This window comes from Streptomyces sp. enrichment culture, assembly GCF_964273255.1.
Taxonomy (GTDB): Bacteria; Actinomycetota; Actinomycetes; order Streptomycetales; family Streptomycetaceae; genus Streptomyces.
In genome coordinates this window covers 285299-342499 of sequence record NZ_OZ186835.1, presented here as the reverse complement: position 1 = coordinate 342499, position 57201 = coordinate 285299, and the positions used below count along the sequence as shown (strand labels likewise).

Sequence of the window (57201 nt, the reverse complement as noted above, 5' to 3'; positions counted from 1 at the left end):
CCGAGCAGCCGCCGGGACACCAGGGCCCGGCTCGCCCACGGGCACGCACGGCTGACCACGAGCCGGTAGCGGCCGGCCTCCACCGGGTACCCGTCCCGGCCGTCGGCGGTGATCCGGTCCGCGAAGTGGGCCCTGGACCGCTTGAACGCCTTCCTGCCGTAGGCGCTGTTGCCGTCGCCCCGGTCGTCACGGCTCATGTGTCTCCTCCTCGCCCGTCGGGATGCCGGACTGTACGTCCCCCTGACCGCGTTCCCCGTTTTACGCGGTCGGCACGGTGTGCCGTGGGCCGACCGGGGCAATCGCCCAGCGTGACTACACGATCGGATCGCAGAACCCGGATCACCGTCCTGGTGGCGCTCGCCGCCAATCTGGTGATCGCGGTGGCCAAGGCCGTCGGCGGCGTCCTCGCCGCGTCCCCCGCGCTGCTGTCGGAGGCCGCCCACTCGGTGGCCGACAGCCTCAACGAGGTGTTCCTCCTGGCGGCGCTGCGCCGCAGCAGCCGCCCGCCGGACCGGCGCCACCCGTTCGGCTACGGCAAGGAGCGGTACTTCTGGTCGCTGCTCGCCGCCGTCGGCATCTTCGTGATGGGCGGCTGCTTCTCGTTCTACCAGGGCGTCAGCGCCCTCGGCGGCGACGGCGGGGAGGACCGCGAGGGGTACGTGGCCGGGCTGGTCGTCCTCGGCGTGGCCCTGCTCGCCGAGGGCGGCTCGCTGCTGCGGGCGCTGTACCAGGTGCGCCGCCAGGGCGGGACGGGCCAGGGCATGCGCGACCCGGCCCTGCGCACGGTCGTCGCGGAGGACGGCACCGCCGTGGTGGGCGTCTGCCTCGCCATCGCCGGCATGGCGCTGCACATGACCACCGGGGACGTGGTGTGGGAGGCGGCCGCCTCGCTCGCCATCGGCCTGCTGCTGGTCTACGTGGCCTACCGGCTCGGACGCGAGGCCCGTGACCGGCTCATCGGCGAGGCGGCCGACCCGGAGGCGAGCGAGCGGATCCGGGAACTGCTGCGGGCCCAGCCGGAGATCGACAGCGTCGAGGCGCTGCTGACCATGCAGACGGGCCTCGACAGCGTCCTCGTCGCCGCCAGGGTCGACCTCGTCCCCGGGATGGACAGCGAGCGGGTGGAGGAGGTCGCCGTCCGCATCAAGCGGTCCGTCGCCGCGGCGGTCCCCGAGGCGGAGCAGATCTTCCTGGACGTGACCGACCGGGGCGCACCGGAGGCGCGGGAGGCATGGGAGAGCCCCGCCGCGACGGGGGAGCGCGGCGGGGCCTGAGGCTCGGGTGCCCGGTGACCGGGCGCTTCATGCACCGGGCGGCGGCCCTTCTCCCGGGGCCGGCCCGGACGGCACCGCGACCGGCTCCGGTGCGGTGCGCATCCCGGCGGCCCCGGCCCCCGGTGGCCGCGAGGCCGGACCGTGCCGTCAGCCCGCGTCGGCCGGCTCCAGCACGAAGACGGGGATCTCCCGGTCCGTCTTCTGCTGGTACTCGGCGTACGGCGGAAACGCCTCGACGGCGCGCTTCCACCACTCGGCCTTCTCCTCCCCGGTGACCTCACGGGCCGTCATGTCCTGCCGGACGGGGCCGTCCTGGAGCTCGACGAGGGGGTGCGCCTTGATGTTGTGGTACCAGACCGGGTGCTGGGGAGCCCCGCCCAGGGAGGCGACCGCCGCGTAGCGGCCCTCGTGCTCGACCCGCATCACCGGGGTCTTGCGCAACTTGCCGCTCCGGGCGCCCAGCGTGGTGAGCACGACCACGGGCCGACCCGTGTCGCGGAGCGTCGTGCCCTTCGTCCCGCCCGAGCTCTCGTACAACTCGACCTGTTCGCGCACCCATTGAGTCGGGCTGGGTTCGTACTCGCCCTCGAGAGGCATGGCCTTGGTCCCATCGTCGTGTCGTCTGCGGCGGATCCGGCGGGGGCCGCCGCACGTTCTCCTGCGGCAACACCGGTGTCCGGTGCCGTCATTCCTCGTCCGACAGTGTCGTGCCGACGCGGTCCGCCGCGTGCGTCCGCCGCTCCGTCGGCGTGTCAGGCCCCTCCCGGTGCCGACGCGGTGTGGACGGCCAGGACGACCGTCACCCCGCTGGCCACGAGCGCGGTCACCAGGCGTCCCCGGCGGCCGGTGAGCGCGCGGCCCAGCAGGGCGCCGCCCCCGGCGAGCAGGACCTGCCAGCTCGCCGACGCGGCAAGGGCCGCCGCCACGAACACGCCCTGCTCCGGCACACCGGCCGCCCTGCCCTCCTGCGCGCCGAGCACCAGGGCGGCGAAGTAGAGCACCGTGGCCGGGTTGAGCAGCGTGATGCCGAGCAGCTCCAGGTACGCCCGGACCGGGCCCGGGGAGGTGGCCGGAAGACGGCCGGGCGAGACCTCGGCCCGGTACCGCCGCAGGCCGTCGGCCGCACCCCGGACCGCCAGGGTCAGCAGCACCAGGACGCAGATCCAGCGCAGCGGTCCGGTCACCGGGCGGAGGGCGTCCGCCAGGGCGCTGCCGCCGACGGTGGCGGCGAGGGCGTAGAGACCGTCGGCGGTGGCGACGCCGAGGGCGGCGCACACGGCGGTGCGCAGGGGAGTGCGGGAGGACAGGGAGACGAGGTGGGCCCCGACGGCGCCGACCGGTACGGCGATGCCGTATCCGGCGAGCAGCCCCGCGAGCAGGGCGGCCGTCATGACCGGACGGCGGCCGGCCCTCCGCTGCGGACGCCCTGCTGTCGGCGCGTCGCGAGGACGTCGGCGACGGGCGGGAGCGGGCGGCGGATCGCAGTCATGGCAGGATCCTGGGGCCCGCCGCCCGGGGCCGTCCATCGGTTTTCCGCGGGGCCGCGGCGCCCCGGGGGGCCGGCGGCCCCCCGGGGGCGGCGGTGCCCCCGGGCGCCGACGGGCGGTGCCGGGGCGGCCCGTAGGCTTTCCGGGTGACCGATCAGGGCGAGAAGCGTGCGGACCCCTTCCTCTACGTCGTCGTCTGCGCGGCCGGTGTCGCCTCGGGCGTGGACGAACTGATCACCGCCGCCCAGCGGCGCGGGTGGGAGGTCGGGGTGTTCGCCACGCCGGCCGCGATGAACGGCTTCTTCGACACGGACGCCGTCCGGGAACGGACCGGCCGTCCCATCCGGTCCGCGTGGCGCAGCCCCGGTGAGCCGCGGCCCTTCCCGGACCCGGACGCGGTCGTGGTCGCGCCCGCCACCTTCAACACGCTCAACAAGTGGGCGGCCGGCATCGCCGACACCCTCGCCCTGGGCACTCTCTGCGAGGCCGTCGGTCTCGGTGTGCCCGTCGCCGTGCTGCCCTGCGTGGGGGAGGCGCTGGCCGCACACCCCGCCCACCGGGAGAGCCTCGGCCGGCTGGCCGGCATGGGGGTGCGCTTCGGCGAGCCGTACGCGGACGGGGCGACGGCGGGCGGACCGCGGGAGTTCCGGTGGGAACGGGCACTGGATCTCCTGCCCTTTCCCGGGGTGCGTCCGGCGACCGGATGAACGCATCCGCGGCAATTCGGTGCCGGATTACGCATTGACTTTCTGTCAAAAGGTGGCGCGGGTACGGGAAAAGCACGAAGCGGCAGAATCCCTTGTTACCTCTGGGGGCCTGTGCAAAGGTGAGTGCCGTCGGCGCGCGGACCATCCTCTTTCCCTGCGCGCGTCAGGCCGGTCCCCTGCGTCAGTCGCGCTCCACAAGAGTGCCGTCGGGCGCATGTTCGACATATGTTCGACATCCTGAGTTCCGTGCGGATGAATTCCGCCGCGCTGTCGGCAAAGGCCCCTGCCGATTGGTACGGACCTCGTGCCCCGCCCGTCCCGAGAGGAATGCAGCCGTGAAGGAAGCCGGCGTGTGGAATTCCCCGGCCCCGTCCCGTCCGTCCGGCCCCACGGACGAGCAGCTGAGCGACGAGCTCAGGAAATGGACGGGCGGCACGCCCGCGGTCCAGCCGGTCGGCGAACTCCTCGACCGGCACTGGGAGGCCGCCTTCACCTACGCGCGGCTGTGCACGGACGGCCCCGGCCCGGCGGGCATGCTCACCACCGCCGCGTTCACCCGGCTGTTCGGCGAGACCCTGCGGCACCACGGCCCCGCCTTCGCCTGGCGGCCGCACCTGCTGGTCACCGTGCGCCGGATCGCCGCCGAGTGGGAGGGCGACCACCGGCGCGCCTCGCTGCACCCCGACCTCACCGCCGCGTCCCGTGACGGCACCCGGCCGGCCGCCCTGCTGCCGCCGCCCGAACGCCGCCTGCTGTCCGGGGCGTTCCAGCGGCTGCCGCAGTCCGCCCGCTGTCTGCTGTGGCACGCCGAGGCCGAGTCCGAACCGCTCGACGTGCCCGCCCTGCTGCTCGGCCTGGACACGGAGGGCGCCCGCGTCGAACGGGACCGCGCCCGCGACCGGCTGCGCGAGGAATGCCTGCAACTCCACCGCGAACTCGCCCCCGGCACCGAGTGCCGCAACTACCAGCGGATGCTGGACGTCACCTGCCGGCGCGCGCACGCCGCCGTCGATCCGGACCTCGCCGCCCACCTGGACGGCTGCACGCACTGCCGGCACACGGCCGACCAGCTGAGCCGCTTCCCCGACGGGCTCGGCACGGCCCTCGCCGAGGCGGTCCTCGGCTGGGGCGCGCGGCCCTACGCGGAGAGCCGGGCACGAGCCGCCGGGCCGGGCACCGCCCGGGTGCCCGCGCCCGGGCGGGCGGCCGAAGCCGCCCTCCTCGGCCTGCCCAGCCGGCCGGACACCGGCACGCCCCCGCCGCCCGCCGGCCTCCCCGGCGAAGGGCCCGTCGACGGCGCCCCCTCCTCCCCGGCTCCCCGCGCGCGACGCCGCACCGGCCCGCGTCCCGGCGGCGCCCCGGCGGGAGCCGGCTCCCGTGCCGCACGGAAGGCCGCCCGCCGGGCCACACGGCGCCGCCACCTCGCCGCCGGCGCCCTCACCGTCACAGCCGTGGTCGTCCTCCCGCTGGTGCTGTGGTCCGCGGCCGGATCGGACGAGGACACAACCGGGCGGGACGCCGCCGCCCGCCCCTCGGCGCCGGCGGAGGACGGCCGGGACGGCGACGGGGGCGGGACGTCCCGGGCCGGCGCCGAGGGAGGGGCCGTCGAGGGAGCGTTGCGCGGGCGGCTGCACAACAGCGCCTCGGACCTGTGCGTCGCGGTCGTCGGCGACCGGGCCGCCGAGGACGCCGAAACCGAGCTGACCGCCTGTTCCTCGGCGGCCGTGCAGCAGTGGACGTACGAGCGGGACGGGCTGCTGCGCAACGTCACCCGGCCCGATCTGTGCCTGGACTCGCGCCTCGGCTACGCCGTCCGGCTCGCTGCCTGCGCCGACGCGACGGGGGGCCGGGCCGGGTCCATGCGGTACGACTTCACCGTGCGGGGCGCCCTCATCCCGCGCTCCGACCAGCGCCTCGCCCTCGCCCCCGCCGCCACCGACGGCTCGGGCGCCCTCGTCCTGAAGAACCGTACCGACGACGACCCGCAGCGCTGGACCCTGGACGACGCCGCGCCCGACCTCCGGATGAAGGCCGTCACCTGGGACAGCGAGGTCACCGGCCCCTCCGCGTCCCCCGCCGGGAGCCCCGTCCCCCCGGCCGCCGCGCCGGCCCCTGCGGCACCGGCTCCGAGCACCACCGCGCCGCGGCCGGCACCGTCCGGCACGGGCTGCGCCGACGGCCGCGCGTGCGCGGAGGACGGCCGTGCGGAGGCCGGCGGCCACGGCTACGGGGACGGCGGCCGCGGCCACCACGACCGCGACGGCCACCGGTACGACGGCCGTTGCCGATAGCCTCCCGGCCGGCCGTCCTCACCGCAGCGGCGGCTCGGCCGGCACACCCGGAGCCCGGGCGAGGGCGCGCCGGGCGCGACGGGGCACGGGCGCGGTGAACGGCGGTACGGCCGGCCTGCCCCGAGGAGCCCGGCCGGTGTCCCGGTGCCCTCAGGCGGTGTCGCCCAGCACCGCCAGCTCGGCCCAGATGGTCTTGCCGTCGGCGGTGTGCCGGCTGCCCCAGCGCTGGGTGAGCTGGGCGACCAGGAGCAGCCCCCGGCCGCCCTCGTCCCACGTCTTGGCCCGGCGCAGGTGCGGCGCGGTGTGACTGGTGTCGGACACCTCGCAGATCAACGTGTTCGCGTCATGGATGAGCCGCAGCCGGATGGGCGGGGCGCCGTACCGGATGGCGTTGGTGACCAGCTCGCTCACCACCAGTTCGGCGGTGAACGACGCCTCCGTCAGCGACCAGGCGGCCAGCTGCTCCAGGACCTGCTTGCGGATCGGGGCGACGAGCGCCGGGTCGGCGGGGATGTCCCAGGTCGCCACCTGCGCCGACGGCAGCCCCCGGGTACGGGCCAGCAGCAGGGCCACGTCGTCGGCGGTGCCGCCCGGGGTCAGCAGGGTGTGCAGGACCCGGTCGCACGCCTCGTCGAGCGAACCGGTGGCCGCCCGCGACAGCGCCTCGCGGAGCAGGGCGCGCCCCGTGTCGGAGTCCCGGCCCCGCGTCTCCACCAGCCCGTCGGTGTAGAAGCCCAGCACGCTGCCCTCGGCCAGCTCCAGTTCGGCGGACTCGAAGGGCAGCCCGCCCAGGCCCAGCGGCGGGCCGTGCGGCAGGTCGATCTCCCGCGGCGGCCCGCCGTCGGGGCAGATCAGCACGGGCGGCGGGTGCCCGGCCCGGGCCAGCGTGCAGCGCCGGGACACCGGGTCGTACACCGCGTACAGGCAGGTCGCGCCGACCTCGCCGGGGGTACCGTCGGTGCCGGACTCCTGGGACAGGTGCAGGACCAGGTCGTCGAGGTGGGTGAGCAGTTCCTCGGGAGCGAGGTCGATGTCGGCGAGGGTGCGCACGGCGGTGCGCAGCCGGCCCATGGTCGCCGACGCCTGGATGCCGTGGCCGACGACGTCCCCGACGACCATGGCGACGCGCATCCCGGACAGCGGGATCACGTCGAACCAGTCGCCCCCCACCCCGGACCGCGCGGCCGGCAGGTAGCGGCTGGCCGCGTCCAGCGCGGCCGTGTGCGGCAGGTGACGGGGGAGCAGGCTGCGCTGCAGGGTCAGGGTGGTCTCCCGCTCGCGGGAGTAGCGGCGGGCGTTGTCGATGCAGACGGCCGCGCGCGCGGTGACCTCCTCGGCCAGCAGCACGTCGTCGTGGGTGAAGGGGTCCGGGTGCCGGAACCGGGTGAACGCGGCGACGCCGAGCGTGGTGCCGCGGGCCTGCAGGGGCACCGACATCATCGAGTGGACGCCGTGCTGCCGGACCTGGCTCGCCCGGGCCCGGTCCACCGCCAGCCACGGGTCCAGGTCGCCGGAATCCACCGACGCCACGATGCTGTGGCCGGCGATCAGCGAGTCGGCCTGCGGCGCGGCCGACGGGTAGACGACCACCTGGCCGGTGTCGGCCACCGACTCGGGGCTGCCCGGCGTGCGGGAGTGGTGCGCGACCCGGCGCAGCGACACCGGGGCGGTGAGCGGACCGGACGGGTCCTCGCCCGGCTCCGGGGGATCCAGCAGGTCGACGCTGACGAAGTCGGCCAGGGCGGGCACGCAGACCTCGGCCAGCTCCTGCGCCGTACGGGTCACGTCCAGGGTGGTGCCGATGCGCATGCTGGCCTCGTTGACCAGCATCAGCCGTTCCCGTGACTGGTACTGCTCGGTGAAGTCGTGGGCCGTCACGCAGACGCCCCGCACCCGGCCCGAGTCGTCGGTGAGCGGCGCGAGCCGGGCCAGCCAGGCGTGCGCGCGGCGCTCCCCGGTGGCCTTCATGTACGTCTGCATGTCGTGCCCGCGGCCGGTCCGCAGCACCGTGGTGAGGTGCTGCTCCAGCTCGGCGTGCTGGGTGCGGCCGCCCACCTCGGTGGGCCGCAGCCCGCGCAGGTGGTCGGCGGGCAGCCCGAGGAGGTCCGCCATGGCGTCGTTGACGCCCCGCAGGCGCAGGGACCGGTCGAAGACCATGGTGGCGCACGGGGACTGGAAGACCGCCGCCCGGACCAGCGGGTCGTCGGGCAGCTCCCGGTCGCCGGTGTCCAGCGGGGTGACGGCGAGCCAGTCGTCGGCGCCGCCTTCCTCCGGGAACCTCCGGTGGGCGAGCACCCAGACGGTCACGGTGCCGCCGTCCCGGTGCCGCAGGGTCACCGTGCCGTCCCAGCGGGCCTCGTCGGCGGGCCGGGGCATGCGGGCCCCGTCGGCCAGGAGGGCGGCGACGGGGCGGCCGACGACCTCCTCGGCCGTGTGTCCCAGGAGGACCCGGGCCCCTTCGTTCCACTGCGTGAGCGTCCCGTCGGCGGCGATGACGGCCCGGGCCGTCACGGAATCGTCGAACGGGTCGTCCGGCTTCATCGTCGCCACTCCATCGCGCAATCGCGCACGCTCACCGTGAGCTGGTGCCTCGCCTGGGGTCCAGCCTAGAGCCTGGAGGGCCGATCCCGCCGCACACGGGGGGCCGGGCAGGCCGGGGGCCCGCGGGAGCGGGAGCGCTCCGGGCGCCGCACGCCGCCGGGCCTGCCGTCCGCGCCCCGCGCCGCAGGCCCGCGCAGGGACGCTCCGGGCCCGTGCCCAGCCCTCCGTTGCCCGCTGCAGGTACCCCGTCGCACCCGCTCCCACCTGCGCGTATTTACGAGTAAGTACCCGAGCGGTACCGTGAGGGCATGCCTGCTCTCAACGTGGAGTTCAGCGACCGCGAACTCGAGGACCTCCGGCAGATCGCCAAGGAGCGCGGTACGTCGATGAAGGCGCTGGTGCGGGAGGCCGCCGCGGCCGACATAGCCCGCCACCGGGCGCTGCAGGAAGGTGCGGAGGCCTTCCGCCGGTTCTTCGCGTCGCACGCCGAGGAGTTCGCCGCCGCCTTCCCGGACGACGAACCACGCACCAAGGGCGAGGGACGGGCCGCCTGACCGATGGCACCCGTGCTGCACATCGACGTGCCGTGGCTGCTCCAGCGGCACGAGGAGGTCCTCCCGGACCAGCCCGTCATCAACGACTTCTCCGCCCTGGTCGCCGCCGTGGCCCGGCACCGGGTCGACCCGCCCCGCCTGGGCGTCGACTCCGACCCGGCCTGGCGGGCCGCCGCGCTGCTGCACACGCTCACGGTGCTCCGGCCGCTGCCGTCGGCCAACGCGCGCTTCGCCTGCGCCACCGCCGTGGCCTACATGTTCGTCAGCGGCGTGGGCATCGACCCGCCCTACGGGGCGCTGGTCGACCTGGCCCGCGACCTGATGACCGGCGCGGCCGACGTGTACGGCGCGGCCGACCGGCTGCGCTCCTGGCAGATCTGACCGGCCCGGACGGCCCGACGGCCGGCCGGGGGAGCGGTGCCCGCCCCGCCCGGTGCACCGGGACCGCCCGCCGGGGGCCCGGGCGGCAGGTGGTCCCGGTGGGCGTCATGTGCGCGGGGGCCGCCGAGGGGCCCGGTCTCCGGAGGGTCGTGACCGTCGTGTACCCGGCCGGCACGCGGGGACCCGCCACGGCCGGAGACGTACGGGGCACCCCCGGCCGCGCCCGGCCCACGTCCGGCCCTCGGCCCGCGCCCGCCCCGGTCCTGGGCCCGCCCCCGACCCCGGGCCTGCCCCGGTCCTGGGCCCGCCCCGACGCCCCGACCCCGGGTCCGGGTTCACCCCTGCCCGGCCCGTCCACGCGAGGACGGATGCGGGACGCGGCGACGGCCGGCGCGCCCTTTTCCGGGCGCGCAGAACCAGAAAAGAACACCGTGCCGAATGGCGGTGCGCACCACCTCTTACCGTTTGTCCTTCTGACTTTCTGTCAACGCGCAGATCTTCCTCAAGCGCCTTGTTGACGGCGCGCGGGTTGTGCGAGAGTGAGCCACCCGTGCGGGGGGTAATGGCCGGGGGCGCAGGAACATGGACGTTCTTGAACCGGGTCCGATTCGCCGTCGGTGACGTCGCACTCCCCGCGCCCCGCGCCAAAGAGGTATGGACCACTCGGGCTTTCCTTTACGGCGCCGGGATCTCTGTGTCACCCACGCGTGGGAAGGAACCGTCTCAGTGCCCACCCCCCACCCGCCCCGACCTCCGTATCCCCCGCCCGGCGGGGATCCGGGGGAATCCGACGAGTTCCTCGCCGCCCGGCTGAGGGACCGTTCGGAGGGCGAGGCCGCCCGTGCCGTCGCGCTGCTGACCGCGCGTCACTGGCGGTCCATGCACGACTACGCGGCCGTGTGCCTGGCCTCGTCGGGGCAGACCGCCGGCATGGCGACCGCCGCCGCCCTGCACCAGGTCCTGGACCGGCTCGCCCTCGGGGAGTCCGCCGTCGCCCTGCGGCCGGTGCTGCTCGTGGCCGTGCGGGACACGGTCCGCGAGTGGGCGTCCGACGACCGCATATCCGGCGCCCTGCCGCCGCTGAAGAAACCCGCCGGCGGACGCGGCATGCGGATGGCGAAAACCATGACGCCGGACAACCGCACACTGGCGCTCAGGGCATTCCGCGCCCTGCCCGCGCGTGCGCGCTGTCTGCTCTGGCACGTCGAGGTCGAGGCCGAACCCGTATCCGTACCCGCGGGCCTGCTCGGTATGGATGCCGACATCGCATCGGCCGCACTCGAACAAGCACGAGACACTTTCCGAAAGAATTGTGTCCTCGCGCATCAGGAAACGGCACCGACGCAGGAATGCCGATTCCACAACCGGCTGCTGGACGTCCCGATCCGCCGGGGCGGAACGCTGCTCCCCGATGTCCGCCGGCACCTGGCGGAGTGCCGTCACTGCCGGCACGCGGCCGAACAGCTGGGGCACTTCGAGGGCGAACTGGGCACCCTGATCGCCGAGGCGGTCCTCGGCTGGGGGGCCCGCCGGTACCTCGACTCGCGCCCGGGCCGTTCCCCCTCCGGCGCCCGGGGCCCGCGCTCCGGACGCCGGGGACGCCGGGGCGGGGGCCACTCCGCCGACCGCCGGCACCGCCTGCTCTCCCGGATGCCCGCCGCCGAGCGGCTCACCGGCTTCGGACGGACCGAGGCCGTGCGCTCCACCCGGACGCTCCTCACCGGTCTGGGCGCCGTCTCCGCCGGTGTCCTGGTGAGCGTGCTCATCGCGGGCTCCTCCTCCACCGACGGCGGCGCCACCGACCCGACGGGCTCCACGAGCGCGCAGGGCGGCCGGGGGACCGTGCCGACCGCCTCCCCGCCCGGCGTCGCCGGGCTACCCACCGGCCCGCAGCCGACCCGGCTGCGCAACGTCGCCGCCGACCTGTGCCTCGACACCCTGGGCGAGCCCCAGGACGGTGCCGGGACCCGGTTGGCCGCCTGCTCCACGGCGTGGACCCAGCGCTGGACCTACGAGGACGACGGGCTGCTGCGCAGTGTCGCCGATCCCGGTCTGTGCCTGGACTCCCACAAGGACGCCGGCGTCGTCGTCCTCGGCACCTGCGCCGACCAGGACGACGACCGCGGCGACGACGTGCGCTACGACCTCACCCCCCAGGGTGAGTTGCTGCCGCGCTGGGACGCGCAGCTCGCCCTCACCCCCGCCACCCCTGACGCGACCGCCGACCTCGTCGTCAAGGTGCGCGGGCGGACCGCCGACCAGCGCTGGGTGGCCGAGCCGGTGCAGGAGGACGAGGACCTGCTGTCGAGCGGCGCGACCGGTTCACCGGCGGCGCGGCACGCCCGGCTGAGCGGGTCCGTGGCATGACCTGACCGGCCGGGACGCGGCCGTGGCCGGGAGGCAGGTCCTGCCCCGGCCGGACCGGCCGTCCGGGGGCCCGGTCCCGTCCCGGCCGGACCACCGGCCGCCCCGGCTGCCGTCCGGCCGCTCCCGCTCCCTCTCGGTGGACGGCGGTGGGCAGGCCGGCGGGCGGGGAGGACGGCCCGGCCCCCGCCTGACGCGGCCGGCCCCCTGCCGCCGCGCGCCCGGTGCCCGGGACCGCCGTACCGCCGCCGTGCGAGGCGATGCGCCGGGGCGGCGTCCGGGGCCGGCCGCCTCGCCGGCACTGCCCGTCGGCACCTCCGAAGCCCGTCGCGCGGGTCAGGCGGGCGGGGCCGTCACGAGGTCGCCGGGGCCCACCGTGTCCGGCCCGGCGTGTCCCGACAGGGCCAGGGTCAGGTCCAGTTCGGCGAGCAGGCAGCGGATCACGTGGTCCACCCCCGCCTGGCCGTCGAGCGCCAGGCCGTACACGTACGGGCGCCCCAGCAGCACCGCCCGCGCGCCGAGGGCGAGCGCTTTGAACACGTCGTCGCCGGTGCGTACGCCGCTGTCGAACAGCACGGTGAGCCGGTCGCCGACGGCCTCCGCCACGCGGGGCAGCGCGTCCGCCGCCGCGACCGACCCCGCGACCTGATGGCCGCCGTGGTTGGAGACCACCACGCCGTCCATCCCGGCGTCGGCCGCGAGCCGGGCGTCGTCCGGGTGCAGCACGCCCTTGAGCACGATCGGGCCGTCCCAGCTCTCCCGCAGGAACGCGAGGTCCGGCCAGGTCTTGGCGGGGTCGGCGAACATGCCGACGAAGTGCATCACCGCCGCGTTGGGGTCCTCGTGCACCGGTTTGGCCAGCCCCGCCCGGAACGCCGGATCGGTGAAGTAGTTGGCGGTGCCCACGCCGTGCAGGAAGGGCAGGTAGGCCTGGTCGAGGTCGCGCGGCCGCCAGGACAGCAGCGGGGTGTCCAAGGTGACCACCAGCGCGGTGTATCCGGCCGCCCGGGCCCGGGACAGGAAGCTGCGGGCCACCTCGACGTCCTTCGGCCAGTACAGCTGGAACCAGCGCTCCCCGTCACCCATCGCCCGGGCGACCTCCTCCATCGGCGTGCTGGACGCCGAGGACAGGACGAACGGCACGCCCCGCGCGGCGGCCGCCCGGGCCGCCGCCGGCTCGGCGTCCGGATGCATGATCGACAGCACCCCGACGGGCGCCAGCGCCAGCGGAGCCGGCAGGTCCCGGCCCAGCAGCCGGACGGACAGGTCGCGCTCGTGGACGTCCCGCAGCATGCGCGGCACGATCCGGTGGCGGTCCAGGGCGGCCCGGTTGGCGCGTGCGGTGCTGCCGTCGCCCGCGCTGCCCGCCACGTAGCCGACCGGGCCGGGGCCGAGCCGCTGCTCGGTCAGCTCCTCCAGCCGGGTCAGGTCCGTCGGCAGCCGGGGGACGGCGCCCGTCATCCCGTTCAGGTAGATCTCGTACTGGAAGTCGGCCCAGTGTCCCGCCATGTGTCCCCGTCCCGCCTCTCCTCGTCCGCCGGCCGGGCGCCGCGACGCCCGTGCCGACGGTATCCGTACCTCACCGCACGGGGGCCGATTCGTGCAGGATCCGGGCCAGTTCGCGAGGGCGGGAGAACATCGGCCAGTGCCAGGCGCCCGCCACCATCACGTATCGCGTCATCCCGCGCACGCCAGTCGCGGCCACTGACAGTCCGGGCCCGCCGCCGCGGCCGGGGGTGCCGTCGGCCCGGTTCCGCCCACGAGGATCAGGTGGCGCCGCCCCGGTCGTAAGTGATCTCCATGTGAACACAAGGCGTCGTGGAATGGCCCGTGGGCACCGGAATCGGAATGTTTCAGGCCGATTAACGAACAGCCGGATTTCGGCCAACTGGCCACTTCACGCACACGGTAACCGCTTGATTACCGGCCGGAAGCCCTTCCCCCGTGTGACTTCACGCCACTGATTCAACACGCAATGTTACTGAAACCAGCAGGGTCGACGTGTCTTTCCGCCGGGGACTCGGCAGACTCCGGCACGCCGGTCCGGCACCGACCGAGCACGGACCGGCGATCGAACGAAACGAGCGGAAGGATGCACACAATGCGGAACACCGCGCGCTGGGCCACCACCCTCGGCCTCACGGCCGCTGCCGTCCTCGCACCCCTCACCGGGGCCGCGCAGGCCGCACCGGGGAACGGCCCCTCCGCGCTCTACGCCCCCTCGGCCCTGGTGCTGACCCTGGGTCACGGCGAGAGCGCGCCGAGCGTGACACCCGAACGCGCGGTCACCCTGACCTGCGGCCCGGGCGCCTCCGGCACCCACCCCGCCGCCTCCTCGGCCTGTGCCGACCTCGAAGGCGTCAGCGGGAACCTCGACGCGCTGTCCATGCGGCCGGGCGTTTTCTGCACCAAGCAGTACGACCCGGTCGTCGTCACCGTCGAAGGCGTGTGGCAGGGCCGGCGGGTCTCCTACGAACGGACCTTCCCCAACGAGTGCGTGATGAACGCTCACGGTTCGAGCGTCTTCGCGTTCTAGACCGGGATCGCACGGTTCCCGTGACCGCGCGGTGGCCGCAGATTGGGGAGTGCGAGCACCCCGCGGAGACGTGCGATCTCGCGCAAGGAAGCCGGCGGGCGGAGTGGGGCCGCCCGCCGGCCTCCGGCATGCGGAAGGGCCGGGCGGCCACGTGGCCGCCCGGCCCTCCTCGTACGTCCGTCACCCGGCATCCCGTCACCGGGCCGGGCCCCCGGCGTCAGGCCCGGTCGCGGTGGCTGGTGTCGCACCACGGGTAGCGGCGGCTGCGGCGGCAGGTGCACAGCGCCACCCGGAAGCGGTCCGACGACACCACCGTGCCGTCCTCCAGCTCAACCTCCACCGGGCCCTCCACCAGGAGCGGGCCCTTGCGCTGCACGGTCAGCCGCCGGGGCGGGTCAGACGGGGAGTTCGGCACGGACCACCACCAGCTCTTCCCTGTTCTCGCCCGGACCCAGCAGGCTGCGCTCCCGCAGCCAGCGTTCCCGGGACCTGAGCACCGGACCGAACGTGATGTGCCGGCGCCGGGTCACAGCCGCCTTCATCCCGGCCTCCCGCAGACGGCCGAGCGTCAGCTCCGGCCCGCTGAGCGCCGACTGCACCAGCAGCAGCACGCCGCCGGGCCGCAGCAGTCCGGGCACCTCCCGGCAGATCCGGTCCAGCACCAGCCGCCCGTCGTGGCCCGCGTCCCACGCCCGGGCCGGCCCGCGCGGCGGCCCGGTACCGCCGTCCGGCGCCGGTACGTACGGCGGGTTGGCGAGGATCAGGTCGAACGACCGCCCCCGCACCGGGGTGAACAGGTTCCCCCGCCGCACCTGGACGGGCAGGCCCGCCATGAGCGCGTTGAGGCGGGTCGTGCACACGGCACGCCAGGACACGTCCACCGCGGTCACGCGGGTGCCTCGCCGGGCGGCGGCGAGCGCCAGGGCACCGGAGCCGGTGCCCACGTCGAGAACGTCCGAGCCCGGCCGGACGGGCTCGTCGGACAGTGCACCGGCCAGCAGCTCGGTGTCTTCCTGCGGGGCGTACACGCCCGGGGGTGCGAGTGGATTCACGAGCGGCCGAGTACCCCGGACATCGCCGGACATGTGCGTCATGGGACGGGAGTGGTGTCGGGGACGGGAGTGGCGTCAGGGACGGCCAGGGGCGTGCGCAGCGACGAGCGGCCGGCGCCCCAGTCGGCGAGCAGCCGGTCGCCGAGCCGGTCCTCCACGAACACCGTCGCGTCGATGCCGAAGGCGATGTCCGGGGCGAGGGCGGGCTCGTCCTCCATCAGCCCGCCGATCACCTCGTGGCGCACCACCTGCTCGTGCACCGCGTCGGCCTCGACGTGCTCGTCGTAGAAGTGCTCGGCGGCGGGCCCCGCGCCCGTGCGGCGCATCGCCTCGGCGAGCCGGCGGGACCCCGGCGACGAGGTGATCTCGACCGTGGCGAAATGCCCCACCAGGGCGCCCCTGAGGGAGCGGTGCAGACCGAACAGCGACATCAGGTTCACGGTGACCAGCAGCTCCGCGCAGGCGGCGTCCAGGTAGCGGCCGTACGTCGTGTCCAGGCCCAGGTCGTCCATCAGGTTCGCGTAGAGCAGGGCGTGCACCCGGTCGGCGCGGCCGCCGCCGAACTCGTCGAACTCCACGGCCGCCATCGCGGCCTTGGCCCGGCCCCACAGGCGCGGCAGCACCCAGGCGTGCGGGTCCGCCTCCTTGAGGTGGTACAGGGACCGCTGGGCCGCGTACTCGCGCACGTGCCACAGCTCGCCCTTGTCGCGCAGGAAGTGGCTGACGCCGGTGCCGTCGACCGGCTCCACCAGCAGGGCGGCGAGCGCCTCGTCCACGTCGTCGTGCACGGTGGCGTCCGCGCGCAGGGCCGACTCGAAGCGCCGCTCCAGCGCGCCCCGGGTCCGCAGCAGGTCCGGGTCCCACTCGCGGTCCGGCGGGACGCCGTCGAAGCCGCGGTAGTGCAGTTCGTAACAGAGGTACAGCGCGAGCTGGAAGTCGTCGCCGTACACGGCCGCCCGGGCCACGTCCCGCGGCAGCGGGAGAGGGCCGTCGCCCGTGAGACGGGCGATGACGGCCGCGCTGAGGGGGCCGCGCGGCGCGGGCAGCGTGGGTTCCGTACGTGGGTGTTCCATGGGTCCCCGGGTACCCGCGGACCGCCCGGCCACCCCGCCCACGCGTGTCACTCCCGCGCAGGGGTACTCCGGAGCGCATGAAGGCACTCGCGATCAACTGCACCCTCAAGAAGTCGCCGGCCACGTCCAACACCGAGGCGCTGCTGGGGACCGTCACCGAACAGCTCCAGAAGGAGGACGTGGAGGTCGACGTCGTACGCGCCGTGGACCTGGACATCGGGCCAGGCGTCACCAGCGAGGCGGTGCACGACGGGGACGACTGGCCGGACGTGCACGCGAAGATCCTCGACGCGCAGATCCTGGTCATCGCCTCCCCGACCTGGCTCGGCCAGCCGTCCTCGGTCGCCAAGCGGGTCCTGGAGCGGATGGACGCGATGATGTCCGAGACCGACGACGAGGGCCGCCCGGTCGCCTACAACCGTGTCGCCGGGGTCGTCGTCACCGGCAACGAGGACGGCGCCCACCACGTGATCAGCGAGATCACCGGCGGGCTGCAGGACATCGGCTACACCATCCCCGGCCAGGCCTGGACGTACTGGAACCAGGGCCCCGGCCCCGGGCCCAGCTTCCTGGAGGGCGGCCGCGGCCACGACTGGTCGCGCAGCACCGGCCGGGCCATGGCCGCCAACCTTCTCGGCGTCGCCCGGGCCCTGGCGGAACGCCCGCTGGGCCCGCCCCCGCAGTAGCCCCGGCGGCCTCTCGGCGCTCGCCGGTGCTCCGCACGGCCCCCAGGCGGCGCGCTACGACGTGCCGACGCGGCGCGCTACGAGGCCCCCACGCGGGCCACCGGCAGCGGCACCGGCTCGGCCGGAGCCGTGTCCTTCTCACTGCGGCGGGTGACCTCCGCCCACCAGCCGGGCCCGTCCTCGATGTGCCGCAGCAGCACCCCCTCACGCAGCGCCCACGGGCAGATCGTCACGGCCGAGAGCCCGGTCAGTTTCATCGCCGTGTGCGCCACGACCGCCCCCGCCAGGCTCTGCGCCGCCCGCGGTGCGGAGATGCCGGGCAGGTGGGCGCGCTCGGCGGCGGGCAGCGCGGCCAGGCGGTCGATCGCCACCCGCAGGTCCGCGCAGGTCAGCTCCCGCTCGACGAACGGGCCGTGCCGCCCCGGAGCGGCCCCGCACAGCCGCCCCAGCTGCTGGAACGTGCGCGAGGTGGCCACCGCGGTGCGCGGCCCCTCCCAGCGGATCCGTGCCGCCACGTCCCGCAGCTGGTGCCGCACCCGGCGCCGCAGCGCGCGCACCTGCGAGGGCGGCGGCGGGTCCTCGTCGGCGAAGAACTCGTGGGTCAGCCGGCCCGCGCCCAGCGGCAGCGAGGCCACGAAGTCGGGCAGGCGCCCACGGCCGAAGGCCACCTCCAGGGAACCCCCGCCGATGTCCAGCAGGGCCAGCGGACCGGAGCGCCAGCCCATCCACCGGCGGGCTCCCAGGAAGGTCAGCTCGGCCTCCACCTCGCCCGGCAGGGTGCACAGCGCGACGTCCGTGCGGGAGCGGACCTCGTGCAGCACCTCCTGCCGGTTCGGGGCGCCGCGCACCACGGCGGTGGCGAAGGCCAGCGGGCCGGCGGCGCCCCAGCGGGCGGCGGTGCGGCTCGCCGCCGACACGGCGTCCACCAGCCGGTCCACCGTCTCCTCGGGCAGCGGCTCGCCCGGCGCGACCTCCTCGGACAGCCGCAGCCGCCACTTCGCCGTGTGGACCGGCAGCGGCACCCCGTCGTCCGTGTCCGCGACGACGAGTCTGACGGTCTTCGATCCCACATCCATCACGCTGGTTCGCATGGCGCGTGGGTACCCACTGGGCGTATGTCCTACCGCACGCGGGGCCAGGACGTCCGGCGCAGCCGGGGTGTACCGGTGGACCCCTCCGGGGTGAGGGCGGCGAACCCGGCGGCGGCCTCGGCCCCCCGGCGCACCTCCACAGGGTGCGTCGGTCGCGTCCCGGCCCCGTAGGCGTGCCGGGACAGCACACCTAGGCCAGCTGCCGCCGCACCAGGTGATGCAGCCGTCCGCCGGTGTCGGCGAGCAGGTCCGCCGGAGGGCCCTGCTGGACCACCTTGCCGTCCTCCATGACCACCACCCGGTCCGCGTCCAGCACCGTCGACAGCCGGTGTGCGATGACGACGCGGGTGGCCCGCAGCGCGCGGGTGGAGTCCATCACCGTGCGCTGCGTGGCGTTGTCCAGGGCACTGGTCGCCTCGTCGAGGAAGAGGATGCGCGGGCGGCGGATCAGCGCCTGGGCGATCATCAGGCGCTGCCGCTGGCCGCCGGAGACCGCCCCGCTGCCCGACACCAGGGTGTGCAGCCCCATCGGCATCCGCCGGATGTCCTCGGCCAGCCCCGCCAGCTCCGCCGCCGCCATGACCTCCTCCGGGGTGTACGGCTCGGTCCCGCGGATCACGTCCATGACGGAACCGGTGAACGGCTGGGCATGCTGCAGCACCACCCCGCACTGGCGGCGGACCGCCGACAGGTCGAGCGCGGACAGGTCCTGGCCGTCGTAGAGCACGCTGCCCGACCGCGGCCTGTCGAAGCCGATCAGCAGCCGCAGCAGCGTCGACTTGCCGCACCCGCTCGGGCCGACGACCGCCACGAACTCGCCCGGCCGCACCTCCAGGGAGACGTCGTCCAGGACCAGCGGTCCGTCGTCGGAGTACCGGAACGACAGCCGCCGCGCCTCCACCGCACCGGACAGCGGGCCCGGCCGGGTGCTCCCGGCCCGCACCTCGGGCGCCGCCTCCAGCACCGGGCGGATCTGCTCCAGCAGCGGCAGCGCCGCCACAGCGGAGACGAACGCGCCGGTCAGCTGGGTGACCGAGGCCAGCACCATCGTCACCGACGTGTGGAAGGTGAGGAACTGCGCCGCCGTCATCGTGCCCCGGGCCGGCCCGGCCAGCAGCATGAACATCGCCAGCGTGCACAGCGGGAGGTAGACGGCGCCCAGCACGGCCGTCAGGTTCTTCACCCGGCCCGCCTTCTGCTGGAGCTCCCGGCTCCGGGCGAACTCGGACGCCCAGGCGGCGTACGCGTAGTTCTCCGCCGCCGCCACCCGCAGCTTCGGCAGGCCGCGCAGCGTCTGGAACGCCCGGTTGTTCAGCTGGTTGGTCAGCACCACCAGCCGCCGCTGCCAGCGCACCTGCCACAGCCCGAGCCCCAGGAACACCGCGGCCACCGCCACCAGCATGCCCAGCGCCGCGAGCGCCATCGGCACGCTGAACCACAGCAGCAGAGCGAGGTTCACCGCCCCGACGGTCACCGACTGCGCCACCGTCGGCCCCACCCCGGCGAGCAGCCGGCGGATCGCGCTGACTCCCATGGCCGCGCTCGCCAGCTCACCGGTGGACCGCTCGGCGAAGAACGCCGTCGGCAGGCGCAGCAGCCTGTCCCACACGGCCGGCTGCAGGGTGGCCTCCACCCGGCCCTCCAGCCGCAGCAGGGTCAGGTTCTGCAGCAGCATGAACGCCGCCGCCACCACACTGCCGAGGATCACCGCGAGACACACCTGCACGATCGGACCGGTCTGCGCCCGCGGCACGAACTCGCCGAGCACCCGGCCGGTCGCCAGGGGCACCATCGCCCCGACGGCCACCGTGACCAGACCGCTCAGCAGCAGCGCCGTCAGGTCCCGGCGCGTGCCCGCCATGCAGAACCGCATCAGGCCCAGGGGCCCCAGCCGCCGGTCGGGAAGCGGCCGGTAGAACATCACCGCCTGCGGTTCGAACTCCCCGGCGTTGGCCTTCTCCACCGGCGTCTCCCGGCCGCTGCCCGGGTGGACCGCCACATAGCCGCCGCGCCGCCACAGCAGGGCCACCGGGGCGCCCGACAGCGACCGGTGTCCCACCAGCGGACCCACGTCCTCCCGCCACCAGCGGCCCTCGAGCCGCACGGCACGGGTACGCACCCGGGAGGCGAGGGCCACCCGCTCGACCGGATCCAGCCGGTCGTCGCCGGCCCCCGGCGGCGGGGGCCCCGCGAGCCGGATCCCGGCCGCCCGCGCCACCAGCTCGCAGGCCGCGTACGTGGCGTCCGCGTCGGCGGCCGTCGCCGCGCGCGTCGACGGACGGCCGCCGATGGACGCCAGCAGCGTCCGGTCGGCCCGGGCGCGCACCGCCTCACCGGCCCGGATGCCCTCGGCGGTGCGGGACGCGTGGGTCTGCTCCAGCTGCTCGATCCAGCGGTCGAGGGCGGTCATGAGCCGGTACTGCTGGTCGACCACGCTCTGCCACAGCGCGGCGTCCATCAGCAGATCGGCCGCCGCCTCCGCGCCGTACACCGATCCGTACTGCACGCTGCCCGGCGGCACGTGCATCCAGAACACGTCGTCGTCCTCGCCCGGGCCCGGACCGCCCGCCGGGACGGTCCCGGACCCGTCCGCGCGCTCCCCGGCCGTCGGCGCCTGGAACAGCACCGACAGGCTCCGGCCGAGCCCCAGCGCCAGGGCGTACTCCAGCGGGCTCGTGGCGGGCGGCACGTACTGCGGCCGTCCGTGGGCGTCGTAGGACCACGTCCGGGTGTCCGCCTGCTGGTACAGCTCGCGCAGGCCGATGCGGTGCACCACGCAGTCCCGCAGCGGGCGCGCCACCAGCGTGTGCTGCGGACCCGGCACCGGACCCAGCAGCAGCGCCCCGGCCTCCAGCCGGCCAAGGTGGTGCCAGTGGCCCTGCTGCGCGGCGTCGACCGCGAACAGGTCCAGGGCCCCGGCCGCCACCAGCCACAGCACCTGCGGCCCCTCGAGGTCCAGGCGGCCGGACACGGCGCAGTCCACGGGCGTGCCCAGCCCGCCCAGCGCGCCCAGCACCAGATCGCCGCCGAGGCCGTCGTGCACGGTCGTCATCTCACCGCTCCCTGACCAGCGCCGCGTACGCGCCGCCGCGCGCCACCAGCTCCTCGTGCCGTCCGCGCTCCACGACCGTGCCCCGGTCCAGGACGACGATCTCGTCGCTGTCGCGGACCGTGCTCAGCCGGTGTGCGATCACCACACAGGCACAGCCGCGGCGGCGCAGGTTGTCCATCACGACCTGCTCGGTCTCCGCGTCCAGCGCGCTGGTCACCTCGTCCAGCACCAGGATGCTCGGCCGCCGCACCAGTGCCCGCGCGATCTCCAGCCGCTGCCGCTGCCCGCCGGAGAAGTTGCGGCCGTCCTGCTCGACCCGGCTGTGGATGCCGCCGGGCCGCCGGGCGACCACGTCGTACAGCGCCGCGTCCCGCAGCGCCGCCTCCACGGCCTCGTCCGGGATCGACGGGTCCCACAGCGCCACGTTGTCCCGGACCGTGCCCTCGAAGAGGAACACGTCCTGGTCCACGAAGGAGACCGAGGAGGCCAGCGCCCCGCGCGGGATGTCCTCGATGCGCCGGCCGTCCACCCGGATCACCCCGTCCCAGGGCGTGTACAGCCCCGAGATCAGCCGGGACACCGTGGACTTGCCGCTGCCCGAGCCGCCGACCAGGGCCACCTGCTGCCCCGGCCCGACGGTCAGGTCGAAACCGGTGAGCAGCGGCTCGTCCAGCGGGTTGTAGCCGAAGGAGACGTTCTGCAGCTCCACGTGCCCGTGCAGCCGCCGCGTCGACTCCCCGGCGCCGGGCCGGCCGTACAGCGGGTCGGCCCGGAAGTTCTCCACGTCCTTCAGCCGGGCCACGTCCGCCGCGAAGTCCTGGATGCGGCCGGCCACCCCGTTCAGCCGGGTCAGCGGCGCGGTGAAGCGGGTGACCAGCGCCTGGAAGGCGACCAGCAGCCCGACCGAGATGTGCCCCTCCACCGCCCGCAGGCCGCCGATCCACAGGATCAGCGCGCTGTTGAGCATGGCCAGGGCCGGCGCGACGACCCCCAGCCAGGCCGTCGGCACGCCGAGCCGCTGCTGCTCCTCCAGCGTGGTCGCGTGCTGTCCCGCCCAGGTGCGGAAGTAGCCGTCCTCGCCGCCGGTCGCCTTCAGCGTCTCGATCAACTGCAGCCCGGTGTACGCCGTGTTGGTGAGCCGCGCGGTGTCCGCCCGCAGCTTCGCGGTCCGCGTCGCGCGCAGCTTCACCACCACGCGCATCGCCAGGACGTTCAGCAGCGCCACCCCGATGCCGACGAAGGTGAGCTGCGGGTCGTAGCTGTACAGCAGCAGCGCGTACAGCACCACCACCAGGGCGTCCACGCCCGCCGCCGACAGGTCGCGGGCCAGCGTCTCGGCCACCGCGTCGTTGGACTGCAGCCGCTGCACCAGGTCGGCCGGGCTGCGCTGGGCGAAGAACGTCACCGGCAGCCGCAGCAGGTGGCGCAGGAAGCGGGCACTGGACAGCGTGGACGAGATGATCCGCCCGCGCAGCAGATTGGCCTGCTGCAGCCAGGTCAGCAGCAGCGTGAGCAGCACGCAGGCCGCCATGGACGTGAACAGCACGTCCAGGGTCGAGGTCCGGCCGCCGATCAGGAACTCGTCGATGTACGCGCGGCTCAGCCCCGGCACGGCCGCGCCGACGGCCACCAGCAGCAGGCTGGTCAGCACCACGGCGGGCAGGGTTCCCGCCGTGCCGCGCAGCCGGGCGGGCATCGCCCCGAGGACACCGGGCCGGCGGCCGCCGCGGGCGAAGTCCTCGCCGGGCTCCATGACCAGGACGACCCCGGTGAAGCTGCCGTCGAAGTCCTCCAGGGGCACGAACCGCCGCCCCTTGCCGGGGTCGTTGACGAACACCCCGCGACGGCCGAACCGGCGTCCCATGCCGTCGTAGACGACGTAGTGGTTGAACTCCCAGAACAGGATGGCCGGTGCCGCCACCTCGGCGAGGGCGGCCAGGTCCATCTGCATGCCTTTGGCGGTCAGCCCGTAACTGCGCGCCGCCTTCAGCAAGTTGCCGGCGCGCGAGCCGTCGCGGGAGACCCCGCAGGCGATCCGCAGCTCCTCCAGCGGGACGTGGCGGCCGTGGTGGCCGAGCACCATGGCCAGCGCGGCGGCGCCGCACTCGACGGCCTCCATCTGCAGCACGGTGGGGGTGCGGACGGTGCGGGCGCGCCGGGGGAGCACGGTGCGGGCGGGCGGGGCGGCGCGGCGCCCGCCGCCGCGTGCGCGGGTCGCGGTCACGGCAGCAGCCACTCGACGGGGCGCCGGTCGGCGAGCCGGATCGACGCGGAGGCCAGGGTCATCGAGGTCAGCCGGAACGGCGGTCCGTCCGCGGACGACCAGGCGTAGCCGCTCTTCGTCGTGGACGACGTCCGCAGCTCCACCGTGACGGCCACCGGCCTGCCCTCCCGCGCGAACTGCTCGCCGAGGGCCGGGTCGCCGAGGAACGAGGCGATCTGCCCCGCCGACTGCGCGGTGCGGTCGACCGACTCGACCCGGCCGCGCAGCACGCCGTACTCCTCGCTGGGCACCGACTGCACCGTCAGGTCGACGGACGCGCCGGCGGGGACGGCGGCGGCCCGGTCGGCGGGCACGTACACCGTCGCGGACAGGGGCTCCCCGGCGCGGCCGGTCCGCTCGACGGCGGCGACGTCGGCACCCGTGCGGATGATCCGTCCGACGGTGGCGGCGAGCGTGGTGACCCGTCCGGCGTCGAGGCTGCGGACGACCGTCTCGCCCTGCGCGGTGCGCACCTTCAGCACGGGGGAGCGGGCCGCCAGCCGCTCGCCCTGCTCCGCCAGGACCTCCGTGACCTGTCCGGAGACGGGGCTCTGCAGGACGTAGCTGCCCCGCCCGTGGGTGAGGACGGCGGGCGCGGTCACCGTCGACGCCACCGAACCGGTCAGCGCCCACCCGGAGGCGGCGGCCATGGCGAGCACCGTGACGGACAGCACCAGCCACCCCTGGGGCCGGGCGAGACGCACCGGGAGGTCGAGTTCCTCCGGTGACTGCTGCTTGGCGAGGGCCTGTTGGCGGAACTGCACGGGTCTTCCCCCACCTGCGCGGAACGTGCGGAGTCACTACGGGAACGGGAACGAGAACGGCCGACCGCCTGTGCGGCCGGGCCGGGAACGGCGCCGCCGGGCCCCGGAGCCGTGGGACGGCTCCGGGGCCCGGCCCGCCGGAACGCGCGATCAGAGACCGGCGACCAGGTTGGTGATCGGGGCGGTGTTCAGGCCGGTGACGCCCTCGACGGTGTCGACGGCCGTGTCCAGCACGCCGGAGACCGGGGCGATGCTGTCCACCGCGCCCGTCAGGGTGTTCACGGCGTTCACGGACAGGCCACCGGAGACGTTGTCGAGCTCGGCGTCCGAGATCTCGGCGGTCTCGACCTGGGGGGTGGAGTTCATGCTGGAACTTCCCTTCGTATGGGTGTTTCACATGGGGGGAGAGCGGCCCCCGCTGGGGACAGCCGAAGGCCGCGACCGCGGGCGCCGGACGCCCGTCACGGGAAGCCCGGAACGGCCTTGCGGTGCGATGGATGTAAGCACGCGTCGGGTCCCGGCTTCCAATCAATCCGGCCGCTCACCAGGCAGGTTGCGACCTGGAGGCGCCCAAGCGTGCAGACGGCGGCACGGCGCGTCGGCGACTTCTCCACAAGGTGCACGGCATCGTCGCGTCCGGCCCCTTGCGTCCCCGGAGCCGAAACCGGCACACCCGCCGCAAAGGCGTGACCCGGTCACCGGGCCCCCTGCCGCGTTCCCGGCGGGGTGACCGACGTGGGCACGGGCTGTGCAGATTCCCTGAAGCCGGGATTCCGCATCCCGTTCGGCACGGAGCGTGCGCACGTCCTCGCGGAACGTGGCCGTACCGGCCCTCGCGTCTTCGCCGGTGCCCCGGCGCCCCCGCCGGCCCGGGCCGGGCCGGCGGGTGCCCGTCACCGCGCGATGGACCGGCCGGTTCCCGACCGTCGACGCGACGGCTGCGCACGGGATTTGAACGCACCACCCGACGCGTGCGTACCAACAGCCGTCCAGGCGCCCCACCGCTGCCGAACGGCGGCCCGACTCCGGTCCCCCCAGGAGGTCGAGTAGTTTGAGTCACAAGCGAATTCCGAAGCGCAAGGCCGCGATAGCGGCGGGGAGCGTCGTGGCGCTCGGCGCTGCCGCGCTCCTGCTCCCGAACGCCAACGCCTCGCAGGACGGCGCGTCGGACGAAGCGGCGGCGGCGCCCAAGACCCTGAAGGCGGCGGCCGCCTCGGACCTCGCCTCGCAGCTCTCCGGGCTCCTCGGCGACGCGTACGCCGGCGCCTACTACGACAGCGGCAAGAAGCAGCTCGTCGTCAACGTCGTCCAGGGCGACAACAACCAGGTGATCGTGCAGGCCAAGCGGGCGGGCGCGGCCGTGCGCGAGGTCGACAACAGCATGACCGAGCTGGAGTCCGGAGCGCAGACCCTGACGTCGGAGGCGGCCATCCCCGGCACGTCCTGGGCCGTCGACCCGCGCACCAACAAGATCCTGGTCACCGCGGACAGCACGGTGACCGGCGACAAGTGGGACCGGCTGGAATCGACCGTCGAGAGCCTCGGCTCCGGCATGGCCACCCTCAAGAAGTCCAAGGGCACCTTCCGGACCTTCGTCTCGGGCGGCGACGCCATCTTCGCCGCCAACTCCCGCTGCTCGCTGGGCTTCAACGTCACGGCGAGCGACGGCACCCCCGCCTTCCTGACGGCCGGTCACTGCGCGCTCGGCGGCAACCAGTGGTCCGACCAGCAGGGCGGCGCGCCGATCGCCACCATCGACCAGGCCGTCTTCCCCGGCGAGGGCGACTTCGCGCTCGTCAGGTACGACGACCCGGCGACCCAGGCGCCGAGCGACGTCGACGTCGGCGGCCAGACCGTCCAGATCAGCCAGGCGGCCGAGGCCACCGTCGGCCAGCAGGTTTTCCGGATGGGCAGCACCACCGGGCTCGCCGACGGCCAGGTGCTCGGCCTGAACGCGACCGTCAACTACCCGGAGGGCACGGTCACCGGCCTCATCCAGACCAACGTGTGCGCCGAGCCCGGCGACAGCGGCGGCTCCATGTTCACCCGCGACGGACTGGCCATCGGCCTCACCTCCGGCGGCAGCGGTGACTGCACCAACGGCGGGGAGACCTTCTTCCAGCCGGTCACCACGGCGCTGGCCGCCGTCGGCGCGACCCTCGGCACGGGCGGCGGTGCCGCGGCGGGCGGCGAGGACGCGGGCGCGGGTCAGCAGGCGGGCGGCGGTGCCGCGGGCGCGGGTCAGCAGGCCGGCGCCGGCGCGGGTCAGCGCGACGGCGCCGGCCGGGACGGTGCGGGCGGCGGTGAAGGCGCCGGTCAGGGCGCCCGCGAGGAGGGCATGACCGAGACCCACTGACGTGCCCCGGGGCGTGCACCCCCCTCGACGCGTCCCGCGGCGCCACGGGTCCGGCCCCCGCCCCCTGCGGGGGCCGGACCCGCTCGCTCGTTCCCTCCGAAACGGGAGGGCCGGGCAGGCAGTGGGACGGCGGAGCCCCTACGAGCCCGTCGTCCTGATCAGCAGCAGCGCGATGTCGTCCAGACGGTGATCCGCGACGTCGGCCCCGAACCGGACCAGGCCGTCGGCCAGCTGGTCCAGCGGCAGGTCGCCGAGTTCGGCCAGCCGCCGGCCCAGGGCGGCCAGGGCCTCCTCGAAGTCGGTGCCCGGCGACTCGACCAGACCGTCGGTGTACAGCACCAGCAGCGAGCCGGGGGAGAGGGCCACCTCGGTCGTCGGATAGACCGCCCCGCCGTCGACACCCAGCAGCGGGCCCCCCGCCAGGTCCAGCACCCGCACCCGCCCGTCCGGTCTGCGCAGCAGCGGCGGCGGATGACCCGCACGGGACATCACGGCCCGCCCGCACGCCGGATCCAGACGCAGGTACAGACAGCTCGCGAACAGCTCCGAACCCAGGTCGAGCAGCAGCCGGTTGGTGCTCCGCATGACCTCCTCCGGCGGCTGCCCCACCGTGGTGTACGCCCGGACCGCGGTCCGCACCTGCCCCATCAGCCCGGCCGCCGTGACGTTGTGCCCCTGGACGTCCCCGATCACCGCCGCCGCCGTGTTCCGCGTCCGCACCAGGTCGTAGAAGTCACCGCCGATCTCCATCCCCTGCGTGGCCGGCAGGTAGCGGGCCGCCGCCGCCAGACCGGGCACCGGCGGCAGGGTGTGCGGCAGCAGCGCCGCCTGCAGTCCGTGCGCCAGCCGGTGCTTGGCGTCGTAGAGCAGCGCCCGCTCCAGGGCCTGGGCGATCAGCCCGGCCAGACTGGTCAGCACCGCGCGCTCCTCGGTGGTGAAGCGGTGCGGCGCCGCGTAGGCGAGCACACAGGTGCCCACCGGGCGGCCCGACGCGATCAGCGGCAGGTAGGCCCACGACGTGAACGTCGACGGATTCACGATCAGCACCGGATACAGCCGCTCCAGCTCCCGGCGGGACTCGAAGAAGGCGGGCACGCCGGTCCGCAGCACCTGGCCCCCCGGCGTCGGCTCCGACAGCGGCATCCCGTCGAACCGCTCCACGACCGGGGCGTCGAGGTACCCGCGATGCCCCAGCACGACCAGGCGCCCGGCCCGCGACCCGAGCAGCACCACGCCCTGGCTGCCCACCGCCGGGGCGATCTCGTCCGCGATCAGCTGCACCACGTCCTGCACGCCCACCGCCTCGGTCAGCGCCCCGGCCAGGCTCAGCACCTGCGAGATGTCCACCAGCCGCGCCGGGGCGTCGCCCGTCGCCGGCGAGGGGGGACGCCGGTTCATCTCCGTCACGGCGCGCGCCCGGCTGATCCGCACGCTCAGCCCGGTGGTGCTCGGGTACAGCCGGAACGACAGCCAGTCGCCGGGCGGACGCAGCGCCACGAACGACGTCGGCTGCTGGCTGAGCAGCGCGGCCCGGTAGCGGTCCTCGTGGACCGGGTCGTCCAGCCACGGCACGGACGTCCACAGCCGCCTGCCCAGCAGCTTCTCCGCACTCACGTCCAGCAGGTCCGTCGCCGCGGCGTTGGCGAAACCGACCCGCCCGTGCACGTCGAGCGAGCACAGCCCGTACGGCAGCCGGGACACCATCCGCGCGGCCTCCACCGACCCGAGCGTGCCGCCCGGCCCGCCCACCAGGGCGGCGGCGGACAGGTCGGGCTCGGGCGGCAGCGGCAGGCGCTCCTCGACGGCCCGTTCCAGCCGCGCCGCGAGCCGGTCGCAGGCGGCCGTCAGGTGCTCGCGTTCCGCGTCGGACAGCTCCGGCGGGTGCGACCCGGGCCAGGTCACGAAGACCGCGCCGTACGCCCGGGCCGGGGTCGCGACCGGCAGCGCCGCCAGCGCGAAGGGGTACGGCAGCACCACGGCGATGCGGGGATAGCGGCGCGCCATCTCCTCCTCGCCGCCCACCCACACCAGCCGCCGCTCGCGCACCGCCTCGGACACGGGCAGGGGAGCGCTGAGCCCGATCCGCTCCCAGGGCGCCGCGAACGCGCGGGGCAGCCCCGCCGTCACCACCATCTCCAGCACCGGCTGGTCGGGCGCGAGCAGGTACACGGCACCCGAGTGCGCCTGCACCTCGTCCATCAGGGAGGCCAGCGTCAGCGACAGCACCGGCCGCCCCAGCGGCCGCGCGCCCCCGGTGGGTGCGCGCAAGGCGTCCACCGGGCGGTGCCCCGCCGGCACGCCGTCCCGCGGGGGCGTGCCGCCCGGCAGCGGGGGCCGCACCTCCTCCGGTCGGGCGGGCCCCTGTCCCTCGGTCACGCCGACCACCTCCTCGCCCGGCCGCACGCCGGGTCCGCGCACCCCAATCTCCCCCGTGCCGCCCCGACGCGCACGGCGAACGGCCGGGGCCCCGCCGGGCCGCTCCGCGGTCCCGGCCCGGACCCGGCACCCGTGGGCCGCGCCCCGGCGGCCCGGCCCTCGCCGCCGTGCGGTGGCCGGAGCGGGGGCCGCGACGGCCCCCGGCCGCTCCGCCCGCCGCCGCACCAGTGACCGCGGTGCCTCGCGGCCGGTGCCTCGCGGCCGGTGCCTCGCGGCCCGCCGCTTCCCCCGTCTGCTGCCAGAACGCGCCGCAGGGGCTGCGCCCGGGTGCTTTACGCGCTGTAATGGCGAACGTGGTCGGTGAGGGCGCTGCGGAACGCAGCACGAGGACGCTGCGCGCGGAAAGTGCTCTCCGGACGATCGCGGCCGATCAGGAGTCCCCCCAGCGCGTGCGACGGGTGCTCGAACAGGCACTCGTCTTCGCCGGAGCCACCTTCGCGGCCCTCTACACCCCCGGCAGGGACGGCGACGTGCTGTGCCTGGTCGAGTCGGTCGGGGTGCCGAGGAACCTGTACGGGGTGCGCGACAGCTACCCCCTGACGGGCCGCTTCCCGGCCGCCGCGGCACTGCGCACCGGACGGCCGGTCTGGCTCGGCCCCAAGGAACTGGCCGAGCACGCCCACTCCCGCCGCGTCCCGGCGTACGACTTCTTCCTCGCCGCGCTGCCCGTGCGGCAGGGGGCCGGCTGCCTCCTCGCGGTGAGCGAACGCCCCGACGGCTTCGACCACGACGACCGGACCGGTCTGGGCCTCGTCGCCGACGCCCTCACCTCCCCGCCGCCCGCCGTGCCGGCGGACGGCGACGACCTGCCGCCCGGCGGCTTCAGCCTGGCCATGGACTCCGGCCGGGTGCGGGTCGGCCAGGACATCCTCGACCTGTTCGGCCTGGACCCCGGCGACTTCGACGGCCGGGTGGAGACCCTGCTCGGCCTGACCGTGCCGGAGGACCTGCCGTCCCTGATGTCCGTGGTCGAGGCGGACCACATGTCGATCGGCGACCGCGAGCTGGAGTTCCGTGTGCTCCAGCCCACCGGCCCGCCGAGGTGGCTGCGGCTGCGCGGCCGCCTCCTGCCCGGCGGCGAGGGCAACCCCGCCCGGCTGGTGGGCTCCGTGGCGGACGCCTCCACGCTGCGCTCCGACCTCACCGACGTGGCCCGCGTCCAGCGCCTGGCCGCCGCACTGGCCACCGCGGTCACCGTCCGTGACGTGGGCCAGGCCGTGGTCGCCGCGCTGCGCCGCCCCCTGCGGGCCGACCGCATCGCACTCGCCGAACTGGAGGGCGACCGGCTCGTCGTCACCGTCCTCGACCCGCCCGAACCCGAGTCCTGGCCGGAACTGTGGCGCAGCGAGTGGCGCGGCGAGTGGCCGGACGCGCCCGTGCGCTCCATGCCGACCCTGGCCGCCGCGCTGCGCGAGGGCCGGCCCCGGATCTGGTCCGCGGGCAGCGACCTGGAGGTCGCGCTCGCCGAGGTGGGCCCCGGCGGCCTGGCCGTCCTGCCGCTGCCCGCCGGGAACCGCATGGCCGGGGCCTGCCTCATCGGCTGGGACACCCCGCACGAGTTCGGCCCCGACGAGCGGGCGCTGCTCACCGCCGCCGCGGGTCTCGCCGGGCAGGCCCTGATGCGGGCCCGCGCCTTCGACGCCGAACACGAACTCGTCGGCATGCTGCAGCGCCAGCTGCTGCCGCGCCGGCTGCCCCGGCTGCCCGGCGCCGTCGCCGTGGCCCGGTACCTGCCGAGCACGGCCGGTCTGGAACTCGGCGGCGACTGGTACGACGTGATCCCGCTGCCCGACAACCACGTCGCCCTCGTCATCGGCGACGTCCAGGGCCACAGTGCCGCCGCGGCCACCCTCATGGGCCAGATGCGCACCGCGCTGCGCGCGTACGCGGTGGAGGGGCACCCCCCGGACGTCGTGGTGTCCCACGCCAACCGGCTGCTCATGGACATGGAGTCCGACCTCTTCGCCACGTGCTGCTATGTCGACGTCGACATGGAGGCGGGCTCGGCCTGGTGCGTCCGGGCCGGGCACCCGCCCCCGGTCCTGCGGCAGCCCGACGGGCGCACCGAGATCGTCGAGGCCGAGGGCGGACCGCCCCTCGGCGTGGTGAGCCGGGCCGACTTCCCGATGGGTCCGCTCCGCCTCCAGCCCGGCACGCTGATCGCCCTGACCACCGACGGCCTGGTGGAGACCCCCGAGTCCGACATCGACGAGGGCATGCGGGGGCTCGCCGCCCACCTGTCCGGTGCCGACCCCTCGGACCTCGGAGGCATCGCCGACACGCTGCTCGCCCGGGCTCCGCGCACCGACGACATCGCGCTCCTGCTGGTGCGCTACGACGGCATGGAGTCGCGTCCGCTGCGGGAGACCTGGACGGTGTGGCGGGTGCCGCAGGCGGTCGGACACGCCCGCCGCTTCACCCGGCGCACCCTGCGGTCCTGGGGCGTGCCGCAGTCGCTCGACCCGATCCTGCTGGCGGTGTCGGAGATGGTCACCAACGCGCTGGTGCACACCGAGGGTCCGGTCCGGCTGGACCTCACCCTCGTCCACAACCGGCTGCGCCTCGCCGTCGCCGACTCCTCGCCCCGCAGCCCGGTCAAGCCCACCAGCATCGGCTGGGAGGCCACCGGGGGCCGGGGCATCCTGCTCGTGGAGGCCGTGTCGGACTCCTGGGGGACGCTCCCGGTCAGCGGGGGCAAGCAGGTGTGGGCGGAGTTCGTCCTCGACCGGGACCGATGACGAGCCGGCCGCCGGCCGGGAGCCGTGCGACCGGGCCGGTGCCCGGGAGCCCGAGACCGGGCCGCCACCCGGGAGCGGGAAAGGGGCGCGCACACCCGACGCGCGCCGGCGCACACCTGCGGGACGGGGCGCGGGCGCACACGCGGGACCGGGCGCCGGCGCCTTACCCCGCGCCCGCGCCGGGTGACCGGCGGTCCGGGCCGGGTACCCGGGCCCCGCGCGCCCCGCACGGCGCGCGGAACCGAGTACGGCGACCAGCCACGGGAGGACCCGCCATGGCCCAGTACGTCCGCGACATCATGACCTCCGCCCCGGCGACCGTCGGACCGCACACCTCCGTGGCCGAGACCGCCCGGGTCATGCGCGACCGCGACCTCGGCTCAGTCCTGGTCACGGACGGCGACCGGCTGCGCGGCGTGGTCACCGACCGCGACCTGGTGGTGCGCGCGCTCGCCCTCGGCACGGACCCCGAGCAGACCACCGTGGCGCGGGCGTGCAGTGAGGACCCGGTGACCGTCGGGCCGGGTGACGAGCTGGACCGTGCCGTACGGCTGATGCGCGAGCACGCGGTGCGCCGGATGCCGGTCGTCGACTCGGGGAAGCTCGTCGGGGTCATCTCTTTGGGTGACGCCGCGATGGAACGCGACCCGGACTCCGCCCTCGCCGGGATCAGCGCGGCCCGCCCGCAAACCTGACCGCCCCGCTTCGTACGCCCGCGCGGGAGGCAACCGCGGTCACCGCTCGCCGCGTTGGAGCGCCGGAGGGGTGCGGGCCCGGCCGCGGGGGACGCGGAGCGGACGCCGTGGTTTGCCCGCCGGACGGCCGGGGACCCGGGGGCCAGCGGATCCAGAAGGAAGATGATGCGTCGTGACCACGCAGACCGAGACCCAAGCACGACCCAGCCCGCCCGAGACCGGGTGGGCGACGGCCCAGCGCCTGCGGGGTGAGCACCCCCTGCGGACCTGTCTGCCGGCCGTCGCCGGCCGCACCGGGTCCGCCACGCCGAGGACGGACGCCGAGGGCAACATCGTGCGGGGCGAGGACTGACCTCCGGTCCCGGTACGAAGCGGAACCCGGGGGTCTTCACCTGCTCTCTCACCGGATGTCGTCATGAACAAGCACAACACATGACGCCCGTGGGGCCCGAAGAGCACTAAGGTGAGTCGAATGAAGGCTCTCGTGCTGTCCGGCGGTGCCGGAACCCGGCTCAGGCCGATCACCCACACCTCGGCCAAGCAGTTGGTGCCCGTCGCCAACAAGCCCGTGCTGTTCTACGGGTTGGAGTCCCTCGCGGACGCGGGCATCACGGACGTCGGGATGATCGTCGGTGACACGGCCGCGGAGATCGAGGAGGCCGTCGGCGACGGTTCGGCGTTCGGTCTCAAAGTCACCTACATCCCCCAGGAGAAGCCCCTCGGGCTGGCCCACGCGGTCCTGATCGCCCGCGACTGGCTCGGCGACGACGACTTCGTGATGTACCTCGGCGACAACTTCATCGTCGGAGGGATCACCGGGCTCGTCGAGGAGTTCCGCCGGCACCGGCCCGACGCGCAGATCCTGCTCACCCGCGTCGCCGACCCGCGCTCCTTCGGCGTCGCCGAACTCGACGCGTCCGGCCAGGTCGTCGGGCTGGAGGAGAAGCCCGAAGCCCCCAAGAGCGACCTCGCACTGGTCGGCGTCTACCTCTTCACCCCGCTCATCCACGACGCGGTGCGCGCCATCACCCCCTCCTGGCGGGGCGAACTCGAAATCACCCACGCCATCCAGCATTTGATCGACGCGCGGGCGGACGTGCGCTGTACCGTCATCCAGGGTTACTGGAAGGACACCGGCAACGTCGTCGACATGCTGGAGGTCAACCGCTCGGTCCTGGAGGGGATCGACCGGCGTCTCGACGGCGACATCGACGACGCCTCCGAGGCCATCGGCCGCGTGGTCGTGGAGGAAGGGGCGCGCATCGTGAACTCACGCATCGTCGGCCCCGCCGTGATCGCCGCGGGCACGGTCGTCAGCCACTCCTACATCGGCCCCTTCACCTCCGTCGCGGAGAACTGCCGGATCACCGACAGCGAGGTCGAGTTCTCGATCGTGCTGCGGGACTCCTCCATCGACGGCGTCAGCCGCATCGAGTCCTCGCTGATCGGCCGGCACGTCGAGGTGACCCCGGCGCCCAGCGTGCCCAGCGCCCACCGACTCGTCCTCGGAGACCACAGCAAGGTGCAGATCCACTCATGAACCTCCTCGTCACCGGCGCCGCCGGCTTCATCGGCTCCCGCTACGTCCGCACCCTCCTCGCGGACGACGCCCCCGACGCGCCGCGCGTCACCGTGCTGGACGCGCTCACCTACGCGGGCACCCTGGACAACCTGCAACTCGACCACCCCCGGCTGGAGTTCGTCCAGGGCGACATCCGGGACGCCGAACTCGTCGGCAAGCTGACCGCCGAGGCCGACCAGGTCGTCCACTTCGCCGCCGAGTCCCACGTCGACCGGTCCATCCTGACCGCCTCCGACTTCGTCCTCACCAACGTCGTCGGCACCCAGGTCCTGCTCGACGCCGCCCTGCGGCACGGCATCGAGACCTTCGTGCACGTGTCCACCGACGAGGTCTACGGCTCGATCGCGCAGGGCTCGGCGACCGAGGAGTACCCGCTGGAGCCCAGCTCCCCGTACTCCGCCTCCAAGGCGTCCTCCGACCTGCTCGCCCTCTCCTACCACCGCACCCACGGCCTGGACGTCCGCGTCACCCGCTGCTCCAACAACTACGGGCCGCACCAGTTCCCCGAGAAGGTCATCCCCCTCTTCGTCACCAACCTCCTCGACGGGAAGAAGGTCCCCCTCTACGGCGAGGGCCTGAACGTCCGCGACTGGCTGTACGTCGACGACCACTGCGCCGGCGTCGACCTCGTCCGCACGCGCGGCCGGGCCGGCGAGGTCTACAACATCGGCGGCGGCACCGAACTCACCAACAAGGAACTCACCGGCCTCCTCCTCGACGCCTGCGGCGCAGACTGGGACAGCGTGGAGTACGTCGAGGACCGCAAGGGACACGACCTGCGCTACTCCGTCGACTGGAGCAAGTCCCGCGACGAACTCGGCTACCGCCCCCGCCACGACTTCACCACCGGCCTCGCCGAGACCGTCGCCTGGTACCGGGACAACCGCGCCTGGTGGGAACCGCTCAAGCAGCGCGTCACCGGGGGGCGACCGTGAGCTGGCTGGTCACCGGCGCCGGCGGCATGCTCGGCCGGGACGTCGTCGACACCCTCACCCGGCGCGGTGAGCCGGTCACCGGCCTGGACCGGGCCGCCCTCGACATCACCGACGCCGGCGCCGTCGAGCGCACCCTGGCCGCGCACTCACCCTCCCTGGTGGTCAACTGCGCCGCCTACACGGCCGTCGACGACGCCGAGACCGACGAGGCGGCCGCCACCCGCATCAACGGCGACGGCCCCCGGCTGCTCGCCCGCGCCTGCGCCGCCCACGGCGCCCGGCTGATCCACGTGTCCACCGACTACGTCTTCTCCGGCGAGGCCCGCAGCACCCCCTATCCCGAGGACCACCCCACCGGCCCGCGCACCGCCTACGGCCGCTCCAAGCTGGCCGGCGAACAGGCCGTGCTGGAGGAACTCCCCGGCGCGAGCGCCGTGGTGCGCACCGCCTGGCTGTACGGGGTCCACGGCAAGAACTTCGTGCGGACGATGATCGGTCTCGAGGCCGGCCGCCCCACCGTCGACGTCGTCGACGACCAGCGGGGGCAGCCCACCTGGAGCGCGGACGTCGCCGAACGCATCGCCGATCTCGGCCCCCGGGTCGGCGACGGCACGCACGGCGTCTTCCACGCCACCAACTCCGGCGAGGCCACCTGGTACGAGCTGGCGCGGGAGGTGTTCCGCCTGGTCGGCGCCGACCCCTCACGGGTGCGGCCCACCACCGGCGCGGCCTTCCCCCGGCCCGCGCCGCGCCCCGCCTACAGCGCCCTCGCACACGGCCGCTGGCGGGAGACCGGCCTGCCGGAGCCCCGCGACTGGCGCGCCGCCCTGCACGAAGCACTGCCCCGCATCCGCAAGGAGAGTCCCCTTCGTGAAACGCCATGAGTTCCTGCGGGAACTGCACAAGGTCAGCGCGAACCGCAACTACCTGGAGATCGGCGTCAACGACGGGCGCAGCCTGCGCCTGTCCCGCGTCCCCAGCATCGCGATCGACCCCGCCTTCAAGGTCGTCTCGGAGATCAAGTGCGACGTCCACCTGGTGAAGGCCACCAGCGACGACTTCTTCGCCCGTGACAACCCCCTGGCCCACCTCAAGGGCGGCCGCCATCCGCTGCGCAACCTGCGCCGCGGACGCAGCCCCATCGGGCACTGGCGCCGCACCACGCTCGACCTGTCGTTCATCGACGGCATGCACCTCTTCGAGTACGCGCTGCGCGACTTCATGAACGTCGAGAAGCACTCCGACTGGTCCAGCGTGATCGTGTTCGACGACATGCTGCCGCGGAGCGTGGACGAGGCGGCCCGGGACCGGCACACCGGAGCCTGGACCGGAGACGTCTACAAGATCACCGAAGTCCTGGCGCGCCACCGCCCCGACCTGGTGACGATCCTCGTCGACACCCAGCCCACCGGCCAGCTCGTCGTGTTCGGCGCCGACCCCGAGAATACGGTGCTGCACGACACGTACGACGAGCTCATGGCCGAGTACAAGGTGCCCGACCCGCAGAAGGTCCCGGAGTCGATCCTGGAGCGGGCCAGCGCGGTGCCGCCCGAGGCGCTGCTGGAGGCCGGCTTCTGGCGGGCGCTCGTCCAGGCCCGCAACCGCGGCCTGCCGCGGCGCATGGGCTGGGAGCCCCTGCGCCGCGCCCTGGAACAGGTCGGCGTCAGTCGCTGAGGCCCCTGCCGCGCAGCTCGTCGTAGCGTGCGCGGCAGGCAGCGTAGGACGGCAGCAGGCCGAGGCGCTCCGCCTCGGCCAGCGTCGGCGCCTGCTCGTCCTTCGGGGACAGCACCGGGTCGATGCCCTCCGGCCAGGCGATGCCGAGGGCCGGGTCCAGCGGGTGCACCCCGTGCTCCCGGCCGGGCGCGTAGCCCGTCGAGCAGAGGTAGACCACGGTCGCGTCGTCGGTCAGGGCCATGAACGCGTGGCCCAGACCCTCGCTGAGGAAGACCGCGTGCCGGGTGTCGTCGTCGAGCCGGACGGCCTCGGAGCGTCCGTAGCCGGGGGAGCCCACCCGCAGGTCGATCACCACGTCGAGGACCGCCCCCCGCACACAGGTGACGTACTTGGCCTGGCCGGGCGGCACGTCCGCGAAGTGCACCCCGCGCAGCACGCCCCGCCGTGAGACGGAGCAGTTGGCCTGCGCGAGGGTCAGGTCGTAGCCCGTCGCCTCGCGGAACTCCTCGCCCCGGTACCACTCGTGGAAGCTGCCCCGCTCGTCGGGGAACACCTTGGGTTCGAGCACCCAGGCGCCCTCGATCTCCAACGCGCGCACCCTCTACCGCCTTCCCTTGATGATCGGTGCCACACGGGCCCGGACGGCCCCCAGCACGCGCCGGGCCCGCCTCGCCAGCTTCCGCGCCGTACCCGGACGAGGTACGGGCACCACCAGGGTGCGTCCGCCGCGGGCCCGCAGGGCGAACGGCAGCGCGGTGTACCGCGGTTCCGCCGCGTCCGGGGCCGTCGAGACGGCCACCCGCCAGGTGCCGCGCGGCAGCCCGGCCGGCAGGGCCGACTCCAGCCACGAACCCGTCTCACCGGGAGCGGCGTTCAGGGTGCCGGCAGCGTGCAGCGCCCGCCCCGACGCGGTGAACCGTACTCCCACCTCGGTGCCGTGCCGTGCGTGCAGCGGCAGCCGGGCGCGCAGCCGGCCCCCGGAGAACGAGACACCGGGGCGGCGCACCCGGTCCAGGCCGAGGCGTCTGCCCTTGACACCCACGGTGAGCGCGAGGTGGCCGTGCGGCTCCGTCCAGTACGGCAGGACCGTGCGGCCGCCGTCGACGACGCCCGCGTCGGGCTCGGGGCGGGTGGCGTGGGACGCGGGTCCCAGCCGGCACTCCTTCGTCCAGCCGCCCAGCTTGACCCGGGCGACGGCGTCCCACACGCCTTCGCGCGGCAGGGCGGCGGGGTCGACGGCCGCCTCCGCGCGCAGCTGCAGCCTCACCTGCTCGCCGTCCTCGGCGGTGACCGTCTCCAGGGTGAACTCGACGGGCTGGAAGTACTGGGCCGCGGTGGACCGTTCGCGCAGCAGGAGGTCCGCGGTGGCCTGTCCGGCACGGGCCGCGGTCTCCGCCGCCACCCAGGCCACCGCCTCCTCCACGTTCTTCGGCGTGTCGGTCAGGGGGGCCCGGGAGGCTCCGGCGGGGAACGCCATGGGCTGCTTGGCCGAGGTGTACTCGGCGGTGAAGCCGACGTGCAGCACGCCGTCCCGCCACTCCACCGCGGTGGGCGTCGCGACGGGGGCCACCGCGGCCTCCCACTCGGCGAAGGCCACCAGATCGTCGTAGCGGTCGGCCGCGGTGAACGCGGCGACCACCTGCTGCGTCGGCTGGAGCCCGGCCGCGACGCCCGGCCCGAAGCGCTCGACGACCACCTTGTGGATCTCGGCGAACAGCTCCCTGCGGTAGTCGTCGGGCAGGGCCAGCAGGCGCCGGGCGCGCAGCCGTTCCACCATCTCCACCCGCAGCCACCGGCGGAACAGCCGGTCCCGCACCGGGCCCGGCTCGGTGTACTTCTCCACCACGTCCAGCGCCTCGCGCAGGTTCGCGAAGTAGCCCACCGGGTCGAAGCGCTGGAACCCGGCGTTCGAGGCGTCGTCGCGCCGGATGTGGTAGTAGCACACGTAGTCACTGAGCACCGACACGTTGTCCGCGCGCAGGTACGCCTCCGTCACGAAGACGTGGTCCTCCAGCCGGCGCCGGCCCTCCGGGAAGCGCAGCCCGATGCGGTCGAGGAACTCCCGGCGGAACATCTTGTGCGGGGTGAGGCTGTCGATCAGCGGGGCGTTCTCGACGGTGGCCCGGGGGTGGTTGCGGCGGAACAGCTCCACCGGCACCCCTCGGTTCTTGCCCGCCATCTTGCCCACGACCACGTCCGCGCCGTGGGCGACGCCGTAGGCGTACATCCGCTCCAGGGCCTCGTCGCCCAGGTAGTCGTCGTTGTCGACGAACATCACGAACTCGCCGCGCGCGGCGGCGATGCCGACGTTGCGTGGCTTGCCCGACCAGCCGGAGTTCTCCTGGTGGATCACCCGCATCCGCGGGTCCTCGGCGGCCAGCCGGTCCAGCCGGTCCGGTGTCCCGTCCGTGGATCCGTCGTCCACGAAGATGGCTTCGTACTCCTCGTCCGGCAGGGACTGCCGCTGGAGCGAGGAGATGCAGTCCTCGATGTAGCGTCCCGGGTTGTACACGGGAACGATGACGCTGACCTTGACCGGCATCGCGATGGTGGGCCCTTCGGGTGTTATGCCGTCGTACGGGCGGACGTGGGGTGCGTTGCCCGAGCCTAACCCCGTGGACAGCGCCGTCCCATCCTCTCACCACCGTCCGCGCGCACCCATGATCCGCACCGGCGCGTCCCGGCCGACCGGCCTGTGCGGCAGGCGACTTGGGGCGGCGCGACGGTGCGCGGGTCACCGGCCGGGACCGGTGGTGCGGATAGGTTGCCTCCCGTGCGACTGCTGCTGATGTCCGACACCCATGTGCCCCGGCGTGCCAAGGCACTGCCCGCCCCACTGCTGGACGAGATCCCGCGCGCCGACGTCGTCGTGCACGCCGGGGACTGGGTCGACGAGGCCACCCTCGACCTGCTGGAGAGCCGCAGCCGCCGGCTCCTCGCCGTCTACGGCAACAACGACGGCCCGGGCCTGCGGACACGGCTGCCCGAGGTGGCCTTCGCGGAGCTGGCGGGCCTGCGTTTCGGCGTGGTGCACGAGACCGGGCCCGCGAAGGGCCGGGAGAGCCGCTGCGCGGCCCGGTTCCCGGACCTCGACGTGCTGGTGTTCGGGCACAGTCACATCCCGTGGGACACCACGGCCGCCACGGGACTGCGTCTGCTCAACCCCGGCTCGCCGACCGACCGCCGCCGACAGCCCCACTGCACCTACCTGACCGCCACGGTCTCGGCAGGCGCGCTGCACGAGGTGGAACTCCACCGGCTGCCGCCACGGCGCTGAGGGCCGGGCCGGAACGACGGGCCGGGCCGCTTCGTGTCGGTGGAAGCGGCCCGGACGCTGCGAGTAGGTGCGCTCTCACGGACCTCCTTCCCACGATCGGAGGTGGTAACGGGCGACTACCCCTCCCTCCGGGCCTCACACACCCTTTTCTCCCGACTCGTGCCACCGGTGGGGCCGGGCCCCCGAACACCGCGTGCACCGACCCCAGGGGCACCACGGGTCCCTCGCGCCCCCGCCGTCCGGGTCCGGGCTCGGATGGGCGGCGCGGCCCCGGACGCGACGTCAGCCGCCCGAGGGACCGCTCCAGCCGGCGGGCACCCGGCCGAGCCGGACGCGCTGCGGGTGGTCGCCCACCGGGACGGAGACGGTCTTCTCCCCGGTGGCGAAGTCGATCACCGTGACCCGGTCGGCCCCGCTCTCCGAGACCACGCAGGACCCTCCGTCCCCGCTCACGGTCGCCCAGTACGGCTTGGAGACGGGCACCAGCGGGCCCTCCCGCAGGGTGGCGCGGTCGACCACGGTCGCGTAGTCGTCCATGGTGCCCGCCACGCACAGCTTGCTGCCGTCCGGCTTCATGGTGATGCCGTGGTGGCGGGAGTCGTTGACCCAGGTGGTGCGGTCCGTGCTGGTGGCCGGGTTCTTCGGCAGGGTCTTGGTGCGGGTGATGCGGTCGGTGGCGACGTCGTACTCGAAGAAGCCGTGGAAGAAGGAGACCTGGAAGTACAGCGTGGACTCGTCCGGGGAGAAGGCGGCGGGCCGGACGGCGTCGGAGTGCTCACCGAGCCCGGCGGCGTCGAGCCGCTCCCGCATGTCGATCACCTTCACCTGCTCGAAGGTGGTGGCGTCGGCGACGGTGATCCGGCGGTCGCCCTTCGTCCAGTCGAGCCAGGGGGCGTCGAGCGCGGTGTTGACCTCGCCGATGGACATGTTCCAGATGTGCCGGCCGTCGGCGCTGAAGATGTTCTCGTGCGGCTTGTCCCCGGTCCGGAAGGAGCCCACCTCCCGGCCGGTGCGGATGTCCAGCACGTGGACGGTGTTGGAGGTGGAGGCGGAGACCGCGACGCGGGTGCCGTCGGGGGAGACGGCCATGTGGTCGGAGCGGTAACCCGACACGGGGAAGCGCCAGTTGATCCGGCCGGTGGCGAGGTCGAGGGAGACGACGTCGGCGAAGCTGGGCCGGGAGACGACCACCGACCTGCCGTCCGGGGTGGAGTACATGTCGTCGACGAACTGGTCGTGGCCCTCGCCGACGCTGTTGCGGATGGCCATGAAGTAGATCCAGCGGATCGGGTCGGCGTTGATCTGCGCCATCCGCTCCTGCCGGTCGGGGACGACGTCGATCCGTCCGATCCGCGCGAAGTCGCCGTCGGACCGCAGCACATCGGCGGTTCCGTCCCAGTTGTTGCCGACGAACAGCACCTGACGCGAGGAGGCGGGGGCGCCGGGGTCCTCCTCCGCCGCCGTCGCGGCGGTCGCGGGCAGGGCGGCGGTGAGGGCGAGGGCGGCGGCGACGGAGTACAGGCGCCGGGTTCCGGGGGCGGACATGACTGCTCCCTCCAGTGGGGGTGGGGACCGGGGGCGGGGGTCGGGGGCGGGAAAGGGGGCCGCGCTGAGCGGTCGTCCGGGCGGCCCGGGCCGGACGCCCGGGCGGGACCGGCCGACGGTGGGACGCCGTGCAGGGCAAGGGCGTGCAGGGCAGGAGCATGCATGGCAAGGGCATGCCAAAGAGGGGCCGGGATCTGAACAGCGGTGCTTTCAGAATCAACTTACTGAAAAGTAGGGACGGAGGGCCTTCTCCACAAGACCGCGTACACGACAAAATTGGTGATCGCACAAGGAGGGGAGGGCCGGTGCCGGACGACGTCAGGACGCGGAGCGGGCGCTACGCCGGGAAGTCCGCCGAGGAGCGCCGGGCCGAACGGCGCCGCAGGTTCCTCGACGCCGCGCTCCAGCTGTTCGGTGCCGGCCCCGGCTACCGGTCCACCACGGTCGCCGCCCTCTGCGAGGCCGCGGGCCTGTCCACCCGCCAGTTCTACGAGGAGTTCCGCACCCTGGAGGACGTGCTCGCCGCGCTCCACCTCCAGGTCAACGACCGGACCGAGGAAGCGGTCCTGGCCGCGGCGGCCGGCGCCGCCGGGCTGCCGCTCCCCGAGCGCGCCGCCGCGATCTTCCGCGCCTACGCCGACCACGTCACCGGCGACCCGCGCCGGATCCGCATCACCTTCGTCGAGATCGTGGGCGTCAGCCCCCGCCTGGAGCGGCAGCGGCTCGCCCGGCGGTCCCGGTGGATCGACCTCATCCGCGCCGAGGCCGACGCCGCCGCGGCCCGCGGCGAGGCCGCCGCACGCGACTACCGCCTGCCCGCCACGGCCTTCATCGGCAGCGTCAACGGCCTGCTCCACGACTGGAACGCGGGCTGGGTCGACGCCACCCGCGACGAGGTCGTGGACGAACTCGTCCGCCAGCTCCTGGCCGCCCTCCGTCCCGTGGACCGGACCGCCCCCGCTCCGTGATCCGTCGCTCCGCGGCGGAGCCGGCCCCGGTGGGTGCCGGCGCCCGCCCCGCCGCGGCAGCCGTCACTCGTCCCAGGCCTGGATCAGCGTCTGCTCGGTGATCCTGCCGTCCCGCAGCGACAGCATCGACTCCGAGAGCACCCGCACCCCGTCCGGGTAGCGGCAGCTCTCGCTGTAGGCGGCGTGGTCGCCCTGGACCACGCACTGCTCCAGTTTGTGCGTCATGTCCCGGCTGTAGACGTCGTCGAGCATCGCCGCGATCTCGTCCCGGCCGCGCAGCACCTTCGGGTGGCTGGGCTGTGCGGTGTGGTCGACGATGCGCAACTCGGCGTCGTCCGCGTAGAGCGACAGCAGCATCTCCGCGTTGTCCGCCTCGATGCCCCGGCGCAGGGTGTCGTTGTCGAAGGCGGGTCCTGCCGAGGTAGTCATGATGACCTCCTTCGAGGAGCCGCCGCCCTCTCGGTACGGGCCGCGTGGCCCCTCCCTACGAGGCTCCTCCCCCTCGACCGCCACGGCAAGCCCGCTCCGCGCGCTCCGCAGGACGGGTGAGACGCGGCGCCCGCCCGTGACCCGAACGGGCCCCCGGACGTTTCCGGGGCATGATCTCCACACGACGCCTCGTCGCCGCCGTCGGTCTCGCCGCCTCGGTCACCGGCCTCGCCGTCCCGACGGCGAGCGCCGCCGACCTCCCGGCGGCCGGCCCGCTCAACCCGGTCAGCACGCTCGACTCGCTGGTGGTCAGCGAGATCCCCGCCGAGCACAAGGACGACATGCTGCTGCCGTCCTCCCAGCTCACCGGCCTGAACCGGCTCAACGACCTGAACCAGCTGAACCAGCTCACCGGGCTCGCCGCCCCGGTCCTCGGAGTGGTTCCCGCCGTCCAGACCTGACGGGCCGGCCGCGAGTACCGCACGGGGGCCGTCCCGGCCGGGACGGCCCCCCGGGCGTTCCGCGCGGGCCGGCCGCCCGGCACCGGCTGCCCGGCCGCGGCGCCGGTGGAGCCCGCTCAGTCCGCGGTCGCCAGGAACTGGGTCGCGGCGAGCTCCGCGTACAGCGGGTCGGAGGTCACCAGTTCCCGGTGCGTGCCCACGGCCCGGACCCGGCCGGTGTCCATCACCACGATCCGGTCGGCGGCCGTCACCGTCGACAGCCGGTGCGCCACCACCAGCACCGTCGTCGTCCGTGCCACATCGGCCACGGTGTCCCGCAGCGCCGCCTCGTTCACCGCGTCGAGCTGCGAGGTCGCCTCGTCGAGCAGCAGCAGCCGGGGGCGCCGCAGCAGCGCGCGGGCGATGGCGACCCGCTGCCGCTCACCGCCGGACAACTTGGTGCCGCGGTGCCCGACCCGGGTGTGCAGACCGTCGGGCAGCCGGGCCACCAGACCGTCCAGCCGGGTCGTCTTCAGCACCCGCGCCAGCGTGGCGTCGTCCGCCTCCGGGTTGCCCAGCAGCAGGTTGTCCCGCAGCGAGCCCGACAGCACCGGCGCGTCCTGCTCCACGTAACCGATCGCCGCCCGCAGCCGCGGCAGCTCCCAGTCGGCCAGGTCCCGCCCGTCCAGCGTGATCCTCCCGGAGTCCGGCTCGTAGAACCGCTCGATCAGCGAGAACACGGTGGTCTTCCCCGCCCCGGACGGCCCGACGAACGCCGTCATGCCCTGCGCGGGCACGGTGAAGGTCACCCCGTGGTGGACGAACGGCAGGTCGTCGGCGTAGCGGAAGCGGACATCGGTGAAGGCGAGCGCCGCGGGCGCCGTGCCCGGCTCCGGCAGCGGGGCGGGCCGCGCCGCCGGTTCCGCGGGCAGCCGCAGCGCCTCCTGGATGCGCGACAGGGCCGCACTGCCCGTCTGGTACTGGGTGACGGCCCCGACGAGCTGCGATATCGGCGCCATCAGGTAGAACACGAACAGCAGGAACGCCACCAGGGTCCCGATGTCGATGGCGCCCGTCGCGACCCGCGCACCCCCCACCGCCAGGACCGTGATGAAGGCGACCTGCATCGACAGGCCGGCCGTGTTGCCCGCGGCGGCCGACCACTTGGCCGCCCGCACGCTCTGCCGCCACGACTCCTGCGCCGCCTCGTGCAGGGCCCGCTCCTCGCGGGGTTCGGCGCCCGACGCCTTCACCGTGCGCAGCGCGCCCAGCACCCGCTCCAGCGACGCGCCCATCACCCCGACCGCGTCCTGCGCCTGCCGGCTGGCCCGGCTGATGCGCGGCACGATCACCCCGAGGACCGTGCCCGCGCCCGCGATCACCCCCAGGGTCACCGCCAGCAGGACCGGGTCCACGAAGCCCATCAGCACCACGGTCGCGATCAGGGTGAGTCCGCCGGTGCCGACGCCGACCAGCGCGTCGGTGGTCACCTCCCGCAGCAGCGTGGTGTCCGAGGTGATCCGCGCCATCAGGTCGCCGGGCTCACTGCGGTCCACCGCCGAGACCCGCAGCCGCAGCAGGTACGACGACAGCGAGCGCCGCGCACCCAGCACCACCGACTCCGCGGTCCGCCGCAGGACGTACGAACCGACGGCGCCCAGGACGGCGTTGGCCACCACCAGGGCCGACATCAGCAGCACCGCACCGGTGATCGCCCGGTCGTCGGCCAGGTCGTCGATGAGGTCCCGGGCCACCAGCGGCAGCATCAGCCCGGTGGCCCCGGTCATCAGCGACAGCACGGCGCCGCCCAGCAGGGCCCACCGGTGCGGTCGCACGTACTCCAGCAGCAGCCGCCGGGCAGGCGGACCGCTCTCCGTCTCGGTCGCGCTCACGGCGTCCCTTCGGCGTGTCGGGTCGGGCCCACAGGCTACGTCGGCACCGTGGCCCCGGGCCCGCGGGTTTCCGGCGGCCGGCCCCGCCGCCCGGCCCGCCACCCGCGGGTGCAGGGCCTCCCACCGGCCGTTTCGTCGTAGGGTCGGCAGTGTACGGACGGCAGCCGACGAAGGAGTCAGCACCATGGCGCAGGAAGTGCGCGGCGTGATCGCGCCGGGCAAGGACGAGCCGGTACGCGTCGAGACGATCGTCGTCCCCGACCCGGGGCCCGGCGAGGCGGTCGTCACGATCCAGGCGTGCGGTGTGTGCCACACCGACCTGCACTACAAACAGGGCGGCATCAACGACGACTTCCCGTTCCTGCTCGGCCACGAGGCCGCCGGCGTGGTCGAGTCGGTGGGCGAGGGCGTCACCGACGTCGCGCCCGGCGACTTCGTCGTCCTCAACTGGCGCGCGGTGTGCGGCACCTGCCGGGCGTGCCTGCGCGGACGCCCCTGGTACTGCTTCGACACGCACAACGCGCGGCAGAGGATGACCCTGACCGACGGGACCGAACTCTCCCCGGCCCTGGGCATCGGCGCCTTCGCCGAGAAGACGCTGGTCGCGGCCGGGCAGTGCACCAAGGTCGACCCGGCCGTGTCCCCGGCCGTCGCGGGACTGCTGGGCTGCGGGGTGATGGCCGGCATCGGCGCCGCGATCAACACCGGCAACGTCGGCCGCGGCGACTCGGTGGCCGTCATCGGCTGCGGCGGTGTCGGCGACGCGGCGATCGCCGGGTCCCGGCTGGCCGGCGCGGCGAAGATCATCGCCGTCGACATCGACGACCGCAAGCTGGAGACCGCCCGCTCCATGGGCGCCACCCACACCGTCAACTCCCGGCAGACCGACCCCGTGGAGGCGGTCCGGGACCTCACCGGCGGGTTCGGCGCCGACGTCGTCATCGAGGCCGTCGGCCGCCCCGAGACGTACGAGCAGGCGTTCTACGCCCGCGACCTGGCCGGCACGGTGGTGCTCGTCGGCGTGCCCACCCCCGACATGAAACTGGAACTGCCGCTGCTCGACGTGTTCGGCCGCGGCGGCTCCCTGAAGTCGTCCTGGTACGGCGACTGCCTGCCCTCCCGGGACTTCCCGATGCTCGTGGACCTGCATCTGCAAGGCCGACTCGATCTGGAGGCATTCGTGACCGAGACGATCCGACTCGACGAGGTGGAGAAGGCGTTCGAGCGGATGCACCGCGGCGACGTCCTGCGTTCGGTGGTGGTGCTGTGATGACCGCCCGCATCGAACGACTCGTCACCTCGGGCCAGTTCAGCCTCGACGGCGGAACCTGGGACGTGGACAACAACGTGTGGATCGTCGGCGACGACCACGAGGTGATCGTCATCGACGCCGCCCACGACGCCGACGCCATCGCCGAGGCCGTCGGCGACCGCAGGCTGACCGCCATCGTGTGCACCCACGCCCACAACGACCACGTCAACGCCGCGCCCGCCCTCGCCGAGCGCACCGGGGCCGCGATCTGGCTGCACCGCGACGACCTGCCCCTGTGGAAGCAGACCCACCCGGACCGCGACCCCGACCACTGGCTGGTCGACGGCCAGGTGATCGAGGCGGCCGGCTGCGACCTCACGGTGCTGCACACCCCGGGGCACGCGCCGGGCGCGGTCTGCCTCTACGACCAGGGCCTGGGCACCGTGTTCACCGGGGACACCCTGTTCCAGGGCGGTCCGGGCGCCACCGGCCGCTCGTACTCCCACTTCCCGACGATCATCGACTCGATCCGGGACCGGCTGCTCACCCTCCCGCCCGAGACCGAGGTCCGCACCGGTCACGGCGACAGCACCACCATCGGCGCCGAGGCCCCGCACCTCGACGCGTGGATCGCCCGCGGCCACTGAGCCACCCCGGGGCGTCGCCCGGCCGCCGCACACGCCCGGCCGGGCGACGCACCGGAGGATCCGGGTGACGTCCCGGAAAAGGCGACAGGAGATGTCCGGTTCACCCGGCACCGTGGGGGCGACAGCACGTTCGCGGTGACAGGAGGGCACACATGTCGGAGCAGCTCGAAGGCAAGGTCGCACTGGTGGCGGGGGCGACCCGGGGCGCCGGACGCGGCATCGCCGTGGAACTGGGGGCCGCGGGCGCGACCGTCTACGTCACCGGCCGCACCACCCGCGCCCGCCGCTCCGAGTACGACCGCCCCGAGACCATCGAGGACACCGCCGACCTGGTCACCGAGGCCGGCGGCACCGGCATCGCGGTGCCCACCGACCACCTGGACCCGGTACAGGTGCGCACGCTGGTCGAGCGCATCGACGCCGAGCAGGGCCGGCTGGACGTCCTCGTCAACGACATCTGGGGCGGCGAGACGCTGTTCGACTGGGAGGCGCCGGTCTGGGAGCACGACCTCGACAAGGGCCTGCGGCTGCTCCGCCTCGCCGTCGACACGCACGCCATCACCAGCCACCACGCGCTGCCCCTGCTGCTGCGCCGTCCCGGGGGACTGGTCGTCGAGGTCACCGACGGCACCGCCGACTACAACCGGGACACCTACCGCGTCTCCTTCTTCTACGACCTCGCCAAGTCCTCCGTGCTGCGGATGGCCTTCGCCCTCGGCCACGAACTCGCCCCCCGCGGGGCCTGCGCCGTCGCCCTCACCCCCGGCTGGATGCGCTCGGAGATGATGCTCGACCACTACGGCGTGCGCGAGGACAACTGGCGCGACGCCCTGGACCGCGTCCCGCACTTCGCCATCTCCGAGACCCCCCGCTACGTCGGCCGGGCCGTCGCCGCGCTCGCCGCCGACCCGGAGGTGGCCCGGTTCAACGGCACGTCGCTCTCCAGCGGCCGACTGGCCCGGGAGTACGGATTCACCGACCTCGACGGCAGCCGCCCCGACGCCTGGCGCTACCTCGTCGAGGTCCAGGACCGGGGGCTGCCCGCCGACGTGACCGGCTACCGCTGACGACCGCCGACACCGGTCCGCCGGTCCGCCGGCACCGGCGGACCGGCACCGCCCCCTGCCGCGATGATCGTCCGGACAGTACCGTCACCCCATGACGACGCACAGCGCACGTTTCGAGGGGTACGGCGTACTGGTCACCGGCGGGGCCCGCGGCATCGGGGCCGCCACCTGCCTGCGGTTCGCCCGGGAGGGCGCGCGGGTCCTGGTGGCCGACCTGGACGGGGCCGAGGCCGAGCGGCATGCCGCCGCCCTGCGCGAACAGGGGTTCACGGCCGAGGGCATCGGCTGCGACGTGGCCGGCCGGGCGTCGGTCGACGCCGCCGTGGCACACGCCGTGGACGCCTTCGGCTCGCTGGACGTCCTGGTCAACAACGCCGCCCACTGCACCCCGGACACCCCCCGCTTCGAGGACGGCGAGGACGAGGACTGGGCCGCCGACCTCGACGTCACCCTGGTCGGTGCCTACCGCTGCTGCCGCGCGGCTCTGCCGCACCTCGCCGCCTCCGGCCGGGGTGCCGTGGTGAGCATCGGCTCGGTCAACGGCCTCCAGCACTTCGGCAACCACTCCTACAGTGCGGCCAAGGCCGGCCTGATGTCCCTCACCCGCACCCTCGCCGGCCACGCCGGGCCCCGGGGGGTGCGGGTCAACCTGGTGGCGCCGGGCACCGTCCGGACCCGGGCATGGGAGGGGCGGGACGACGACCTGGAGGCCATGCGCGCCGCCTATCCGCTGGGGCGGGTCGGCGAGCCCGAGGACATCGCCGCTGCCGTCGCCTTCCTCGCCTCCCGCGACGCCGCCTGGATCACCGGCCACACCCTGGTCGTGGACGGCGGCATCACCGCGGTCAACTCCGGTTTCCTGCGGGCCGTGTCGGGACCGGACGGGACCTGAACCCGGGGCGTCAGGACCTGACCCGGGGCGTCAGCGGGCGAGCGCCGCGGACAGCGCGTCGGCGACCCGCTCCACGTCCGCGCGCTCGGTGCGCCAGTTGCTGAACGCGGCCCGCAGCGCGGGCACGCCGTCGTACACCGTCGGCGACAGGAACGCCGCACCGCCGGCCGCCACCGCGTGGCCCAGTGCGGCGACCCGCTCCGCGCTCGGGTCGTCGGAGAGCGTGAAACACACCACGTTGAGCCGCACCGGGGCCAGCAGCCGCAGTCCCGGCAGGTGCGCGACGCGCTCGCCGAGCAGGCGCGCCGACGCCACGTTCCGCTCGACGATCTCGCGGTGCCCCGCACGGCCGTAGGCCATGAGCGAGAACCACGCCGGCAGCGCCCGCAGGCGGCGCGAGCTCTCCGGGGTCAGGTGCAGGAAGTCCGGCTCACCGGCGGGCTGCCCCAGATAGGCGGCGGAGTTGTGGAACACCGCGGTCTGCAGGTCCCGGCGGCGGGTGAACTGCACGGCGGAGTCGTAGGGCACGTTCAGCCACTTGTGCAGGTCGACGCAGACCGAGTCGGCCGCGTCGAGACCGTCGACGAGCCGGGCGTGGGCGGGGGCCAGGGCCGCGAAACCGCCGAAGGCGGCGTCCACGTGCAGCCAGAAGCCGTGCTTCTCGCGCAGCGCCGCCACGGCCCGCAGGTCGTCGAAGTCGACCGTGTTCACCGTCCCGGCGTTCGCCACCACGACCACCGGGCGCCCCGCCCGCTCGGCGAGCGCGGCGTCCAGCGCCGCCACGTCCACGGCCTCGCGGTTGCCCGGCAGGAGCGGGACCTGCCGCAGGGCGCCCCGGCCCAGGCCCAGCACGGACAGCGCCTTGCCGATCGAGGAGTGCGGGCTGCCCGACAGCACCTCCACCGGCCCCAGCGCGGCCACGCCGTCCCGCGCCACGTCGACCCCCAGCCGTTCCCCCAGCCACTCACGGGCGACGGCCAGCCCGACCGTGTTGGACATGGTCGCGCCGGTGACGAACGCCCCGTGATGCTCCTCGCCGAGCCCGAACAGCTCCCGCAGCCAGCCGACCGTCTCCCGTTCCAGCGCCGTCGCCCACGACCCCACGGCGGCGGAGGCGTTCTGGTCGTGGGCCCCGGTCAGCCAGTCCCCGGCGAGCGCCGCGGGCGTCACCCCGCCGGTGACGAAGCCGAGGTAGCGGGGCCCCGCCGAGCCGGAGAAGCCCGGCGCCCACCGGTCGGTGAACCGGGCCAGCGCGCCGTCCGCCCCCACCCCGTGCGACGGCAGGGGGTCCGGCGCCGGCGCGGCGTCGAGGCGGGCCGCCGGCCGCCCGGCCGACGCGGTTACCTCCCCGACGGCGGCGTCACGGGCGTGCTGCAGGAGCTGGGGGAACCGGGCGAGATCACCGGCGAGTGCGGGGTCCATGGGCGGGAGCGTAGGCGCTGCCCCCGGGCGGGTCCCGGTCCACCGGCCGGCGGGTGGACCGGCACCCCGCCGAATCCGGGAATGTCACCGTTCGGTCGCGGGTGGTCCGCGGCCACAACCGAACGGGCCGGCCGGATGTCCAACAGTCGGACAGCACGGACCACGTGACCGATTCCGCGGAAAGGCATGACGGACCATGGGGGACATTCGCAGACGGGGCGCCGTCGCCCTCGGGATCACCTCGCTGGTGGCCCCGCTCGCACTCGCCGCCGGTACCGCCCCGGCGCACGCCGCGAGTTGCACCACCAAGGCGGGGCCGCACCAGAAGAAGGTGGAGAAGTTCCTCGGCCGTCCGGCCGACGGAAAGCAGTCCGGCGCGGACTGCAAGGCGATCCGCGCCTTCCAGACCAAGCACGGCATCACCCCGGCCATCGGCTACGCCGGTCCGGTCACCTGGGGTGTGATGGACCTCATGCAGAAGCAGAAGGCCGTCGGCAAGAACCCCAACAAAGCGGGCAGGTGCCCCGTCAACAAGGGCCGGATCGCCTGCGTGAACCTCACGCTCCAGATCAGCTGGATCCAGGACGGCAAGAAGCTGAAGTACGGTCCCGTGCCGGTGCGCACCGGACGCGACGGGTACGAGACCCGCACCGGTTCGAAGAAGATCTACTGGCGCACCATCGACCACGTCTCGACCATCTACGACGTGCCCATGCCCTACAGCCAGTTCTTCGACGGCGGGCAGGCCTTCCACTCGGCGGCCGTCAGCATGTGGAACCCGCCCGGCTCGCGCGGCTGCGTCAACATGACGAAGGCCGACGCGAAGAAGTACTGGTCGCTGCTGAAGAACGGCGACGACGTGTACGTGTACGGCCGCAAGCCGGGCACCTGACCCGTCCGCCGCGCACCCGGCCCGCCGCCCGCGCTCCGCCACGTGCCGAGTGCCCCGTGCCACGTGTCACGCGCCGCCCGGTCCCGGGCGGCGGTCCGGCGGACGGGGGCGGCCGGGTGCCCGGCGCCGGGCGGAGCCTGTGCGGGGCACCCGGCATGTGAACTCGCCCACGTCCGGCGGTACATGGACGTGAGCAGAGACACGTCGGAAATGTCCGATGCGCGTGCGATTACTCACAGCGCCTTCACGTCGGCCGCCGTATGCTTCACAGCATGTCCACCAGTGTTGAAGCCTCCGAGCGATCGGCTGCCGAGGTCAACGAGGAGATCCGGGCCCTGTGGCTCCGGTCGGGCGGGACACTGAGCGTCGAACAGCGCGAGCAGTACCAGCGCCTGGTCCTGGAATGGGCCGCGGCCCTCCCGCAGTCGGCCGAAGCGGCCTGAGGTCCCTCGTCCGGGTCCCGAGGGTCCCGCGCAGGACCCCGGCCCCCGCGAACCTCCGCAGCGCGCACCACCCCCAGGGCACCCGCCGTCGCAGCGGGTGCCCTTTCCGGCCGTTCCGGCACGCCCCGGGCGACGGCCGTCACCCGGGGCGTGCCGGCCGTCAGCCCCAGGTGGCCGAGTAGCGCCTCCGGTAGGCCTTCCGGTCCTGCTCGGCCCGGATCCAGCGGGTGGCCACCAGCGCCACCAGACTGCCTCCCATGACGAGCATGCCCGGCCCGATGTTGCGCGGGTCCGTGAGCCGCGACAGCAGCGTCGAGGCGTCCGGGATGCCCGCGGACGCCCCCGGTGACGTGCCGCCCGGGGCGGCGGCGCCCTGGCCCTCCGGCGGTTCCGCGGGCGCCGTGGCGGTGCCGTCGCCGCCCTGCGCCGAGACGATGAGCTTCACCTTCAGCTGCGCCAGCGCCTTCGTCACGGGCTGGAAGTACGTCGTGCCGCCGGACCAGCAGTCACCGCTGCCGCCCGAGGTGACGCCGAGCGCGATGCCCTCCGAGAACATCGGGCCGCCGCTGTCGCCGGGTTCGGCGCACACGTTGGTCTCGATCAGGCCGCTGACCGTGCCCTCCGGGTAGTTGACCGTCGCGCCGAGCGCGGTGACCTCGCCGTCGCGCAGCCCGCTGGTGCTGCCGCTGCGGAACACCCGCTGGCCGACGGTCGCCTCGCCCACCCCGGTGATCCGGATGCCCTTGCCGTCCCCGACGGCGACCACCCCGGCGCCCTCGCCGGCCCTGCCGCTGTCGTACTCGATCAGCGAGTAGTCGTCGCCCGGGAAGCTGCCGCCGACGGTCGTGCCGACCTGCTCCCGCCCCCCGCCGTCGGCGAACCACACGGAGCCGTCGGGCCCGCAGTGCCCGGCCGTGAGGATGAACTCCCGGGTGCCGTCCGTCACGTTGAACCCCGCCGAGCAGCGTCCCGCGGTCGACAGGAGGGGCTCCGCCCCGTTGAGGCGGGTGGTGAACGTCCCCTCGGTGCGCTCCATGCGGACGAACCCGCCGATGTCCTCGGCCACGCCGGTCAGCTCGGACCAGTCGTCGGCCGACACCGTGCTGTCGCCCCGGACCACCACCTCGTTCGAGCGGTAGTCCAGCGCCCAGGCGGTGCCGGGCACGCGCGGCGCCGCCTTGAGGGTCCTGGTGGCGCCCCGGAGGTCGTCCAGGCTGTGCCGCACCATCCTGGGTTCGGCCCCGGCCCGGCGGACCGCCTCGGCCGCCTTCTCGTCGGTGACCGCGACCACCGTGGCCCCGTCGTCCGCGATCCAGGTGCCGGCCGTGCGGGAGGCCCCCAGCTCGGACACCAACGCGGGCCCCGTGCCCGCCTCCTGCTCGGCGGCGGCGTACGGGACCGCCTCCGGAACCGCGGGCTCGCTCGCGACGGCCCGCGTCACCATCGTGCCCCCCAGGAGGAGTCCGCCGACGGCCGCCAGCCGTGTCACTCGCCGGACGACCCGTCGTCGTGCGTGCCTCATGCATGGCTCCCGAACCAGTACAACGCGGTGCGCGCGCACCGCGGAGGCCTCCCGTGAGTGGAGTGCCCCCCTCCCATACGGCGGACGGCGGCGCGGTGTTCACCGACGGCCCGTCACACGTTCCTCAGGGGGCGTCAACCGGCCACGCCGAGCGGGTCGTCGGCGCCGGGGGCCAGGACGCCCCAGCTCCGGGCGTCGCCCCACACGGACGCCGGGAGGACGTACGGGCGCAGCAGCGCGGTGAGGACCGGATCCCCGCGCCCGTTCAGTTCGTCGGAGGCGATCCGCCGGGCCGTGCCCGCCAGGAAGTCGGCCAGCTGGACCCGGGCGTCCGACCGCGCGACGACCAGCTCCAGGCCGGTGAGCGCGATGCCCGCGCGCCGGGCGGTCTCCTCGACCCACGCGATGCGTTCCGGCGTCAGGATGTTCTGCCGGTCGTGCACCAGCCGCACCGGCCGGCCGCCCGCGCTCCCGTGCGCGGCCGTCGCGACGATGGCCGGAAGCAGCGGCTCCAGCACCGGTATGTGCCCGGCCGGCGCGCCGGACAGCCCCGCCCGGTACGCCTCGGCCCGGTCCCGGCGCTCCGCCAGCCCGTCCAGCACCCGGGCCGTCCGTGCGGCGGGGCGGGCGGCGCGCAGGGCGTCGACCGTGGCGAGGAAGTGGTCGACGGGCGCGCGCCGTTCACCGTCGTGGCGTCCGCGCAGCAGCCGGTTGGCGGCGGCCAGGAACGCCCGCCACCCCTCGTCCCCCAGATCGCGCCGCCCCGTGCGGAACAGCGCCGCGGCCGCCTCCGGATCGGCCAGGAGCAGGTCGGTGACCCGGTCCACCACGAAGAACGCCTTCTCCGTGAGGTGCACCCCCGCCCGGCCGTGGAGCGGCCCGTCCGGGGCCAGCAGCCACTCCAGGACCCGCCGGTGCTTCTCGCGCAGCAGGTGGTTGGCCTTGTACTCCTCGGCGGGGGAGCGGATGCGGGCGCGGACCTCCCGCAGGGCGAGCGCCGCCGCCGTCACCGGGACGTGCACCCCGGCGTGGGCGAACACGTCGGTGTTCCCGCCGGTCAGGTTCTCGCCGTCCGACCCCGACTCGTCGCAGGCCACCTCCCGCGCGGGACCCGTGCCGGGGCCGGTCCCGGGGTCCGTGCCCGCCGTCGTGTCCGCCTCGTCCTCGCCCACTCCTCGGCCCCCTATCGTGTGCCCATGACCAGGATCCCGCACGAACCGTCCGGTGAACCGAATCCGCTGCAGGTCCTCACCCTCGACCGGCTCCGCGAGCGCACCAGCGCGAAGTGGCGCACCTACCCCGACGACGTGCTGCCCCTGTGGGTGGCCGAGATGGACGTCCCCCTCGCCGAACCGGTCGTCCGGGCGGTGACCGACGCCCTCGCCCTGGGCGACACCGGCTACGCGGCCGGTACCGGTTTCGCCGAGGCGCTGGCCGCGTTCGCCTCCGAGCGGTGGGGCTGGGACGGACTCGCCGTGCCGCGCACGGCCGTGGTGCCCGACGTCATGCAGGGCGTGGTCGAGATGCTCAGGCTGGTCACCGGGCCGGGGGACGCCGTGGTGGTCAATCCGCCCGTCTACCCGCCGTTCTACTCCTTCGTCACGCACCTGGACCGCCGGGTGGTGGAGGCGCCCCTCGGCACCGACGGACGGCTGGACCTGGACGTCCTGGAGGACACCTTCCGGCGGGTCACCGAGGACGGGCGGCAGGCCGCCCACCTGTTGTGCAGTCCCCAGAACCCGACCGGCACCGTGCACACCCGCGAGGAGCTGGCCGCCGTGGCGGCCCTGGCCGAGCGGCACGGGGTGCGGGTCGTCGCCGACGAGGCGCACGCGCCGCTGGTCCTCGGGGACGTGTCGTTCGTGCCGTACCTGAGCGTGCCCGGCGCCGAACGCGGCCTGTCGCTGATGTCGGCCTCCAAGGCGTGGAACCTCGCCGGGATCAGGGCCGCGCTCGCCGTGGCCGGGCCGGCGGCCGCGGACGACCTGGCGCGGCTGCCCGAGGAGGTCGCGGACGGCCCCAACCACCTGGGAGTCATCGCGCAGACCGCCGCCCTCCGGGACGGCACCCCCTGGCTCGACGCCCTGCTCGCGGGGCTGAGGGCCCAGCGGGCCCTGCTGTCCTCGCTCCTCGCCGAGCAGCTGCCCGCGATCGGCCACCGACCCGGTGACGCCACCTACCTGGCCTGGCTGGACTGCCGCGGCCTCGGGCTCGGCGACGACCCGGCGCGGGTCTTCCTGGAGCGGGGCCGGGTCGCCCTCAACCCCGGTCCGGACTTCGGCACGGGCGGCCGGGGGCACGTCCGGCTGAACTTCGCCACCTCGGCCGAGGTGCTCACCCTGGCGGTGCGGGGGATGGCCCGCGCCGTCGCCGGGCCGGCGGGGGAGAGCTGAGCGGGCGCCGCCGGAGGCCTAGACTGCCCGCCATGGACGAAGCGGACCTGGAGCGTCTCGGAGCGGGCACGTACCTGCTGGTCACCAGCTACCGCAGGAACGGCACGCCGGTGGCCACGCCGGTGTGGGTGGTGCGGGACGGCGACGCGCTCGGGGTGTGGACCGCGGCCGACAGCTGGAAGGTGAAGCGGATCAGGGCCCGTGCCGACGTCCTGGTGGGTCCGTGCGACCTGCGGGGCAACCCCACCGGCGAGCAGCTCCCGGCCACCGCCGCCGTCGTGGACGCGGCGACCACCGCCCGCTACCGGCAGCTGATCGCCCGCAAGTACGGCCTCATGGGGCGGCTGACGCTCCTCGGCAGCCGGCTGCGCCGCGGCCTGGGGGGCACCGTCGGGATCCGGGTGACCCCGCCGCACTCCGCCTGACCCGGCCGTCTCCGGCGGCGGGTGTGACGGGCCGCCGGGGCGGCCCGTCACACCGTCAGGTCCAGGCCCGGTAGGGCTCGTCGACCAGCTGGAAGACGGGCTCGCCGCGCACCGGGTCCTTGGCCGTGGACAGCCGCACCCGGTCGCCGCTGTGGATGCCGATGGGCGGGCCCATGACGCGGCCCCGCACGACGAAGCCCTCGGCCATCTCGATGAGGGACACGTTGCGTGCCGCGGGCGTGTTGCGGTGCAGCACGGTGGAATGGCGGACGGTGCCGAGACCCTCGCTCCGTTCCGTCCGCAGGTCGCTGCCCTGGCACACCGGACACAGCAGCCGGTGGTACATGGCGGTGCCGCACCAGGTGCAGCGCTGGAAGAGCATGGCGTCCCGGTCGGGGACCTGGGCCTCGAGCACGCCGGTCGCGATACCGGCCGCCGGCTGAACGACGCTCCCTGAGTGGTGGTACACGCTGTCAACTCCCTGCACTGGGCCGGAAACCGGTGCGCGGTCACCCGGGCACACGGGTGCCCGGGACGCCGTGCCACCGGGCACAGCGACAGAGTATGGCACTCAGTGTCACTCGTAAAGGCACTGCGTACCCTGGATTTTCCGGGAAGGGCGCCCCGCCGCGCCCGCGCCTCAGCCGGGTCCCCGCGCGCTCTCCAGCTCCCGCACCACCCGCCACAGCGGCGCGTCGCGCCGGGCCACCACGACCACCACGTCCTCGGGCAGCGCCCGGGACGGCGCAACCGGAACGGTGCCGAAGGCCTCCCGCACCGGCGTCAGCGCGTGGTCGAGCGCCGCCTCGGCGTCGTCGCGGCCGTCCGAACGCAGCCAGGAGCGCAGGGCGTTGTTGTGCGCGGCGACCACGGCGGCGGCGATCACGTCGGCCCGCAGGGAGCCGTCCGGGTGCCCGGCGAACCGCTCGCGCAGGTACCGGGCCAGCGCCCGCTCGTAGCGCCACACCACCGACAGCTCGTAGGCGCGCAGACCGGGAACCTGCTTGGTGAGCCGGTAGCGCTGCACCGAGAAGGAGGGGTTCTCGGCGTACATCCGCAGCACCAGCCGGGCCGCGTCGCACACCCGCGTGACGGGTTCGGCGTCGCCGGGGCCGGCGTCCAGGAAGGCGGTCATGTCGGCCAGGCAGCGCTCGTGGTCGGGG

General features: G+C 74.6%; 51 protein-coding genes (2 of these 51 only partly in view). 27 read left to right on the top strand and 24 right to left on the bottom strand.

The window, feature by feature from the left end; genetic code table 11:
* Positions 1-197, bottom strand: partial view of a glutathione S-transferase family protein gene (locus tag ACSU53_RS01530; protein ID WP_437024396.1) — the beginning only. The gene continues 829 nt to the left of window position 1, outside the view; the window shows 197 of its 1026 coding nt (coding positions 1-197); its start codon is at positions 195-197; its stop codon lies off the left edge, out of view.
* Positions 198-308: 111 nt separating this feature from the next.
* Between ACSU53_RS01530 and ACSU53_RS01525 the strand changes: the two genes are divergently transcribed.
* Complete coding sequence (locus tag ACSU53_RS01525) at positions 309-1274, top strand: cation diffusion facilitator family transporter (protein WP_437024395.1); 966 nt, start codon at positions 309-311, stop codon at positions 1272-1274.
* 147 nt (positions 1275-1421) lie between these two features.
* Here the strand turns inward: ACSU53_RS01525 and ACSU53_RS01520 are convergent, their stop codons facing one another.
* Positions 1422-1871 (bottom strand): nitroreductase family deazaflavin-dependent oxidoreductase, encoded by a 450-nt coding sequence (locus ACSU53_RS01520; RefSeq protein ID WP_437024394.1) that lies wholly within the window; start codon positions 1869-1871, stop codon positions 1422-1424.
* 155 nt (positions 1872-2026) lie between these two features.
* Complete coding sequence (locus tag ACSU53_RS01515) at positions 2027-2665, bottom strand: LysE family transporter (protein WP_437024393.1); 639 nt, start codon at positions 2663-2665, stop codon at positions 2027-2029.
* A gap of 242 nt (positions 2666-2907) precedes the next feature.
* Here ACSU53_RS01515 and ACSU53_RS01510 point away from each other — a divergent pair, with 242 nt between their 5' ends.
* Both ACSU53_RS01510 and ACSU53_RS01505 read left to right on the top strand, forming a co-directional pair.
* A complete protein-coding gene (locus ACSU53_RS01510; RefSeq protein WP_437024392.1) occupies positions 2908-3468 on the top strand; it encodes a flavoprotein in 561 nt (186 codons plus the stop codon).
* Between the two features lie 335 nt (positions 3469-3803).
* The gene (locus ACSU53_RS01505; protein ID WP_437024391.1) at positions 3804-5759 is read left to right on the top strand and encodes a ricin-type beta-trefoil lectin domain protein; all 1956 of its coding nucleotides are present in this window, start codon (positions 3804-3806) and stop codon (positions 5757-5759) included.
* A gap of 150 nt (positions 5760-5909) precedes the next feature.
* On the opposite strand, the gene ACSU53_RS01500 is transcribed toward ACSU53_RS01505, so the two are convergent.
* Complete coding sequence (locus ACSU53_RS01500; RefSeq protein WP_437024390.1) at positions 5910-8300, bottom strand: SpoIIE family protein phosphatase; 2391 nt, start codon at positions 8298-8300, stop codon at positions 5910-5912.
* Positions 8301-8608: 308 nt separating this feature from the next.
* Between ACSU53_RS01500 and ACSU53_RS01495 the strand changes: the two genes are divergently transcribed.
* The 3 genes from ACSU53_RS01495 to ACSU53_RS01485 all read left to right on the top strand — a co-directional run bounded on the left by ACSU53_RS01495 (position 8609) and on the right by ACSU53_RS01485 (position 11602).
* Positions 8609-8854 carry a hypothetical protein gene (locus ACSU53_RS01495; protein ID WP_437024389.1) on the top strand — a complete coding sequence of 82 codons (246 nt, stop codon included), beginning with the start codon at positions 8609-8611 and terminating at the stop codon, positions 8852-8854.
* 3 nt (positions 8855-8857) lie between these two features.
* Positions 8858-9235 carry a toxin Doc gene (locus tag ACSU53_RS01490; RefSeq protein WP_403639364.1) on the top strand — a complete coding sequence of 126 codons (378 nt, stop codon included), beginning with the start codon at positions 8858-8860 and terminating at the stop codon, positions 9233-9235.
* 726 nt (positions 9236-9961) lie between these two features.
* Positions 9962-11602: an RICIN domain-containing protein gene (locus ACSU53_RS01485; RefSeq protein ID WP_437024388.1), complete on the top strand. Its 1641-nt coding sequence runs from the start codon at positions 9962-9964 to the stop codon at positions 11600-11602.
* A 333-nt stretch (positions 11603-11935) separates the two neighbouring features.
* On the opposite strand, the gene ACSU53_RS01480 is transcribed toward ACSU53_RS01485, so the two are convergent.
* On the bottom strand, positions 11936-13108 hold the full coding sequence (locus ACSU53_RS01480) for a lactate 2-monooxygenase (protein WP_437024387.1): 1173 nt from the start codon (positions 13106-13108) through the stop codon (positions 11936-11938).
* A gap of 592 nt (positions 13109-13700) precedes the next feature.
* Here ACSU53_RS01480 and ACSU53_RS01475 point away from each other — a divergent pair.
* Positions 13701-14135, top strand: coding sequence for a subtilase-type protease inhibitor (locus ACSU53_RS01475; protein WP_437024386.1), 435 nt, complete (start codon positions 13701-13703; stop codon positions 14133-14135).
* Positions 14136-14352: 217 nt separating this feature from the next.
* On the opposite strand, the gene ACSU53_RS01470 is transcribed toward ACSU53_RS01475, so the two are convergent.
* From ACSU53_RS01470 to ACSU53_RS01460, 3 genes are read right to left on the bottom strand one after another with little or no spacing between them, the layout of a single operon-like run.
* On the bottom strand, positions 14353-14550 hold the full coding sequence (locus ACSU53_RS01470; protein WP_437024385.1) for a CDGSH iron-sulfur domain-containing protein: 198 nt from the start codon (positions 14548-14550) through the stop codon (positions 14353-14355).
* Positions 14531-15220: a HemK2/MTQ2 family protein methyltransferase gene (locus ACSU53_RS01465; protein WP_437024384.1), complete on the bottom strand. Its 690-nt coding sequence runs from the start codon at positions 15218-15220 to the stop codon at positions 14531-14533. The genes ACSU53_RS01470 and ACSU53_RS01465 overlap by 20 nt, the downstream gene beginning before the upstream one ends.
* A gap of 5 nt (positions 15221-15225) precedes the next feature.
* Positions 15226-16260: an iron-containing redox enzyme family protein gene (locus ACSU53_RS01460; RefSeq protein WP_437024383.1), complete on the bottom strand. Its 1035-nt coding sequence runs from the start codon at positions 16258-16260 to the stop codon at positions 15226-15228.
* 77 nt (positions 16261-16337) lie between these two features.
* On the opposite strand from ACSU53_RS01460, the gene ACSU53_RS01455 reads away from it, so the two are divergent.
* Positions 16338-16946: a flavodoxin family protein gene (locus ACSU53_RS01455; RefSeq protein WP_437024382.1), complete on the top strand. Its 609-nt coding sequence runs from the start codon at positions 16338-16340 to the stop codon at positions 16944-16946.
* Between the two features lie 77 nt (positions 16947-17023).
* Here the strand turns inward: ACSU53_RS01455 and ACSU53_RS01450 are convergent, their stop codons facing one another.
* The 5 genes from ACSU53_RS01450 to ACSU53_RS01430 all read right to left on the bottom strand — a co-directional run bounded on the left by ACSU53_RS01450 (position 17024) and on the right by ACSU53_RS01430 (position 24482).
* Positions 17024-18037 carry a Ppx/GppA phosphatase family protein gene (locus ACSU53_RS01450; protein WP_437024381.1) on the bottom strand — a complete coding sequence of 338 codons (1014 nt, stop codon included), beginning with the start codon at positions 18035-18037 and terminating at the stop codon, positions 17024-17026.
* Positions 18038-18227: 190 nt separating this feature from the next.
* The gene (locus tag ACSU53_RS01445) at positions 18228-21089 is read right to left on the bottom strand and encodes an NHLP bacteriocin export ABC transporter permease/ATPase subunit (protein WP_437024380.1); all 2862 of its coding nucleotides are present in this window, start codon (positions 21087-21089) and stop codon (positions 18228-18230) included.
* Between the two features lies 1 nt (position 21090).
* The gene (locus tag ACSU53_RS01440) at positions 21091-23208 is read right to left on the bottom strand and encodes an NHLP family bacteriocin export ABC transporter peptidase/permease/ATPase subunit (protein ID WP_437032969.1); all 2118 of its coding nucleotides are present in this window, start codon (positions 23206-23208) and stop codon (positions 21091-21093) included.
* Between the two features lie 101 nt (positions 23209-23309).
* Entirely contained in the window at positions 23310-24116 is an 807-nt protein-coding gene (locus ACSU53_RS01435) for an HlyD family efflux transporter periplasmic adaptor subunit (protein ID WP_437024379.1), read from the bottom strand.
* A gap of 150 nt (positions 24117-24266) precedes the next feature.
* Entirely contained in the window at positions 24267-24482 is a 216-nt protein-coding gene (locus tag ACSU53_RS01430; protein WP_437024378.1) for a type A2 lantipeptide, read from the bottom strand.
* 685 nt (positions 24483-25167) lie between these two features.
* Between ACSU53_RS01430 and ACSU53_RS01425 the strand changes: the two genes are divergently transcribed.
* Positions 25168-26472: a S1 family peptidase gene (locus ACSU53_RS01425; protein WP_437024377.1), complete on the top strand. Its 1305-nt coding sequence runs from the start codon at positions 25168-25170 to the stop codon at positions 26470-26472.
* Between the two features lie 138 nt (positions 26473-26610).
* Here the strand turns inward: ACSU53_RS01425 and ACSU53_RS01420 are convergent, their stop codons facing one another.
* A complete protein-coding gene (locus ACSU53_RS01420) occupies positions 26611-28749 on the bottom strand; it encodes a SpoIIE family protein phosphatase (protein ID WP_437032967.1) in 2139 nt (712 codons plus the stop codon).
* Positions 28750-29192: 443 nt separating this feature from the next.
* On the opposite strand from ACSU53_RS01420, the gene ACSU53_RS01415 reads away from it, so the two are divergent.
* From ACSU53_RS01415 to ACSU53_RS01385, 7 genes are all read left to right on the top strand, one after another.
* Entirely contained in the window at positions 29193-31646 is a 2454-nt protein-coding gene (locus ACSU53_RS01415; protein ID WP_437024376.1) for a SpoIIE family protein phosphatase, read from the top strand.
* A 275-nt stretch (positions 31647-31921) separates the two neighbouring features.
* The gene (locus ACSU53_RS01410) at positions 31922-32341 is read left to right on the top strand and encodes a CBS domain-containing protein (RefSeq protein WP_437024375.1); all 420 of its coding nucleotides are present in this window, start codon (positions 31922-31924) and stop codon (positions 32339-32341) included.
* 172 nt (positions 32342-32513) lie between these two features.
* Positions 32514-32693, top strand: a complete 180-nt coding sequence (locus ACSU53_RS01405) for a hypothetical protein (RefSeq protein ID WP_437024374.1) — start codon at positions 32514-32516, stop codon at positions 32691-32693.
* A 120-nt stretch (positions 32694-32813) separates the two neighbouring features.
* Positions 32814-33881, top strand: a complete 1068-nt coding sequence (locus tag ACSU53_RS01400; RefSeq protein WP_437024373.1) for a glucose-1-phosphate thymidylyltransferase — start codon at positions 32814-32816, stop codon at positions 33879-33881.
* Positions 33878-34858, top strand: a complete 981-nt coding sequence (gene rfbB, locus ACSU53_RS01395) for a dTDP-glucose 4,6-dehydratase (protein ID WP_437024372.1) — start codon at positions 33878-33880, stop codon at positions 34856-34858. Before ACSU53_RS01400 ends, rfbB begins: the two co-directional genes overlap by 4 nt.
* Positions 34855-35742, top strand: coding sequence for a dTDP-4-dehydrorhamnose reductase (gene rfbD, locus ACSU53_RS01390; RefSeq protein WP_437024371.1), 888 nt, complete (start codon positions 34855-34857; stop codon positions 35740-35742). The genes rfbB and rfbD overlap by 4 nt, the downstream gene beginning before the upstream one ends.
* On the top strand, positions 35729-36532 hold the full coding sequence (locus ACSU53_RS01385; RefSeq protein WP_437024370.1) for a class I SAM-dependent methyltransferase: 804 nt from the start codon (positions 35729-35731) through the stop codon (positions 36530-36532). The genes rfbD and ACSU53_RS01385 overlap by 14 nt, the downstream gene beginning before the upstream one ends.
* Here ACSU53_RS01385 and rfbC read toward each other — a convergent pair.
* Positions 36522-37130, bottom strand: coding sequence for a dTDP-4-dehydrorhamnose 3,5-epimerase (rfbC, locus tag ACSU53_RS01380; RefSeq protein WP_437024369.1), 609 nt, complete (start codon positions 37128-37130; stop codon positions 36522-36524). The two genes, ACSU53_RS01385 and rfbC, sit on opposite strands and share 11 nt — an antisense overlap.
* A gap of 3 nt (positions 37131-37133) precedes the next feature.
* Positions 37134-39074 (bottom strand): glycosyltransferase family 2 protein, encoded by a 1941-nt coding sequence (locus ACSU53_RS01375; RefSeq protein ID WP_437024368.1) that lies wholly within the window; start codon positions 39072-39074, stop codon positions 37134-37136.
* 231 nt (positions 39075-39305) lie between these two features.
* Between ACSU53_RS01375 and ACSU53_RS01370 the strand changes: the two genes are divergently transcribed.
* Positions 39306-39809: a metallophosphoesterase family protein gene (locus ACSU53_RS01370; protein ID WP_437024367.1), complete on the top strand. Its 504-nt coding sequence runs from the start codon at positions 39306-39308 to the stop codon at positions 39807-39809.
* A 282-nt stretch (positions 39810-40091) separates the two neighbouring features.
* On the opposite strand, the gene ACSU53_RS01365 is transcribed toward ACSU53_RS01370, so the two are convergent.
* Entirely contained in the window at positions 40092-41354 is a 1263-nt protein-coding gene (locus tag ACSU53_RS01365) for a YncE family protein (RefSeq protein WP_437024366.1), read from the bottom strand.
* Between the two features lie 305 nt (positions 41355-41659).
* Between ACSU53_RS01365 and ACSU53_RS01360 the strand changes: the two genes are divergently transcribed.
* Positions 41660-42322 (top strand): TetR/AcrR family transcriptional regulator, encoded by a 663-nt coding sequence (locus ACSU53_RS01360; protein ID WP_437024365.1) that lies wholly within the window; start codon positions 41660-41662, stop codon positions 42320-42322.
* A gap of 63 nt (positions 42323-42385) precedes the next feature.
* On the opposite strand, the gene ACSU53_RS01355 is transcribed toward ACSU53_RS01360, so the two are convergent.
* Positions 42386-42751, bottom strand: coding sequence for a nuclear transport factor 2 family protein (locus ACSU53_RS01355; RefSeq protein ID WP_362097105.1), 366 nt, complete (start codon positions 42749-42751; stop codon positions 42386-42388).
* A gap of 170 nt (positions 42752-42921) precedes the next feature.
* Between ACSU53_RS01355 and ACSU53_RS01350 the strand changes: the two genes are divergently transcribed.
* Positions 42922-43212: a hypothetical protein gene (locus ACSU53_RS01350; protein WP_437024364.1), complete on the top strand. Its 291-nt coding sequence runs from the start codon at positions 42922-42924 to the stop codon at positions 43210-43212.
* A 116-nt stretch (positions 43213-43328) separates the two neighbouring features.
* Here the strand turns inward: ACSU53_RS01350 and ACSU53_RS01345 are convergent, their stop codons facing one another.
* Positions 43329-45083: an ABC transporter ATP-binding protein gene (locus ACSU53_RS01345; protein ID WP_437024363.1), complete on the bottom strand. Its 1755-nt coding sequence runs from the start codon at positions 45081-45083 to the stop codon at positions 43329-43331.
* A gap of 184 nt (positions 45084-45267) precedes the next feature.
* Here ACSU53_RS01345 and ACSU53_RS01340 point away from each other — a divergent pair, with 184 nt between their 5' ends.
* From ACSU53_RS01340 to ACSU53_RS01325, 4 genes are all read left to right on the top strand, one after another.
* Complete coding sequence (locus ACSU53_RS01340; protein ID WP_437024362.1) at positions 45268-46353, top strand: S-(hydroxymethyl)mycothiol dehydrogenase; 1086 nt, start codon at positions 45268-45270, stop codon at positions 46351-46353.
* Positions 46353-46982 (top strand): MBL fold metallo-hydrolase, encoded by a 630-nt coding sequence (locus tag ACSU53_RS01335; protein ID WP_437024361.1) that lies wholly within the window; start codon positions 46353-46355, stop codon positions 46980-46982. The genes ACSU53_RS01340 and ACSU53_RS01335 overlap by 1 nt, the downstream gene beginning before the upstream one ends.
* 152 nt (positions 46983-47134) lie before the next feature.
* Complete coding sequence (locus tag ACSU53_RS01330) at positions 47135-48049, top strand: SDR family oxidoreductase (RefSeq protein WP_437024360.1); 915 nt, start codon at positions 47135-47137, stop codon at positions 48047-48049.
* A 91-nt stretch (positions 48050-48140) separates the two neighbouring features.
* Positions 48141-48941, top strand: coding sequence for an SDR family NAD(P)-dependent oxidoreductase (locus ACSU53_RS01325; protein WP_437024359.1), 801 nt, complete (start codon positions 48141-48143; stop codon positions 48939-48941).
* Between the two features lie 30 nt (positions 48942-48971).
* On the opposite strand, the gene ACSU53_RS01320 is transcribed toward ACSU53_RS01325, so the two are convergent.
* Positions 48972-50363, bottom strand: coding sequence for a pyridoxal phosphate-dependent decarboxylase family protein (locus ACSU53_RS01320; RefSeq protein ID WP_437024358.1), 1392 nt, complete (start codon positions 50361-50363; stop codon positions 48972-48974).
* A 196-nt stretch (positions 50364-50559) separates the two neighbouring features.
* On the opposite strand from ACSU53_RS01320, the gene ACSU53_RS01315 reads away from it, so the two are divergent.
* Positions 50560-51255 (top strand): L,D-transpeptidase family protein, encoded by a 696-nt coding sequence (locus ACSU53_RS01315; protein ID WP_437024357.1) that lies wholly within the window; start codon positions 50560-50562, stop codon positions 51253-51255.
* A 260-nt stretch (positions 51256-51515) separates the two neighbouring features.
* Positions 51516-51698, top strand: coding sequence for a hypothetical protein (locus tag ACSU53_RS01310; protein WP_164335239.1), 183 nt, complete (start codon positions 51516-51518; stop codon positions 51696-51698).
* Positions 51699-51858: 160 nt separating this feature from the next.
* Here the strand turns inward: ACSU53_RS01310 and ACSU53_RS01305 are convergent, their stop codons facing one another.
* Both ACSU53_RS01305 and ACSU53_RS01300 read right to left on the bottom strand, forming a co-directional pair.
* Entirely contained in the window at positions 51859-53220 is a 1362-nt protein-coding gene (locus ACSU53_RS01305; protein WP_437024356.1) for a S1 family peptidase, read from the bottom strand.
* Between the two features lie 134 nt (positions 53221-53354).
* Positions 53355-54392, bottom strand: a complete 1038-nt coding sequence (locus tag ACSU53_RS01300; RefSeq protein WP_437024355.1) for a hypothetical protein — start codon at positions 54390-54392, stop codon at positions 53355-53357.
* Positions 54393-54416: 24 nt separating this feature from the next.
* Here ACSU53_RS01300 and ACSU53_RS01295 point away from each other — a divergent pair, with 24 nt between their 5' ends.
* Positions 54417-55613, top strand: coding sequence for a MalY/PatB family protein (locus tag ACSU53_RS01295; protein ID WP_437024354.1), 1197 nt, complete (start codon positions 54417-54419; stop codon positions 55611-55613).
* Positions 55614-55645: 32 nt separating this feature from the next.
* Positions 55646-56038: a PPOX class F420-dependent oxidoreductase gene (locus ACSU53_RS01290; RefSeq protein ID WP_437024353.1), complete on the top strand. Its 393-nt coding sequence runs from the start codon at positions 55646-55648 to the stop codon at positions 56036-56038.
* Between the two features lie 55 nt (positions 56039-56093).
* On the opposite strand, the gene ACSU53_RS01285 is transcribed toward ACSU53_RS01290, so the two are convergent.
* Both ACSU53_RS01285 and ACSU53_RS01280 read right to left on the bottom strand, forming a co-directional pair.
* The gene (locus ACSU53_RS01285; protein ID WP_437024352.1) at positions 56094-56507 is read right to left on the bottom strand and encodes a Zn-ribbon domain-containing OB-fold protein; all 414 of its coding nucleotides are present in this window, start codon (positions 56505-56507) and stop codon (positions 56094-56096) included.
* A 171-nt stretch (positions 56508-56678) separates the two neighbouring features.
* A protein-coding gene (locus tag ACSU53_RS01280; RefSeq protein ID WP_437024351.1) for a TetR family transcriptional regulator crosses the window boundary here: on the bottom strand, positions 56679-57201 show its 3' portion. 200 nt of this gene lie beyond the right edge of the window; the window shows 523 of its 723 coding nt (coding positions 201-723); the start codon falls outside the window, past its right edge; it ends in the stop codon at positions 56679-56681.

Bases quoted from the DNA above. Each gene is read 5' to 3' on its own strand.
- ACSU53_RS01480 (WP_437024387.1), bottom strand. From the start codon at position 13,108: ATGGCGGGACACTGGGCCGACTTCCAGTACGAGATCTACCTGAACGGG.
- ACSU53_RS01455 (WP_437024382.1), top strand. From the start codon at position 16,338: ATGAAGGCACTCGCGATCAACTGCACCCTCAAGAAGTCGCCGGCCACG.
- ACSU53_RS01335 (WP_437024361.1), top strand. From the start codon at position 46,353: ATGACCGCCCGCATCGAACGACTCGTCACCTCGGGCCAGTTCAGCCTC.
- ACSU53_RS01410 (WP_437024375.1), top strand. From the start codon at position 31,922: ATGGCCCAGTACGTCCGCGACATCATGACCTCCGCCCCGGCGACCGTC.
- ACSU53_RS01475 (WP_437024386.1), top strand. From the start codon at position 13,701: ATGCGGAACACCGCGCGCTGGGCCACCACCCTCGGCCTCACGGCCGCT.
- ACSU53_RS01340 (WP_437024362.1), top strand. From the start codon at position 45,268: ATGGCGCAGGAAGTGCGCGGCGTGATCGCGCCGGGCAAGGACGAGCCG.
- rfbB (WP_437024372.1), top strand. From the start codon at position 33,878: ATGAACCTCCTCGTCACCGGCGCCGCCGGCTTCATCGGCTCCCGCTAC.
- ACSU53_RS01375 (WP_437024368.1), bottom strand. From the start codon at position 39,074: ATGCCGGTCAAGGTCAGCGTCATCGTTCCCGTGTACAACCCGGGACGC.
- ACSU53_RS01440 (WP_437032969.1), bottom strand. From the start codon at position 23,208: ATGGAGGCCGTCGAGTGCGGCGCCGCCGCGCTGGCCATGGTGCTCGGC.
- ACSU53_RS01325 (WP_437024359.1), top strand. From the start codon at position 48,141: ATGACGACGCACAGCGCACGTTTCGAGGGGTACGGCGTACTGGTCACC.
- ACSU53_RS01355 (WP_362097105.1), bottom strand. From the start codon at position 42,751: ATGACTACCTCGGCAGGACCCGCCTTCGACAACGACACCCTGCGCCGG.
- ACSU53_RS01460 (WP_437024383.1), bottom strand. From the start codon at position 16,260: ATGGAACACCCACGTACGGAACCCACGCTGCCCGCGCCGCGCGGCCCC.
- ACSU53_RS01500 (WP_437024390.1), bottom strand. From the start codon at position 8,300: ATGAAGCCGGACGACCCGTTCGACGATTCCGTGACGGCCCGGGCCGTC.
- ACSU53_RS01365 (WP_437024366.1), bottom strand. From the start codon at position 41,354: ATGTCCGCCCCCGGAACCCGGCGCCTGTACTCCGTCGCCGCCGCCCTC.
- ACSU53_RS01290 (WP_437024353.1), top strand. From the start codon at position 55,646: ATGGACGAAGCGGACCTGGAGCGTCTCGGAGCGGGCACGTACCTGCTG.
- ACSU53_RS01445 (WP_437024380.1), bottom strand. From the start codon at position 21,089: ATGACGACCGTGCACGACGGCCTCGGCGGCGATCTGGTGCTGGGCGCG.
- ACSU53_RS01430 (WP_437024378.1), bottom strand. From the start codon at position 24,482: ATGAACTCCACCCCCCAGGTCGAGACCGCCGAGATCTCGGACGCCGAG.
- ACSU53_RS01495 (WP_437024389.1), top strand. From the start codon at position 8,609: ATGCCTGCTCTCAACGTGGAGTTCAGCGACCGCGAACTCGAGGACCTC.
- ACSU53_RS01450 (WP_437024381.1), bottom strand. From the start codon at position 18,037: ATGCGAACCAGCGTGATGGATGTGGGATCGAAGACCGTCAGACTCGTC.
- ACSU53_RS01490 (WP_403639364.1), top strand. From the start codon at position 8,858: ATGGCACCCGTGCTGCACATCGACGTGCCGTGGCTGCTCCAGCGGCAC.
- ACSU53_RS01320 (WP_437024358.1), bottom strand. From the start codon at position 50,363: ATGGACCCCGCACTCGCCGGTGATCTCGCCCGGTTCCCCCAGCTCCTG.
- ACSU53_RS01330 (WP_437024360.1), top strand. From the start codon at position 47,135: ATGTCGGAGCAGCTCGAAGGCAAGGTCGCACTGGTGGCGGGGGCGACC.
- ACSU53_RS01520 (WP_437024394.1), bottom strand. From the start codon at position 1,871: ATGCCTCTCGAGGGCGAGTACGAACCCAGCCCGACTCAATGGGTGCGC.
- ACSU53_RS01295 (WP_437024354.1), top strand. From the start codon at position 54,417: ATGACCAGGATCCCGCACGAACCGTCCGGTGAACCGAATCCGCTGCAG.
- ACSU53_RS01400 (WP_437024373.1), top strand. From the start codon at position 32,814: ATGAAGGCTCTCGTGCTGTCCGGCGGTGCCGGAACCCGGCTCAGGCCG.
- ACSU53_RS01310 (WP_164335239.1), top strand. From the start codon at position 51,516: ATGCTTCACAGCATGTCCACCAGTGTTGAAGCCTCCGAGCGATCGGCT.
- ACSU53_RS01305 (WP_437024356.1), bottom strand. From the start codon at position 53,220: ATGAGGCACGCACGACGACGGGTCGTCCGGCGAGTGACACGGCTGGCG.
- ACSU53_RS01415 (WP_437024376.1), top strand. From the start codon at position 29,193: ATGGCGAACGTGGTCGGTGAGGGCGCTGCGGAACGCAGCACGAGGACG.
- ACSU53_RS01315 (WP_437024357.1), top strand. From the start codon at position 50,560: ATGGGGGACATTCGCAGACGGGGCGCCGTCGCCCTCGGGATCACCTCG.
- ACSU53_RS01350 (WP_437024364.1), top strand. From the start codon at position 42,922: ATGATCTCCACACGACGCCTCGTCGCCGCCGTCGGTCTCGCCGCCTCG.
- ACSU53_RS01515 (WP_437024393.1), bottom strand. From the start codon at position 2,665: ATGACGGCCGCCCTGCTCGCGGGGCTGCTCGCCGGATACGGCATCGCC.
- ACSU53_RS01465 (WP_437024384.1), bottom strand. From the start codon at position 15,220: ATGTCCGGCGATGTCCGGGGTACTCGGCCGCTCGTGAATCCACTCGCA.